The sequence below is a fragment of the Paenibacillus sp. p3-SID1389 genome, from assembly GCF_025151705.1.
Lineage (GTDB): Bacteria > Bacillota > Bacilli > Paenibacillales > Paenibacillaceae > Fontibacillus > Fontibacillus phoenicis.
Genome location: NZ_JALXVO010000024.1, coordinates 1 through 57671, shown reverse-complemented (window position 1 = coordinate 57671; position 57671 = coordinate 1). Strand labels below are relative to the sequence as shown.

Genomic DNA, 57671 nt, shown 5'->3' with positions numbered 1-57671 from the left:
GGCCAGCACGCTGAATGAAGCGCTGCAGGTCGCGGGCTTCCAGTCGGACGAACTGCACGGCGACTTATCGCAGGCGAAGCGCGAGCAGGTGATGCGCGCGTTCCGCAGCGCGAAGCTGGAGCTGCTGGTCGCGACGGACGTCGCGGCGCGCGGGATCGACGTGGAAGGGGTCACCCACGTCTTCAACTACGACATTCCGCACGATGTGGACAGCTACATCCACCGCATCGGGCGGACGGGCCGCGCCGGGGAGAAGGGCGTGGCCGTGACGTTCGCCGCGCCGAAGGATATGGAGGCGCTGCGCCTGATCGAGCGGGGCATCGGCCGCAAGCTGGAGCGGCAGCGATATGAGAAGAGCGGCGCCGCCGGGGGCGCCTCGCGCGCGCCAGGGCCGGGCCGCCGTGGGCCGGGCCGCCGCGGGCAGAGCGGCCGCGGCGGAGGGCGAGGGCGCCGGGGGCGGTAGCCGGCGCCCTCGAATTTCCATGTAACTTCTTACGCACTCCATCCGTTAACGTTAAAAGGATAGTAGAATACACAACAGGTGCCTGAGAAACGTCAATCCAGGCACCGCCACAGGGAGGAACCAGGATGAACAGCAAGAAAGGCGTGGTGACTGCGGCGATGGCGCTGTTGTTAACAGCGGTATTAATCGCAGGCTGCGGCAAACAAGCGGCCGACGCTCCGCAGACACCGGCACAGAACAGCACGAACACGGCCGCCGGCGCAAATAACGGTGCGGGGGACAATGCCGCCAACGACACCGACACCATGGACGACCAAGCTACGGAAGGCAATAACGCAGCAAACGGCGGCATTACCGGGAACGGGGATTCCAGCGATTCGGCACAGGCCCCTGACGGTTCCAGCGACAGCAGCGGAGGGGACCGCGCAGCGATGGGGGATCCGTACAGCGTGGCGGTGCTGATCAACAAGCAATTTGCTTTACCGGAGGATTACGAGCCGAAGGATCTGGTCTATCCCGACGTCCGGTTTACATTCAAAGAAAAAATCGAAAAACGCATGATGCGCAAAGAGGCGGCAAAGGCGCTCGAGGAGCTGTTCGCTGGAGCCGAGAAAGACGGTATCTATCTGGCCGGCGTGTCGGCGTACCGTTCACATAAGACCCAAACGGCGCTGTTTAACCGTTACGTGGAGAAGGACGGCGAGGAAGTCGCGAAGACGTACAGCGCGGTTCCGGGCCACAGCGAGCATGAGACGGGTCTGGCGATCGACGTATCAGGCAGCGATGGCAAATGCGCAGCGGAAAGCTGCTTCGGTGACACGAAGGAAGCGGCCTGGCTGGCGGATCATGCCACCGAATACGGCTTTATCATTCGTTATCCGAAAGGGAAGGAAGACATTACCGGCTACAAATATGAGCCATGGCACCTGCGTTATGTAGGGAAAGAAATCGCGGCCGACATCGGCAAACGCGGCATTACGTTGGAAGAATACTATGATGCCGTCCCGGTTTCGGGCCAGTGATTTCATGGGATTTTTCGAGATCATGAGCTCATCCAGGAAAGACGCCTGCGGGCGTCTTTTTTAGATTTTCCATCCAGCGAAGGAACCTAATAAAATTAACAGTTGACACCTGATAATGATTATCAGTATCTTTAAGAAGATGAAGTTTTTATGAATCTAAGATGAAGTCGTGATATAGACTCTTTTTACAATGATACATTGGTGGGTTTATTCAGTTGGACACGGAAAGGATGAGTGCCATGGTTTCCTTAAAAACTTCGCATCTAGACATTGCCTATGAGGATCGTCTGATTGTCGAAGACTTAAACATTTCGATTCCCGAGGGGAAAATCACGGCGTTGGTTGGCGCGAACGGTTCCGGTAAATCAACGGTCCTGAAAACGATGGCTCGGATCCTTCAGCCGAAGTCCGGCAGCGTGCTGCTGAACGGCAAATCGATCCATAAGCAGTCGACGCGGGAAGTAGCCAAGCAGCTGGCGATTCTTCCGCAAAACCCAACCGCCCCGGAAGGATTAACGGTCTATGAGCTTGTATCGTACGGGCGTTTTCCGCATCAGAAGGGGTTTGGAGGTTTGAAGGCCGAGGACCGGAAAATTGTGGAGTGGGCGATCGAAGCCACCCGCATGACCGAGTTCAGTGACCGGGCCTTAGAGCATCTGTCCGGCGGTCAACGGCAGCGGGCCTGGATCGCCATGGCGCTGGCGCAGGAGACGGATATCCTGTTCCTCGACGAACCTACGACGTTCCTGGATATGGCCCATCAGTTGGAAGTGCTTCAACTGCTTGAAGAGCTGAATGCCACATCCAACCGGACGATTGTAATGGTTGTCCATGATTTGAATCATGCCGCTCGTTACGCGCATTACATGATTGCGATCAAGCAAGGCCAGGCCGTCGCTTCCGGTACACCGGAAGAGGTTGTGACCTCCAAAGTGCTGCGCGACGTGTTTGGCATCGAGGCGGATATCGTGACCGATCCGCGGAGTGGCGTACCGCTGTGCCTCCCTTATGAGCTGTACCGGGCTGCAGCCGAAGGCAAAGTACGCAAGGGCAAAAATGATGGACCGGAAGAGGTTTCGCCCAAAGTCGTCTCGTTCCTGTAGTGGGGGAACCAAAGATGAACATCAATTATCAGCTGCTGGAGCAGCAATTGGCGATTGTAACAGAGCAGCGGACGGATGCCTTTTTCACGATGCCCGCTGAGATGCTGTTGGATCGCGGGCAGCTGGTGGCTTTTTTGGAAATCTACCAGGAGAAAATTAAGGGGCTTGATCTTCAAGTATCCGCAACCTATTTCGCTACGAGCTGGCGGGTGGTGTGTGCAGCGCTGCACTACATGGGGTCGGTGGCCTCGGGCAAGCTGCATTTCTCGCTCGAAAATCTCACCCTGCAACTCGTGATGGTCAACGGATTCCCTTGGGTTTATTTTGTGCTGAACGATAAGGCTGAACAGCCTTGGCCAACCGGTGACCGTCTGCCCTGGCAGACCCGCGAGCTGACCCGTTTTTATGGCGAAGTGCTGCGACCAGTCATGGAAAATATTGCTGCAGTCTCGAAGCTGCCGGTTGCGCAGCTGTGGGGGCAGCTGCCGTTAGGCGTGCAATATTACGTCCATGCCATCGCCGGGCGTCTGGAGGAGGAAACCTTGCGTTCTCGGCTTCTGGAGGAGTACGAGTTCGTGAAGGAGCTGCCAGCCGAGGTATTTGGCCTAAAGCGCAATCCGTATCGGATCAAGGAAGTGTTGCTGGATGATCCTTATCGGCCAGGCGAGAAATCGCCGATGAAACCAACTTGTTGCTTAGCCTATCGGACGGACACCGGCCATGGCTACTGTTACGGATGTCCCAAGCTCACCAAGCCGGAGCGGGAGGCCAAATACGCCGAGATCCGTCAGCAGCTTGCTGCGGCTCAAGCGCAATAAAGAGACGGCTATCGCAGGGGTAAGGATGCGCGCGGTTGTTGGTTTCTACATACGCAATATGAATAACGAGCACTTGGCGATCCTGAAGAGGCTTCAGGAGTTGTCTAAGTGCTTTTCTTTTTTCCGATCCCTCAACCTTCCAGCTTAATATCCCAAATCGAAGGGAAGTCTGATAAGGGTTCCCCAATTCTGAACCAAAGGGATAATCGTGCAAAGAGGCGCGCGAGAAGGAGCCATAGGGGCCTTTCGGATATTTTAAATTGAGAAATTTTACTTTCTTTTCCCTCTTGCAATGTGAAAAAAGTCACACTATAATAAGAACCATGAAGTGAAATATTTCACAACAACTCGAGTTTTATAAGTGACGATTTTCACAAGTTAAGAAATTAGCTATACACAATCAAACAGGTATTGATTATGGAGGAGGAAGAAATCATGAAAGTAGCAGTTATCGGATGTACCCATGCAGGCACGGCGGCGATCGTTAATACGGCCAAACTTTACCCGGATGCGGAAATTACCGTATATGAACGGAACGACAATATCTCGTTCTTGTCGTGCGGCATCGCTCTTTATGTCGGAGGGATGGTTAAGGATCCTCAGGGGCTGTTCTATTCCTCGCCGCAGCAATTGGCTGAGCTGGGTGTAAATACAAAGATGCGGCACGAAGTCGTATCGGTAGATACGGATGCGAAAGTCCTTCAAGCCCGGAACCTGGAGACGGGCGAAGTGTTTGAAGATCGCTTCGACAAGCTGATTGTCACGACGGGGTCGTGGCCGATCGTACCGAAATTTGAGGGCAGTGATCTGGAGAATATTTTGCTTTCGAAGAACTATAACCACTCCAACACCATCATCGAAAAAGCGCAGCAAGCCAACATATCGTTGTTGTCGGCGCAGGCTACATCGGCGTGGAGCTGGTTGAAGCGTTCCAGCTTAATGGGAAGCAAGTTACGTTGATCGATGCGGAGGACCGTATTTTGAGCAAATACCTCGATCCGGAGTACACGGACAAGATCGAACAATCGCTCCGCGAACACGGCATCGAGCTGGCTTTAGGCCAAAAGGTCACGCGCTTTGAAGGCGAGAACGGCAAAGTAACGAAAGTCATCACCGATAAAGGCACATACGCTGCAGACCTGGTGATCATGTGCATCGGGTTCCGTCCTAACACGGAGCTGTTAAAAGGTCAGGTCGACATGCTGGACAACGGCGCGATCATTGTGGACGAATATATGCGCACCTCGAAGCCGGATGTGTATGCGGCAGGCGACAGCTGCGCCGTCTTCTATAACCCGACAGGCAAGCATGCCTATATCCCGCTGGCAACCAACGCCGTTCGCATGGGGACGTTGGTAGCGCGAAATTTGGTTGCGCCAACCGTGAAGTATATGGGTACCCAAGGCACTTCGGGGATTAAAATTTACGAGGATAACATCGCCGGGACCGGTTTAACTTTAGCAGCGGCCAAGGACGCCGGTTTGGATGCAGAGGCGGTACTCATCACCGACAACTACCGACCGGAATTTATGCCAACCCATGAGCCGGTCATGCTGAAGGTGGTCTATGAGAAAAATACTCGCCGGATCCTGGGTGCACAAATCATGTCGAAGGTGGATCTGACTCAGTCGATCAAAACGATTTCGGTATGCATCCAAAACGGAATGAAAATGGAAGAGCTCGCTTTCGTTGATTTCTTCTTCCAACCTCATTACAACAAGCCGTGGAATTTCTTGAACAGCGCAGGCTTAGAGGTGCTGCCGGAAGTTCCGAAGCGGGAAACTGTTCACGCCTAAGAAAAAAATATCAGCGAGTTCATTCGTGCGGGAGAATTCAAAGCGCTGGAGCCGAAGGAAGCCGCAAGAGCCATCTTTCTGGCGTTCCTGCACTTTCATCATCCTGCGCACTTCCGCCAATGGACGAATGAACGGATTGATGCAGATTTCGATGCCGTATGGCAGTTAATATTGGACGGGATCGCCGCACCATCCAAGTAAATGCACGGTTAACGTGTAGGTTAAAGACCCTTTCCGGGATTGCTCCGGAAGGGGTCTTTTGTGTTCATGATGCAACACCGACTTTGTGAAAACGTTAACGTGATCTATGTTATTTTTTCGAGGTAGACTCGCACGCTACAATAAACACGTCTTAATAACGACGAATGACCTGTGAAGTGTCGTTTAGAAGTGACATATAAAGGAGACAGGATCATGGCTTATTCAAAACCTGCGCAAATTGCCGAAGTATCCGTGGAATATGGCGTCAAAAAAGCACATTATCCGCTGCTTACCGTATTGATTCTTGGTTTTTTGGGCGGGGCGTTTATCGCGCTTGGCTTCCTTCTTGATATTCGCGTGATCAGCAGCGCTCCGGCGGAATGGGGCAGTATCGCCAATTTCATTGGGGCTGCGGTTTTCCCGATCGGGCTGATCCTCGTGCTGCTGGCGGGCGGTGAGCTGTTGACCGGCAATATGATGGCTGTGCCGTTAGCACGGATGGCGGGGCGGATTTCCACTGGTGACGTGTGCAAAAATCTCGTCCTCATCACTTTGAGCAATTTCGTTGGCGCTTTGTTCGTTGCTTATTTTTTCGGGCATGTGGTTGGCTTAACAGCCAGCGGACCTTATCTTGAGAAGCTGGTCGATATGGCCGGTCATAAGCTGGACGACAGCTTCCTGCAAGCGTTTGTGTCCGGGATCGGCTGCAACTGGCTGGTTGCTTTGGCGGTTTGGCTGTCTTATGGTGCAGACAATATGAGCGGTAAAATCTTGGGCATCTGGTTCCCAACGATGGCCTTTGTCGCGATCGGCTTCCAGCACGTTGTTGCGAATATGTTCCTGATTCCCGCAGCGATCTTTGAAGGGTATTACTCCTGGGGCGAATACTTGGGTAACTTTGTGCCGGTATGGCTGGGGAATTTGACCGGCGGGGCCATCTTCGTGGCTTCGGCGTATTGGACTGCTTTTCTGAAGGATAAAGGGTCCAAAGACGCACAGGTTACTGAGTTGACTACGTCATCTGTAGCGGCGAGAGAACACGGATAAACCGGTTTGGTTGGGCTGGGCTGGGTTTGCTGTCTGTCGGAGCGCTTTTTACACCATTATCCCGATGAATCAGAAAGAATTTGTAAGGATAAAAGTGAGCCTCGACTAGCAGCAAACCAGCTAACCAGCAAACCAGCCGATCAGCTATGGGCTAGAAAGTTACCCTCATCATCCCTCATATCTTTATTAACCTCATTAACTCTCATCAACCGCCCCTTCCTTCGAATCTCTACCTCCCGAAAAGATACCTGAAGAAAGCGGATACCTGATCAAAATGGATACCGACCTAAGATGGATATCTAATCAAATACGGATATCTGAACGAAAGGGATACTTGTAAAAATGGATTATTAATCAAAGTTATACACCTGAACGAAGGGGATAATCGTGTAAAGAGGTGTGCGGAACACCCCCACACTCCGGCATCGGCCCCCGGCCCTGCCAACCTGCCATCCGGCCATCCGTCATCTTGACCGTCCTACCACCTCGCCATTTCGCATCCCACCATCCCGCCATAAGGAAATTCCCGCCTTGGGGTTTACGCCGGGGACGTTTATTCTTACAATAGGCTACAGACAGGAGGGGTGGAACATGATCCATGAACCTAACGGGGTGTTTCCTGCGGTTTGTCCGCTGGATTGTCCCGATACGTGCAGCTTGCTGCTTCATAAAGAGAATGGAAAAATCGTCAAGGTGACCGGCAACCCCGATCACCCGATTACGCAAGGCGCGATCTGCAACAAGGTCCGCAATATGGCGGAGCGGGTCTACCATCCCGAACGGGTGCTGTATCCCCTGAAACGCGTTGGACGCAAGGGGGAAGGGAAGTTTGAACGCATCACCTGGGATGAAGCGATCCAAGAGATCGCGGATCGTTATAAGGGATTGATCCGGGAGTATGGGTCGGAGTCGATCCTGCCGTACAGTTTTTACGGCAATATGGGGATCTTGAGCGTCGATGGGATGGACCGGCGGTTCTTCAACCGTTTGGGCGCGACGCAGCTGCAACAAGGCATATGCAATTCCGCGGGCACTGCGGGATGGAGATATACGATGGGATTCGGCGGCGGGACGAGCCCGGAAGAGACGGTCAAGGCCAAGCTGATCATCGTGTGGGGCGGCAACCTCGTTAGCACCAACATGCACCAGATTGCCCTGATCGAAAAAGCCCGCAAACAGGGAGCACAGCTCGTCGTCATCGACGTGCACCGCAACCGGACAGGACAGCGGGCCGACTGGTTTATCCCGCTTTATCCGGGCACGGACGCAGCGTTGGCGCTTGGGATGATGCACGTGCTGTTCGAACGTGGCCTGGTGAACGAAGCGTTCTTGGAACGCTATACGGTTGGCCATGCCGAGCTGCGTGAGCACGTGAAGCAGTACACGCCGGAGCGTGTGGCGGCGATCACCGGCGTACCGGCCGAGTCGATCGTGAAGCTGGCCGTTCTGTATGGCGAAACTTCGCCCGCCTACATTCATATCGGCAACGGCCTGCAGCATCACGACAATGGCGGGATGACGGTCCGCACGATCAGCTGCCTGCCGGCGTTAACCGGCCAGTGGCTCGTGCCGGGGGGCGGCGCCTACAAATCCAACGGCGCTTACAGCAAGATGAACGCGACCGCGCTCGAGCGCCCCGATCTCCGGCCCAACCCGGGCGCGCGTACGGTCAGCATGAACCAGCTGGGTGACGTCTTGTTGACGCTTGATCCGCCGATCCGCGCCTTGTATGTCTACTGCGCCAATCCGGCGGTTGTAGCCCCGGATACAGGGAAGGTGGAGCAAGGTCTTCTACGGGAGGACCTGTTCACCGTGGTGCATGATCTCTTTTTGACGGACACGACCAAATACGCGGATATTGTGTTGCCGGCGACGTCCTCTTTTGAAAATACGGACTTGTACGGTTCTTACTGGCATCATTATATCCAGCTTCAAGAGCCGGTGATCGCTCCCCGGGGCGAAAGCAAAAGCAACGTCGAAACGTTTAAGCTGTTGGCGGCCGTGATGGGGTTTGACGACGATGCGTTCCGCGACACGGAAGAGGATATGATCCGGCAGGCTTTGGATTTCAAGCATAATCCGTATCTGGAAGGCGTGACGCTGGAGAAGCTGAAGGAGCAGCGGTTCGTGAAGCTGAACATGGAACCGCAGCGAACCTGGCTCGACCATCTGCCGACCCCGTCGCGGAAGATCGAGCTGTATTCCGCCACGCTGGAGCGGGCAGGACTACCGCCGTTACCAACGTATGTGCCGCTGGTGGAAGGCTATGACGGTGAGCGCCGTCCCGGCAAGGACACGCCGTATCCGCTGATGTTTATCTCCCCGCCAAACCACAGCTTCCTCAACTCAACGTTTGGGAATGTGGAGAAGTTAAAGGCGCTGGAGAAAGGTCCGGTGCTGCAAATTCATCCGGACGATGCCGCTGCGCGCGGGATTGCGGATGGGGACGAAGTGACGGTGTGGAATGACCGCGGCAGCTACGACGTTACGGCGTCCGTCACCGACAAGATGCTGCCGGGCACGGTGGTCAGCCAAGGGTTATGGTGGCAGCAGGAGGACGGGAAGCGTACGCGCGCGAACGCCTTAACCCCAGACCGGTTGGCTGATATGGGCGGCGGAGCGGTATTCTTTTCCACCGTGGTGGATGTTAAGCGCCGATAGATATGTACTTGCCTGAGTTGCGCTTTTAGGCGATACTATTATAATCTGGGCGTTGTACAAGCAAAATTTGCCGAACCATCTGATTTGATCGTGGGGGGCCCTGGTGGCCCTCCTTTTTTGTATATATGTAACTGTTGCAGCAGAGGGGGAATAACGATGAGATGGCTGCAGTCTTATCCGCGGGAAGTCAAGGTGTTTTTAATCGCAAGCTTGATCAGCTCGGCCGGCGGTTCGTTGATGTGGCCTTTGGTCACGATGTTCGTGTTTAAAGTGCTGGGGCGGACAGTGACAGATGCCGGTCTGGTTATCCTCGTCATGTCCGTCGGCGGGATTGCAGGTCAGCTGCTGGGCGGAGCGCTGTACCATCGTTTAGGCGTCAAGCGCTTGATCGTTGGCGGTCTTGCTTTGACGGCACTATTCCTGATGCTGCTGCCCTACGGAAGCGGGAATTGGCATTTGTTTATGCTGCTGATGCTGCTGGTTGGTTTTTTTAATGCCACGACGATGCCGGCCATCCAAGCGTTTATCGGCTTTCGTTTTGCCGAGCAGCGCGGGGAACTGTTTAATGTCATTTACGTTGCCAACAATATTGGTGTGGCTTTGGGGACGGCGATCAGCGGGTTTTTGGCACAGATATCGTATGACCTCAGTTTTATTTTGAATGGACTCACATCGGCGGGGTTTGCCTTGTTTTTTTGGTTTTATTTGAACAAAGTTCAAAAAACTCAAGGCGAGCTGCAAGTGCAGAAGCGCAAAAAAACGGTGGAAGGACAAAGCGTCTGGACGCTGATACGCTGGTATCCTGTTTACCTGTTTATGGGCGTGGGGTCGTTTTTTCTCTGGCTCGGGAACTGTATTTGGAACAACGGCGTATCGCCGTATATCATCTCCCAAGGCATGCCGGAGTGGAATTATAGTATTCTCTGGACGCTGAACGGTTTATTGATTTTTGTGGGGCAACCTTTTACTTTATGGATAAAACGGACCTTTGCCGGCTCCCCGCAAGCCCAAATGACGGCGAGTGCCATATTCTACATGCTGGGTTACGCTACAATCTTAAGCTTTCATACGTACCCGAGCATGGTTGCGGCAATGGTGCTCACCACCTTCGGCGAAATGCTGATCTCTCCGGCGATTCCGTCGTTTATCTCTGACCGGACAGGGAAGGCGGCGCCGTTTTACCTCGGTTTGGTTGGCGGGATGGGAGCGGCTGGCCGCGTTGCTGGACCTTATGCGATGGGCATGCTGTTTGACTGGAACGGACTTACGCCGGTCGCTTGGCTGGCAGTGGGCATTGCGGCGCTATCGGTGGTATCCTTCTTGGTGCATGCCGCTGTGAACCGGGAGAGTGGCCCGCAGCTGTCGGGTTTGGCTGAGTGAGTAGTAGAAAGGATGAAGTTCATGAATCACCGTGAAATCTGGACGCGTTTATCGGAAATGCGTGATGCGGCCGCTTTAATAGAAATTGACAAGATCACCTGGGATTATAACAACACGCCAGCGGAAAAAATGGAATGGGAGTCGAGGGAGCAGTATTTGCAGAGCTGCCCGCCGGGAAGCCAGATTGTGGCTGGGATTGGCGAGGAGATCTGCGGCTATATCGGTTTTAAGCCGCCGACCCCGCTGCCCAGCAACCAACATGTGCTTGAGCTGAACATCGCGATCCATCCGAAGTACCAGCGGCAGGGCATAGGGCGGGTGCTGATGGATGCCTTGGTGAAGTTGGCGGCCGAGCGGGGCGTGCGTAAGTTGTCGCTGCGCGTGCTCGCCAGCAATCCAGGGGCCATCGCTTTTTACAAAAACTGCGGGTTTGTGGAACAGGGCCGGCTTGTTGAAGAATTTTTGATTAACGGAACGTATGTTGACGATATATTAATGTGGAGAAAGGTTTAGCCGATGAAGTCCCGATTCAAGCGCGGCGCGTGAAGCGTCCGTTAGTACTTAAGGCATTGAACTATTCGGAAGATATCGGTATATTTAGAAGAAGAAAATTCGGGGAAGAACTCGAATGGAAAGGTTGATACCCGTGGAAAACAACTTCACCCCTCCCAATTTTATTAAAAACATCATTTCGGAAGATTTGAAATCCGGCAAGGTGAAAACCGTAGTTACGCGGTTCCCGCCGGAACCAAACGGTTACCTACATATCGGACACGCCAAAGCGATCTGGATCAACTTCGCGTTGGCGGACGAGTTCGGCGGACGGACACACCTGCGGTTTGACGACACCAACCCGGTTAAAGAAGATGTAGAGTACGTCAACTCGATTAAGGAAGACGTGAAATGGCTGGGCTTCGAGTGGGAAGAGCTGCATTTTGCGTCCGATTATTTTGAAGAGATGTACAATCGTGCTGTGCTGCTGATCAAGAAAGGCAAAGCCTATGTGGATGATCTGAGTGCCGACCAAATTCGTGAGATGCGCGGAACGCTCACTGAGCCGGGGAAAAACAGCCCTTACCGCGACCGCTCGGTCGAGGAAAACCTTGACCTGTTCGAACGGATGCGGAAAGGTGAGTTCAAGGATGGGGAAAAGGTGCTGCGGGCGAAGATCGATATGGCCTCGCCGAACATCAACCTGCGGGACCCGGTCATTTACCGGATCGTGCATGCGACCCATCATAACACCGGCGATAAATGGTGTATTTATCCGATGTACACCTTTGCTCATCCGTTGGAGGATGCCATCGAAGGCGTAACGCATTCCTTATGCTCGACCGAGTTCGAGGATCAACGCCCGTTCTATGATTGGACGATCGCCGAAACGGAAATGCCGCACGTGTCCCGTCAATACGAATTTGGCCGGTTGAATTTGACGCAAACGGTGACCAGCAAGCGGAAGCTGAAAAAGCTGGTGGATGAAGGCATCGTTGACGGTTGGGACGATCCGCGGATGCCGACGATTTCCGGTCTGCGCCGCCGCGGCTATACACCGGAAGCGATCAAAGCGTTCGTCTACGAAACCGGGATTTCTAAAAACTTCGGGAACGTGGATCCGAAAATGCTGGAGCATTTTATCCGTGAGGATTTGAAATTGAAGGCTCCGCGCACGATGGCGGTGCTCGACCCGCTGAAGGTCGTGATCACCAACTATCCAGAAGGACAAATCGAATGGCTGGATGCGGAGAACAATCCTGAAAATCCGGACATGGGCAGCCGTAAAATTCCGTTCTCGCGGGAGATATACATCGAACGGGACGACTTCATGGAGAATCCGCCGAGCAAATATTTCCGTTTGTTCCCGGGCAACGAAGTCCGTCTGAAAAATGCTTACTTCGTGAAATGCAACGATGTGATCAAGGATGCAGACGGCAATGTGGTGGAGATCCACTGCACGTATGATCCGGAAACGAAGAGCGGCACCGGCTTCACCGGCCGTAAAGTGAAAGGCACCATCCACTGGGTGGAGGCTACTCAAGCGGTACCTGCCGAATTCCGGTTGTACGAACCGCTGATCCTGGAAGAGGAAGCGGAGAAGACGGCAGACGTGGCGTTGGAGGAAACGGTGGAGGGCCTGGTTGATGAGGAACTGCGCGATGCTGCGGAACCGGCCGCTGAAGCTGCCGAGGAGAAATCGTTCCTCGATCTCATCAACCCGAACTCGCTGACGATTGCTCACGGATTCATAGAGCCTAACATGAAGGATGCCAAGCCGCAGGATAAATTCCAATTCTTCCGGCACGGGTATTTTAACGTGGATACGAAATATTCGAAGCCGGGTCAACCGGTGTTTAACCGTATCGTGTCGCTGAAAAGCTCGTTCCAATTGCCGAAGGCCTAAGCCATTAACGGCGGCAGAACCCTGCGTACAAAAAGGAGCCTTGCAGATCTCTGCTGGCTCCTTTTTTCTGTTTCACACCGAGCTTCGCTCGATAAACTGAAAGCTAAGCTCCTCCGAGACGGGTTGGCCTTCGCCGCCAGAAATTTGCGCGTGGACGATGGAAAACGCCCGTTCTCCGATCTCCGACAACCGGTTATCAATCGTCGTAATCCCAAGCAAGCTGGAGATCGGCTGGTTATCGAAGCCGATGACGGCGAAATCGCCCGGCACCTCGATCCCGCGAAGGCGTGCGGAGAGGATAAACCCCGCGGCGACTTGGTCACCTGTGATGAGCAAGGCGTCCGGGCGCTCGTTCATCGCGAGCAGCCGGTCCACCAGCGCCGCGCCATCCTCCCAATCGAGGTAGCCGTCCAGCACCCAATCCTCCCGGGCTTGCCCGCCCAAGGCCGCCAGGGTATCAGTGTAAGCCTTCAGACGGCTGCGGCTGCTGGGGCTGTTACGGCGGTAGATTGTAAACGCGATGCGGCGTTTCCCTTTTTCCCAGAGATAACGGATCGCGGTTTGAAAGCTGGCATAGTGATCGATATACACCGAGGAGAGGTTGCGGCCGCTCACCCGCTCGCATAACGCGATCGGACCGTAGTCGGCAAAGACTTCGATATCGCGGAGGGACAGGGCTCGTGAACAGATGATCAACCCGTCCATCTGCTTGTTGCGAAGCATCTCCAGCACCTTGCGTTCCTCGTTCGGGCGGTAGCCGGTCTGGCACAGCATCAGCTGGTAGTTGTTTTTCAACGCCTGTTTGGCGACGCCTTCCATGATCCTGGCAAAATAGTAATGGTTGATGTTCGGCAGGATCACGCCGATGGTTTGCGTCATACCTTTAATCAAATGGACGGCGTTCATGTTCCGCGAATAGTTGAGCCGGCGAATGGCTTCTTCAACCGCCTCCCGCTTGGCTGAACTGACGTAGGGGTGGCCGTTCAGTACCCGGGACACGGTTGTGACCGAGACGCCGGCGGCTTCTGCGATCTGTTTGATGTTCGGCATGGCAAACCGCTCCTTCCCTGTATGAAATCAAAAAGGATGTTGCTATGGAATGCATTTCATATTTTACAATGGAGATGCAATAAAGAAAACAATGCCCTCAACCGGCGTCACCTCGTTTGGGAGCGAGGGCGTTACGGTATCCGGCATTGTTTTCTTTCGTATTTCGTAAGATCGGCAGGCAGCGCATATAGCTGGCCGGTTGTTATGGTTCATCATGTAGATCGTCCATTGCCGGCGAATAGCCGTGATGGCGGATTTGATACCACATCGCGGCGAACCCAAGCGCACCGATTAGTGTTAACGCGACGCCGGACCGGTACATCACCACCGGACCGAAATTTTGAAATATCCAGCCGCCCCAGAAGCCCGCAATCACGCAGGCAAGGCCGCTGGCAGCAAAGGTATAGACCGCTTGTCCCGCTGATCTCAGCGGCCGCGGCAACAGCAGAGCGATCAGCTTGGTTCCGACGTAGAAGAATCCGCCAAACGTTACGGAGTGCAGCAGTTGAATGAGCAAGATGTGCACCGGGAGTGTCGCTTCAGACATCAAATCCCAGCGAATCGCAAACAACAGGCTGACGACAGTGATGCAAGCGAGCAAATAGGATAATTTTCGCTTTATCAAGCGGTCCAGCAGGATCAATGCGAGAAATTCAAAAACGGTCGATAAGAACACGGCACCGCCGACCGCCAACCGCGTTCCGCCGAGATCGATCATAAACAGCGGCATAAAGATGGTGTTGATTGCATTAGGGATTGCTACCAGCATGCTAAAGAGGACGAACACCAGCAGGTACTTGTTCTTTAGCGCCAGACGCAGCTCCCCTCCCTTCAGCCAAGGGGTTTGAGACGCTTGGCGAATGGTGGGCAGCAACAGGGTAGCACCGATCGCCAGCATCAACGTTACGCTAAACAGCAGCGAGCTTCCCTCGTGGCCGACGGCATCGATGATGGGTCCGGCGGCCAGCGCGATGAACGTCCACCCGAGCGAGCCCCAAATGCGGTACGTTCTGAATTGCTTCGGCGTTTCTGCGATATAGCCGAGAGTCAAGGTATTGCTTTGCGAGAGCAGCGGGCTTAGGAAAAAATATAGCAGAATCATCGTCACGTACAACATCGAAAAGGTGTTGACCGTAAACACGAGATGTCCCATGATAAGTAAGCCCAGCAGCATGGCTAGCAGGATGGCACGTGGATTCTGCCTTTGGTCGCCCAGGAATTTCCAGAACGGGTGGGCCACCAAAGAAATGAAGGGACCGATGGCCATCAGGCTGCCAATCTCCAGCTTGTCCATCCCGATGTCCTGTAAATATAATTGAAAAAAGGCAGTGAAAATGACCAAGGTTCCGTAAATAAAAAAGTTAAGCAGACCTAACGGCAACAACGAAAAGGACGAATATCGTCTTTTTTCCTGCAAACGAGCCATTCCTTTCTATCCGGGTCCATATGGTCACAGGCGGGAAGCTTGTGACTATGATCCCAATGTAACACACAGGTGAAAGGGGATACAAACCAAGTTTTTTTGGTTTTACCATAATTTATGCATTGGGGGAAAACTGATGAACACAACCGCCATCATTTTAGCCGGTGGAAGATCCAGCCGGATGGGCAGCGATAAGGCGCTGCTTGAGCTTGGCGGCTTAACGGTGTTGGAACGGTTGATTCGAGAGCTGGAGACAGTGGCTTCAAGAATCGTGATCGCAGGGGGGACGAAGGCGGTTTATGAACGGTTCGGCAAAGAAGTCGTGACCGACCGTTATCCGGGGGCCGGGCCGCTGGCTGGGTTGCATGCCGGGTTGGAGAGCTCGACGACCCGCTGGAACCTCGCGGTCGCTTGCGATACGCCGTTCGCGAATCGCGGCCTGTTCCGCGCTTTGCTGGAGCGGGCGGAGGCGGCGGAGGAAACGGCGGCTCGGGTTGACCGGGCAAGCGGCATGGCAGCAGACGCCCCGGGCGGCTTCGCAGCGGCCGAGGCGATCCTGGCCCGCACGGAGGGGCGGGCCCATCCGCTGCTGGCGGCCTATCGGCGCAGCGTGCTTCCAGGCTTGGAAGCACGGCTGCGGGCAGGCCGCCTCAAAATGACGGATTGGACCGAGACGCTGTGCACCGAATATATCGAAGGGGAGGCCCTCGCCAACGCTTCGGGCCTCCCCTTGGAGTGGTGCACGTTTAATATGAACAAGCCGGAGGACTATGAGCAGGCCCGGACTTGGTTAGCGTCGGGCCGCTCTGGGGTTTAGCCGCCGATCTGGGACATCCGGCGGGCGGTTGGCGTATGGCTTTGTTGCTTACGCTCCAAAGCCAGCGCCATTTCATGGTTCTTCGGCTTGGCTCCCAGCGCCTTCAGGAACAGGGAGCGGATGCCTTCATGGTCGCCGGCTGCGGCATAGGGGCGCACGTGCAGCTCATCCGACCAATACAGGCAGGCCTTGATATGTCCGTCAGCGGTCAAGCGCAGCCGGTTGCAGCTGTCGCAGAAATGCTCGCTGACCGGATGAATTAGCCCAAACGTTCCGGCGGCACCCGCAACGCGGCGGCTTTCGGCAGGACCGTTACCGCGCGGACCTTCGACGCCTTCCACTTCCCAGCCCGCTTCCCGGCAGACGTCTTCCACGGCCGTCAGAGGCAGGTAGGTTTTACGCCAGGTGTCGCTGGCACTGCCAATCGGCATATATTCGATAAAGCGAACATGCAGCGGCTGATCTAACGTTAACGCGATAAAATCGCGGATTTCATCCTCATTGATTCCTTTCATCAGGACCACGTTGAGCTTAATCGGCTCAAAACCGACCTCGACGGCGGCCTGAATGCCTTCCAGCACCTTCTCCACCTCACCGCCGCGGGTAATCATCGCGAAGCGGTCCTGACGCAGTGAATCCAGACTGATGTTCACCCGTTTTAATCCCGCTTGCTTCAGCAGCTCCGCTTTTTTCGCAAGAAACATGCCGTTCGTCGTTAGTGCAATATCTTCAATGCCCGGAATGCTGGAGAGCATGGCAACAAGTTGTTCTAAATCTTTGCGCACCAGCGGTTCGCCGCCGGTAAGCCGAATTTTGTGGAGGCCCATCGGAGCAAGCGCCGATACTGTCTCGGCAATTTCCTCGTAGCTCATGATTTCCTCATGCGGTTGAAACACCATTCCTTCGGCGGGCATGCAATAGACGCAGCGCAAATTGCATCGGTCAGTGACGGAGATGCGCAGGTAATCATGTTTTCGCCCAAAGGGGTCAAGCAGCTGCTCCATGTGTACGCCTCCTTTTCTCTTCAGGTGTTTCAAATTTAATATATATTCATCTAGGGGTCAATGCGTTGACACACACTGTTCAAGTATATTCTGTGTCGGACAACGATACAATGGAAGTAAAGTGTAATAAAGATCACATTAAAGCGCTTACAATGAGAGGTATAATACAAGTGAGCGATACGTGATCCCCCTTAATCATGTGTCGGTATATGCTTTCGAGATGATTTCCCGCATGATGAAGGGAGTCATCTTTTTTTTCATATCATGGCATGGCAAGTTTGATTTACGATGTCGTTTTGAGGGAGATGAATTTGGATGGCAATGCTGTTCAAACCTTTGGTCTATACGCAGGAGCAGGTTGAGTGGTTGGAAACTCGCGGGATGGTATATCAACTATTAATGGATTTTCTGAGCCGCCCGCCGCGGATGTCCTTGATTGCTCAGTGGCGCCGTAAGGTAGCGCAGTACCCGAAGGCAGGGACCAGCAAGGGGGGGCGTAGACTGATTGCCTATCTGGAGAGCATTCCCGAAGCAATGTTTCGCAGTGTCTGCCATCAAGAAGCGAAGGAGTACGAGCGCTTGTTTTCGGGGCGGGAGGCGATCGTTCCGTCCTGTGAAAGCTTGTTCCGCAGTCGCCATGAAGGTGGAGGCGCTTTGGCTTGTATCGCCCAAGTCCGCAAATTATATATGGATAATGCGATCGTATTCAATAAATTAAACGGGGAGCGCGACGACCATATCGCACTGGAGCTGGAATTTATGGCCGTGCTCGCGGAAGGCATGCTGGCGAAAGCCAATCTGCAGCAAAGCTGCCTGGCGCTGGCGGATGTGCAGATCCACTTCCTGGAGGAGCATTTGCTGAAGTGGGCGCAGCCGTTTGCCCAAGAGCTGATGCAAGCCACGCAAAGTCCGCTCTTTATCGGATTGGCTGAATTGCTGGATGAATTCCTGGTTCAAGATTTGTCGCAGCTTCGAGCCTGGCGGGAAAGTCAGCATCCGGTGATGGGATAGAAAAAGGACCTCAGCCTCCGCAGATCGCGGGGTGGGGTCCTTTTTGTTGCCTGGCCAGGATATGAATTCTAACGCTTGCCACAGGTCTTATTTGGGCCAAAATCGCCGTATTGAGATTCTAACGCTTGGGACAGCGCTTATTCTCTCATTTCGTGGCCGAAAACTGTAGTTTTGACCGCAATAGCGTTGCTCATCGTCGTTAGAATCTCAACTTAGTCAGATTTGCCCAAATAACGTTCGTCATCAGCGTTACAGCCGGAATTGGATGCGGCTATTCGATGGGGCGCGCTAAATGGGAAAAGACGACGCAGGATATATTTCCCTACGTCGTCTTTGTGCTGTTTTAATCGAGTTCCTTGGCCGACATATCGCGGCGACGGAACTTCATCAGGAATTCGTAGACGATTGGCACGATGACCAGCGTGAGCAGCGTCGAGCTGATCAAACCGCCGATGACGGTGATGCCGAGGCCGCGCGAGATAATCCCTGCGCTGCGTTCCCAGCCGAAGACCAGCGGCAGCAGTGCGCCGATCGTCGCCAAGGCGGTCATCAGAATCGGACGAAGCCGGGTTGTTCCCGCTTCGAGCAAGGCTTCGCGGGTGGACAAGCCTTCGCGTTCCTTATGGATGACACGGTCAATCAAGACAATCGCGTTGGTCACGACAATCCCGATGAGCATGAGCACGCCCATCAATGCCGAGACGTTTAGTGTCTCTCCGCCGATCAGAAGGCCTACCATGGCACCGATCACGATGAACGGCAGGGAGAAGAGAATCGTAAATGGAGCCAAGCCTCCGCCGAAGGTGACGACGAGAACAAAATAGACGATGGCGATGGCCGCCAACATGGCGAGGCCGAGCTGGCCAAACGTATCGTTGATTTGTTCGGTGACGCCGCCGAATTTGACGGTAACGCCGTCCGGCAGATCCAGCTTGTCGATTTTCTCCTGCAGGCTGGTCGATGCCTTTTGTACGTCGGTAGAGGTGATTTTTGCGCTGACTTCAACGACCATCTTCCCGTCGATCCGCATGATGGAATCCGGGGAGGTGCCTTTTTCCACCTTCGCCACGTCCTTGATCGGGACTTGAATGCCCAGCGGCGAAGTCAGCGTTGCATTTTCGATATCGGTAATGCTGTGATAAGTCTCGCTGTCGGCTTCAATATATACATTGTATTTCTTGCCGTCGATGGCGACCTCGGTCAGAACCGGACGTTCCCGAACCGGGCTCAGCTTCATTGCCAGTTGGCCCGGCGTCAAGCCAAGGGAGCTCAACTTCTGTTGATCCGCAACCAAAGTGTATTGCTCATAGGTTTTGGATAGGCTGGTGTCGCCTTTTTCAAAGTTCTTCGTATCCTCTTGAATCAGGGAGAGGATTTGATCCGATACCGGCTTGATCTGCTCCAGCTCGTCTCCAAAGACATTAACGCTTAGCGTGCTGCCGCCCAGACCGCCGGTCATGAGCTCGGACATATCGTTCCATTCACCCTTCGGAAGCTCGGTCCGCAGGCCTTCGATCAGCTTTTCTTTGACATCGTTAAATTGTTTGGTATCTGGATCATAGGCGATATAGAACAAAGCTGAGTTCGAGGAACCCATCCCCAGCGGATTGTCGCCGCCAACGGAATATTGCATTCGATCGACGTTCGGCTGCTCCAGGATATATTTCTCAACTTGCAGCATATCCCTTTCCACATCCTCCAGTCGAGCTCCGGGTTCAGGGGAGTAGGTAACCATCACATATTTATCCTCTTGTTCCGGCAGGAAGCTGACGCCGACCAGCGGGTACAAGAACAAGCTGCCGATCAGCAGGACGACCGCAAGTCCGAAGGTGATCAGCTTATGGGACAGCGACCATTCTAGGATGCGGCGATAGCCGCGGGCCATGCCTATTGGCTTCTCATCGTGGTCATGCTTCTTGTTAAGACCTTTGCGGAACAGCGTATGCGCCAGCGCTGGTACGAGGGTAATGGCGACCAGCAGCGACGCCAGCAGCGAGAAGACCATCGTGAGCGCAAACGGCTGGAACAATTCCCCGACCATCCCGCTGACGAAAGCGAGCGGCAGGAACACGGCGATCGTGACGATCGTCGAGGACATAATCGGGATGAACATCTCCCGTGTTGCTTCGATAATCAGCTTGCTTCCCTTTAGCTTCTCGCCCGTCAGGGACAAGCGCCGGTAAATGTTCTCGATGACGACGATTGAGTCGTCGACCACGCGGCCGATGGCAACGGTCATGGCACCCAGCGTCATCATGTTCAGTGTAATATCCATCTGCTTCAAAGCCAAAATGGCGATCAGCAGCGATAACGGGATCGAGATAATGGAAATGATCGTCGAACGAATGTTACGCAGGAAGATCAGGATGATCAACACGGCGAACAAGGCGCCAAACAACGCTTTGGACAGCATCGTGTTCACCGAGTCGGTGATCGGCTGACCTTGGTCCAGCAGGACCGTAAAGTTGATATGGTCGTATTGTTTGCTCAGCTCTTTGGCGGCTTCCTTGACCTCGTTGACAACGTCAACGGTGTTGGCATCGTTGGATTTGACGATCTGAATGCCGATCGATTCCTCCCCATTGGTCCGGGAGATCGATTCGGCTTTACCAACTGTTTCGATGTCAGCGATGTCGCCAAGTTTGACGGTCGGGAGGCCGGTTGGAACAGCTCCCATCGCTCCTCCAGCGTTAGCGCCGGCTGCTGCACCCGCACCGCCAGCCGCACCTGCGCTGCCTGCGCCGCCAGCCGCATCCGCACCACCAGCACCACCAGCACCACCAGCTGCGCCAGCAGCAGTACCAGCCGCTGTACCAGCGCCACTAGCCGCAGCCATACCTCCTGCGGCATTGGCGCCAGCAGAGCTAGGTACGATCGGAATAGCTAAGTTTTTCAAATCATCTACGGTTGTGATGTTCCCGTCAACAACGACGGCCTTCTCGGATTCCTCAAGGCTAAACAACCCCAACGGCACGCGGAGCGCGGAACCTTGCACGATTCCTTTTACGGTATCTTCCGTCAGGCCGAGCTCCTTCAGCTTGGCTTCGTCAAATTTCAAACTGACCTCACGGACGAACTGGCCGGCGATTTGCACGGAAGCGACGCCGTCCAAATCCTCGAGCACAGGTTTGATGTCGTTCTCCGTAATCCGGGTCAAATCTTCGAGACTGCCGGATTCCTTATCCGACAAGCTGAGGGAAACGACCGGCATGGAATTCAGACTAAACCGGGTGATCTGCGGCTTCTGGGCATCATCCGGAAGCTGCACATCGTTTAATGCCTCGCGAACCGCCGCGGTGGCATTGTCCAAGTTGGTGTCGTAATCAAATTCAATAATGAGCGAGGCAGCGTTCTCCATCGAAGTGGAGGTAATTGTCTTTACACCGTCGACATTATGCAGCCGCGTTTCCAGCGGCTTGGTGATCTCCTCGACTACGCCTTCCGGCGCAGCGCCTGGATAGACCGCGGTTACGCTAAGGTAAGGCACGTTAATGTTTGGAATGGTCTCCTGCTTCATCGTTAGACCGCTGTACAATCCCATGGCAGTCACGATGACCGTCAGAAGCCAAATCGCGAACTTATTGCGCAGGGAAAACTGGATGATACTCTTCATATGCGGGTTTCTGCTCCTCTCTTTCCTATGGGTACTTCCTCATTTACGTGTGCTGGATATAAACCTGCAGCAGCTGCTTTAAATCAGCAGAATGCTGAGCCAGCTCCGGGATGGCGGCCAAATTGGCCAGCATGCCCTTAATAATGGCGCGGCGCGGACGAAGCTCCAAAATTTCACGCTCCAGAATTTGCAGGGTTTCCAGCGCTTCCTGCTGTCTGTCTGCATCGGTGATGGCACTAAGGTGATCACGGAGGCGTTTGACTGCGATGATCGGATGCTGCTGCAAATCCAGGCTGCCTGGAGCCCCTTCGGTCATGAGCCGCAACGCTTCTTCAGAAATCAACGGCTCAGGACGGTTGCTTAACTGATGTTGGGCTGCCAAGTCGAGCAGATCCATCAAGTGGCTCGCCATCTGTTCCGGCGAGGCGGAAACATGGGGCTCGAACAGTAACCGGATGTACATGCCGACCATGCCGTAAGCGATCGTTAACAGATCGCCCGTGTACGGCTCGATCATCGGCCCGTAGATGGCCTCCAGCTTGTTCTTCCCGTGACGTAACAGCTTGGAATTGTGCGCCTTGACCGAAGCAGGTTCTTTGTAGGGCGTACCGTTTTTGTGCCAGTCCTGAAACTGCATGATCAAGAATTCACGCAGCTCAAGCACCAGTTCGAGCATGACAATGATCTGGCGCCACAGTTTCTCTCTTGGCGTCAATCCCTGCTGCAGTTCCACCTGCGTCAGATGGTCAAGCAGCATCTGGTAGCAGTAGTCGAACAAGCTCTGCTCCAGTTCCTCTTTCGATTTAAAGTGAAGGTAGAGACTGCCCTTGGACATCCCGCAAGCTTCGGCGATCTCCTGCATCGACGTGGCGGACGAGCCCTTGGTCGAAAATAGCTGCATGGCCGCACGTAAAATCAGCTTCTTTTTGTCGATGGATGGATGAGACAAATAAAAACTGAACCCCCTTCCTCTGACTCATGGGTTCTCGTTCTGACTCCATGGTCATTATCGATTATAGTATAAAGCCCAGGCGGATACAAATGAGCGTATGTACATTTTTCCTCCCACCAGTAGGAAGAATTCGAGCGTTCATGTAGAATATAATCACATGCATCAATAGGTAAAGAGGGAGTATAACATGAGACGGGGACTTCAAATCATTATCATCGCCGCAATATTATTTGCTTTCTATTATTTTGGATTTGGCGTCTTCGGTAAATTTGGGGGTACGCTCGTTAGTATCTTCCAAACGCTGACCGTCATTACGATCGGCTTCGCCATTTTTATGGAGAACCGCAATCCTTCCAGCACGGTGGCCTGGATTCTCGTGCTTGCTTTGCTGCCGGTCGTCGGGCTGGTGCTTTATTTTCTGCTGGGCCAAAATTACTTCAAGCGGCGTAAATTCGATAAAAAAGCGGAGCAGGATCGCCTCAGCTATGAGCGGATCGACCGCAGCGCTCACCCGCTGCCTCGGGATTTGTCGCAGTTTAGTCCCAGTCAACAGCGCTTGCTGCATCTGTCCCAGCGGCTGGCTCGCACGCCATTCTCAATGGCAACCCGCACGTACGTGTTGACCAACGGGGAAGAGACGTTTACGAACCTGCTGCGCGAGCTAAAGAAAGCCAAGCATCATATCCATATGGAATACTATATCTACCGTGCCGACGACATCGGACGGGAAATTCAGAAAACGCTGATAGAAAAGGCACGGGCCGGGGTTGAGGTCCGTTTTATGTTTGACGCGGTAGGCAGCATCGGCTTGCCCAAATCGTTTATCGCGGAGCTGCGCGCTGCAGGAGTGAAGGTTGGGATTTACGGGCCGATGCGTTTTTTGTCTTTGTCGAGCCGGGTGAATTATCGCAACCACCGCAAGATCGTCGTGATCGACGGCAATACTGGATTTATCGGCGGTCTCAACGTCGGCGACGAATATTTGAGCCGCAGCAAGACGTACGGCTTCTGGCGAGATACCCACATGCTGGTTAAAGGGGAGGCGGTCCGGTCGTTGCAAATCATTTTCCTGCAAGACTGGCAGTACGTCACCGGGGAGAAAATTATGGATCTCGCCTACCTGTCTCCTGAGCTGGAGCAGGGCTGCAGCGGCGCGGTGCAGATCGTGCCAAGCGGGCCTGACAACGAAAGCCGGACGCTCAAGAACATCTTCTTTGCGATGATCACATCAGCGAAGAAGTCGGTATGGCTGGCGACGCCGTACTTTATTCCGGATGAGGATATCCTGACCGCGCTGCGCGTGGCCGGCTTATCGGGGATCGACGTGCGTATCCTGTTCCCGGCCAGACCGGACAAATGGCTGCCGTTCCTGGCATCCCATTCGTACTTCCCATCGCTGCTGGAGGTTGGGGTGAAAATCTTCGAATACGAAAAAGGCTTTCTGCATTCCAAGCTGCTGATCGTTGACGGGGAAGTAGCCACGATCGGAACAGCGAACATGGATATGCGCAGCTTCCATTTGAATTTTGAGGTGAACGCACTCCTGGTGCAAAACGAAAGCGTAACTAAGGTTGTCAACAATTTCGAACGCGATCTTCTGTCGGCGAAGCTGATCGACAAGGACGAATTTATGAATAAGAAAATCCCGGTACGTCTGGCGGAATCCGCGGCCCGGCTATTATCTCCGCTGTTGTAACAGGGGTAATCCCTGTGTATTTCGCGGAAAAGGAGAGTGTACGGCATGGAACCCACATCGGAACGCAAAACCGAGCATATCCGGCTCTGTCTGGAGGAGCAAGTGAATGCGGAGGGCATCCTGAACGGCTTTGAAAAATACCGCTTTCGCCATAACGCCTTGCCAGAGCTGGATTTCGCCGAGATCAGCCTAAAGACGGCGTTTCTCGGCGCATCGTTGCGAACGCCGCTCCTGATCAGCTCGATGACCGGCGGCAGCCGGCTGGCTGGCGAGATCAATGCGCGCCTGGCCGAAGCGGCGGAGCGGCGCGGTTGGGCCATGGGCGTCGGCTCGGTCCGGGCCGCCGTTGAGCGGGACGAGCTAGCGCATACGTTTGCCGTGCGTCGGTTTGCGCCGACCATCCCGATCATCGCCAACTTAGGCGCGGTGCAGCTCAATTACGGCTACGGGCCGGAGGATTGCAAGCGGGCGGTGGAGATCGCCGGAGCGGACATGCTGGTGCTGCATCTGAACAGCCTGCAGGAGGTGTTCCAGCCGGAGGGAGATACGAACTTCGGCGGACTGCTGCGGCGGATCGAGGAGGTGTGCCGAGAGCTGCCGATTCCAGTTGGCGTAAAGGAGGTCGGCTGGGGCATCGACGGCGCTACGGCAAAACGGCTGCGCGAAGCAGGCGTCGCCTTCATCGACGTCGCAGGCGCCGGCGGCACCTCGTGGAGCCAGGTCGAGAAGTTCCGCGGCAGCGACCCCGTGCGCCGCGCGGCCGCGGAGGCATTCGCGGATTGGGGAATCCCCACCGCCGAATGCATCCGCGAGGTGCGGGCGGCGGTGCCCGACGCCGCCCTGATTGGCAGCGGCGGCCTGAACACCGGCGTGGACGCTGCCAAAGCGCTGGCGCTTGGTGCGGACCTGGCCGGGTTCGGCCGGGCGCTGCTCGAACCGGCAGTGCAGTCGGAGGAGCAGCTGGACGCGCTTCTGGAGCGCGTTGAGCTGGAGCTCCGCACTGCCATGTTCGGCATCGGCGCCGGGAGCATTCCGGCGCTGCGGAACACATCGCGGCTCGTGCGCCGCGAGTAGTGGGGGTGCATCGCGACCTTGAGGAAAGGGATGTTGGCCGATCGGCCGTTTTAATGGATTATCCCCCTTATTCAGGTATCCCTCTCATTCAGCTAGAAGTTGGTAGGGGATTACTTATCCCATGGGGTTCCGATTTGAACCGTGTGGGGTATCTTTGGGGGCTTTTTACGTAATTATCCCTTTCTGTCAGGGACGCCAGGAACATGGGAACCAAGGTTAAAACCCGCAACCCGACCGGCCCGACCAGTTAATGGTATCAAAAGAACGAATCTGATGTTCCGTGATGAGCGTTCCCTTCCTGAAGTTGTTTGCTCCCCTCTGGCTGATTCAGAGGGATAATGGTGAGAGGTCGGCTCAGGCAGGGGGCGTCCGCTGAACGGAGCTGACCCGTCATGTTTCAAATCGTCCAAGATCATATTCCATCATCCCGCTTCATAATTCCAACTAATCTAGTAAGAATTTGTTGCAATCGGACGGAATCCCTATTATATTGAAGGAAACACCGGTCTGCGTGACGGCAACCTGACATCTTCCTTCGATAGGGAAACGGCGACCGGTAAATACATATCTGCTGCGAACCTGGGTTTGTTGCGGGCTTTGATGTAAAGGAGAGGGAGATGGATATGAAACCTTCATTGTGGAAGTGGAGCACGAGAACGGTGGTGACCATCGGGATTGGCGCTGCGCTCTATGGAGCGACCAGTTGGATTGGCATCCCGATTGCGCCGGATACGCAGCTTCGGCCGGCGATCGCTTTGCTGGCGATTTTCGGTGCGTTGTTTGGGCCGGTTGTTGGCTTTATCGCCGGATTTATCGGACACGTGATCAACGATTTGATTACAAGCGGCACCGTTTGGTGGGGCTGGGCACTTGGCTCAGGCATTACTGCGGCGTTTATGGGCCTGATTTATTTGGCTAAGGATTTCAACGCTCAGGAAGGGCAGATGAAGAAGAACCACGTGGCCTGGTTTGTGGTGTATGGGATTGTGGGGATCTTCGTTTCCCTGGCGTTTTCCGGGTATTTTGATATCTTCGTGATGGGGGAACCCAACGATAAAATTTTGGTTCAGGTCATTTCCGCTGGGCTGGCCAACTTAGCCGTGTTTCTCATTCTGGGATTACCGGCGGTGCTGGCTTATGTGAGACGCAACCGCAGCAACTCGAATTTAAGCGTGGATAGATAGGAGTTTACTGAAAAAATGCAGCCTGTCATAACTTTCCGACATTTCAGTTTTCGGTACAAAAATCAAAGCGAACCTACGCTAAAGAACATCCACTTAGAGATCGCACGCGGGGAGAAAATATGGATCGCCGGCCCCAGCGGCTCCGGCAAGTCGACGTTAGCCCATTGTATCAATGGGCTAATTCCCTTTTCATACGGCGGTGAAGTTTCGGGGCAGCTGCTGCTGGAAGGCCAAGATGCTTCGGCGATGACGATCTTCGAGCGCAGCCGCCGGGTCGGTACGATCCTGCAAAATCCGGATGCCCAGTTCGTTGGTCAGACGGTTGGCGAGGATGTGGCGTTCCAACTGGAAAACGAGGCGACTCCGCAGGATGTGATGAAGGAGGCTGTTTTTTCGGCGCTGGATCTGGTGGGCATGCGAGCCTTTGAAGCCCGGGGACCTCATGAGCTTTCCGGCGGGCAAAAACAGCAGGTATCGCTGGCCGGTGTATTGTCGACGCAAGCGGATATTTTGCTGTTTGACGAGCCGCTCGCGAATTTGGACCCAGCCAGCGGCGCCAAAGCGATGCGGCTGATTGACGAGATTCACCGCAACCAAGGAAAAACGGTCATCCTTATCGAGCATCGCGCCGAGGATGTGCTGCTGGAGCATATCGACCGCGTCATTGTCATGAACGAGGGGGAGATCGCGGCGATTGGCATGCCGGACGAGCTGCTCGCTGCGGGGATCCTCCCTCAGTACGGCCTGCGCCAGCCGCTGTACTTGGACGCGCTGTGTCATGCGGGGCTGTCGTTGTCGAACTTCACCGGCTTGACTGACCCGGCGGCATTACGGCTCCAAGAACATGTGGTGATGCTGGATGGTAAGGGTGAAGGGAACGAGCAGGACGACAGTGAGCGGATGAAGGATGACAGACAGCGGACGGGTGGGAGTGAGCCTCAACTGCGGGAGCGGCTCGAGACCTGGGCGGCTTCGGTTCCGCTGGTTGTACGGGGCGGCGTCGGAGAGCCGCTGCTTGAGCTGCGGGGTGTGTCGTTTGCCTACGAGCCGGGCACGAATGCGGTGGAGGACGTCTCGCTGACCGTCCGTGCAGGTGAGACTGTGGCTCTGCTTGGCAGCAACGGGGCTGGCAAATCGACGCTGTCAGGGTTGATCACCGGCTTGCTTAAGCCGAGTAAGGGCGAGATGCGCCTGTCCGGCGAGGTGATCAATGACTGGTCGATTCGCCGACGCGGCGAAGCGATCGGCTATGTGATGCAACACCCGCATCACATGCTGACCCAGCACATCGTGCGGGACGAGGTTCGAATTGGCCTCGCGGCACGCGGTGTACCCGAACCTGAGCGAGGGCGGCGGGCGGATGAGGCGCTGCGGATTTGCGGGCTGTACCCGTACCGCAACTGGCCGGTTTCCGCGCTGAGCTTCGGGCAGAAGAAACGGCTGAGCATCGCGGCCATCCTGGCGCTTCAGCCGAAGCTCATGATCTTGGACGAGCCGACGGCGGGACAGGATTATCGGCATTATACCGAATTTATGGAATTTATTGCCCGGCTGGCCGCGGAGGGAATGGCGTTCTTGTTCATCACGCACGATATGCATTTGGCGTTGGAATATGCGGATCGGGCAGCAGTGATGGCCGGGGGCCGGATTATCGCAGAGGATACAGTGGCACGGATTCTCGCAGATGGAGATCTAACCGCTAGGGCGAACCTGCGGGAGACGAGTCTGGCCCGCTTCGCGAAGGCTCAGGGGCTCACCTCGCCTTCGCGCTTTGTGGAAGCTTTTATCGCAGCGGAAAAGAAGGTGAAACGAGCATGAACCAAACGAGCGGATTATACGTTGCCGGGGAATCTTTCTTTCATCGGATGGATGCCGCCGTTAAGCTGATCCTGCTCTTGACCTGGACTGTCGTTACCTTCCTGTTCATGGATTTGCGTGTATTTGTCGTCATGCTGGCCGGCGGGGTTACGATGCTGCTGCTCGCCCGGGTTCCTTTCCGAAAAATGGCGCTTTTGTTTTGGGCTCTGATGGTTTTTACTGTGATTAACAGCATTTTTATTCTGCTGATTACGCCTCGCTTCGGCACGACGCTAACCGGAAGTGATACGCCGTTCATCCCGCTGGGCTATGATACGATTAATGCAGAAACATTGTTTTACGTGTTGACGCTGTCGCTGAAATATCTCACGCTGCTGCCGATCACGCTGCTATTTATCTTTACGACGCACCCCAGCCGTTTTGCAGCCAGCTTAAACAAGTTAGGCGTGCCTTACAAGCTGGCATATGCGGTCAGCATTGCTTTTCGCTACATTCCCGATTTGACAAAGGAATTCCGCACGATTCTCAATGCGCTGCAGATGCGCGGGCTCGGCATCTCCCGCGGCGATGGCACACTGCTGCAACGGGCGCGGAATTTAACGCAGGCGGTTGTGCCGCTGCTGCAATCTTCGCTGCAGCGGATCGAATCGGTGTCCGATGCCATGGACCTGCGCGGATTCGGCACGAAGCCGCGGCGAACCTGGTACATGGGCACCGTCATGACGGGAAGCGATAAGCTGATCGCGCTGCTGTGCGTCGTGTTGCTGGCGACCGGCGTAGGTCTGAAGCAAAGCTTGCTTCAAGGCTTTTGGTATCCGTTTGGATAGATGATCGTGAGTGAATTAGGGTTCGGATGATTTGGAGACGGAGGGGGCCTATCTGTTCAGTGTGAAGGAGAAAGAACAGCAAACGCCTGTGGGCCATCTTTGGTTTAATGTGCTGGAGCAGGAAAAAGGTCCGGTAGCTTTTATCCTCGATATCTTGATCTATGATGAATTCCAGGGCCAAGGTTACGGCCAAGCGGCGATGACCGCGCTGGAGGAAAAGGTGCGCGAATTGAGGTTGAATAGGATTGGCCTTCATGTGTTCGGACATAACCAGCGGGCGTTTCGTTTGTATCAAAAGATGGGTTACACGGTCACGGACATACAGATGTTCAAAACCTTGGAGCGTTATCCTTGAAATATTCCCGGCGTATCGTTACTATGGTTGAAGGAAGTTGAGCAATTACACGAATGAGGAGTTGTCAATGATATGGCTTTGAAAGCAGGCATTGTGGGTTTGCCGAACGTGGGGAAGTCCACACTGTTTAACGCGATAACCCAGGCGGGGGCGGAATCCGCCAACTATCCGTTTTGTACGATCGATCCGAACGTCGGCGTCGTGGAAGTGCCGGACGAGCGGCTCGACAAGCTGACCGAACTGGTGGTTCCGAATCGGACGGTTCCGACAGCTTTTGAATTTGTGGATATCGCCGGGTTGGTCCGCGGTGCGAGCAAGGGGGAGGGACTTGGCAACAAGTTCTTGGCCCATATCCGCGAGGTGGACGCGATCGTTCACGTGGTTCGCTGCTTCGAGGACGAGAACATTACGCACGTGGACGGCAAAATCAACCCGATCAGCGACATCCAAACGATTAACCTGGAATTGATCTTGGCTGACGTGGAGAGCGTGGAGAAACGGATCGAACGCGCCAAGAAAAATATGAAGGGCGGCAACAAGCAATACGCACAGGAAGTTGAGGTTCTGGAACGGATCAAGGAGGCGCTGTATAACGATCAGCCGGCGCGCAGCGTAGAGCTGACGGACGAAGAGAAGTTGATCGTGCGCGATTTGCACCTGCTGACGTTGAAGCCGGTGCTGTATGCTGCTAACGTTAGCGAGGATGGCGTAAGCGATGCGGACAACAATCCTTTTGTGCAGCAGGTCAAAGAATTTGCTGCGGCTGAAGGCGCCGAAGTCGTTCCGATCAGCGCCAAGGTGGAGGCGGAGATCGCGGAGTTGGAAGGCGAAGACAAGAAGATGTTCCTGGAGGAGCTTGGTCTGAACGCTTCCGGTTTGGATCGCTTAATCCAGGCAGCATACCGTCTGCTTGGCCTGTATACGTATTTCACGGCTGGCGTTCAAGAAGTTCGCGCCTGGACGATCCGCAAAGGCACGAAAGCGCCGCAAGCCGCCGGCGTGATTCACTCCGATTTCGAGCGCGGTTTTATCCGTGCGGAGGTTGTCTCTTATGAAGACCTCGTTGCTGCCGGTTCGATGAGCGCGGCGCGCGAACGCGGCCAGCTGCGGCTGGAAGGGAAAGACTACGTCGTCCAGGACGGCGATATCATGCATTTCCGCTTTAACGTATAGTGCAACTCGAGTAACAGCGAAGGATCACTGCCTCAGGGGCGCAGAATTTATGCGAACCCTGGGGCAGTTTTTTTATTTGCATTTTTTTACTTTCGAATAGTAAGTGATTCACGAGGGAGTGTACGGTATACCTTCATAATAGAAAATGAACATATGGGAGAAAATTGCATTGTTTTCATAGATTTGAGTTTGTATACTTAATTCAAGTTTGATTCATTCTTACATTTAGGGGGAGTTTTTGTAATGAGTATGGATTATGCCTTGCACCGCAAGTCCCAGTTGGATACCCGGGAATTGCTGCTGCTGGAATCCGAGGTGAAAAGCCAGGGGAAAAACATGATTGTGGCTTACATACTATGGTATTTCCTTGGTATTGTTGGGGGACATCGCTTTTACATGGGGAAAATCGGAACGGCCGTGACCCAGTTGATCTTGTCCCTGACGGTGGTTGGGCTGATCGTTACCGGGATCTGGTGGATTGTGGACGCTTTCCTGGTGCACACTTGGGTGAAACGTCATAACGCCGAGGTGGAGAACCGGATTATCGACCGGATTTTCTATGACCGCGGCAGATCTCCGGAGTATCCGATCTAATCATGTTGACCAAAAGCGATCTGACCACAAGCGAGCTGCTGCTCCTGAATTCAGAAATGAATAAGCGCGAAAAATCGCTGGGCCTGGCATATCTGATGCTGCTGGCCGGTCATTTGGGCGTGCATCGTTTCTACTTGAAGCGGATCGCCAGCGGGGTTATACAGCTGTGTTTATTCATCCTGGCGATTGGGCTTTACTTTGGGTTTGCCATTGCGTCGGCGATTGAAAGCGTGGATTCGCCCGATACGAGCTACTCCCTGTTTTTGCTTATCCCCGTCATATTGTTTGGGTTGGCGCTGACCGTATGGGTCATTGTCGATGCTTGCTTGCTGCCTGGCATGGTCCGGAATTGGAACGCAAAGCTGGAGCAGTCGCTGATCGAACAAATCGCTGCCCTTCGCTCGCCGGCAGGCTTTACGAAGCCCGGCGCGGATGGGTTAGGGGAGGGCAGCCGCCCGCTTGACATCTAGGAAGCGGCGTTTCATCCATTTCATGAAAAGGCGCCCTTGCGGCGTCTTTTTTTGAGGTGGAAAGTTCCTAATTGGAAGTTGGAGGTCTGGGCGAATGTGATCTAGCCAAAACATGACCTCCATGATATAATAAAAAGTCGTCTATCCCTGAAATAATAATTAGTGGATAAGCGGCTTTTTATAAGATCTTGTGATCGAATGAAGAGAGGTGATATCCCTTGTTGGACCGACTACAATCCTTGGCTGACCGTTACGAGAAGTTAAGTGAGCTGCTTTGCGATCCAGACGTGGCGAACGACTCGAAACGACTGCGGGATTACTCCAAAGAACAATCGGATTTACAGCCGGCTTATGAGGCGTACACCGAATATAAGAATGTAATCGGAGAGCTGGAAGCGGCCAAAGCGATGCAGGCCGAGAAGCTGGATGATGAAATGCGCGAAATGGTGAAGATGGAAATCGAGGAACTGACCGCGCGCCAGCAGGCTTTGGAAGAAAAAATTCGCATTTTGTTGCTGCCGAAGGACCCGAATGACGATAAAAACGTAATCGTGGAAATTCGCGGCGCGGCCGGAGGAGACGAAGCGGCTCTGTTTGCTGCCGACTTGTACCGGATGTACACACGGTATGCCGATTCTCAAGGCTGGCGCGTCGAAGTGATGGATATGAACGAAAGCGACCTGGGCGGATTCAAAGAGGTTATCTTTATGATTAACGGCAAGGGCGCTTACAGCAAGCTGAAATACGAGAGCGGCGCGCATCGCGTGCAGCGCATTCCGGCGACGGAATCCGGCGGACGGATTCATACATCGACCTCGACGGTTGCGGTGTTGCCGGAGGTTGAGGAAGTGGATATCGAGATTTTGGATAAGGATATCCGTGTTGATACGTTCTGCTCGAGCGGCGCGGGCGGCCAATCGGTTAACACGACCAAATCCGCCGTGCGGGTTACCCACATCCCGACCGGTATCGTGGCCACTTGCCAAGACGGCAAATCGCAGAACTCCAACAAAGAGAAGGCACTACAGGTACTGCGTGCCCGGATCTATGATATGAAGCGTCAGGAAGAGGAAGCGAAATACGCCGGCGAACGGAAAAGCAAGGTGGGTACTGGGGACCGCAGCGAACGGATCCGGACTTACAACTTCCCGCAAAGCCGGGTAACCGACCACCGGATCGGCCTGACCCTGCATAAGCTGGATCAGGTGATGAACGGCGAGCTGGAAGAGATCGTATCGGCGTTGACGATTGCTGAGCAAGCTGAACTGATGGAAAAAGGAGAATAACGTGTTGCACAATGAAGGATACCGGATGTCCGGTGCAATGACGATATGGGAAGCCCGTAAAGAGGCTTCTTCTTTTTTAGCGGCGGCGGGCGTGCGGGAGCCCGGGTCGAATGCGGAGCTGCTGCTCCGCCATGTGCTGGGCCTGACGGGCGCGGCGTATTTGGCCGCGCTGCGTGACCCGTTCCCGGCGGACAAGCGGGACGCCTGGGAAGCGGTGATCCGCCGCAAAGCGGCGGGTGAGCCAGCGCAGTATATTATCGGGGAGCAGGAGTTCTACGGATTGACCTTCCGGGTCAATCCGGCGGTACTGATCCCCCGCCCAGAAACGGAGCTGCTGGTGGAGCGCATCGCGTTGGAAGGCGATGCGCTGTGGCCCGGCGGCGCGCCGTACGCCGCCGACATCGGCACGGGCAGCGGCGCGATTGCCGCAGCCCTGGCCCACCTGCGCCCAGCATGGCGCGTCGCGGCGAGTGATATCTCGCCGGACGCCCTGACGGTGGCGCAGGACAATGTCCGGCGGCTCGGCCTCGCGGTGACGTTCAAGCAGGGGGACCTGCTTGAACCTTTTGCCGGCGAGCCGCTGGACATCGTGGTGTCGAATCCGCCGTATATACCGGCGGAGGACATCCCGCACCTGCAGCCAGAGGTGCGGGACTATGAGCCGCGCGGCGCGCTGGATGGCGGTCCGGACGGGCTCGCGCCCTACCGGACCATGATGGCGCAGCTCGCGCTGCTGCCGCGGCCGCCTCGCCTCATCGGCTTCGAGCTCGGCCAAGGCCAAGCGGCCGACGTCGCGGCCCTGCTCCGCGCCGCCGGCCATTGGGACGAGATCGTGACCGTCCCCGATCTCGCCGGCATCGACCGCCACGTGCTGGGGATCGCACGAGGGTAATCCTCTTTGCCGCAACGTTGCGACGTGATGGCGGCCGCACCCGGGCGTTACCCTATTCCGCTGATTCTATGAAAATGGGTGAATCACCTCAACCAAAAGCCGCTGATTTTGGAAGGATAGTTTCATAGAATGTGGTATCTCAAGCCGAAAGGAGGGAGATATCACATGGCGTTTATTTTGACGTTTCCGTACGCGCAAGCTGCCGGCGTCGGCCAAGGGTATTTCGTGGCCGCCGACCCGCTGGGCCCAACCGGGATCGTAACGGTTCAGGCTACAGTGGGTAACGTCGAACTCCGGATTACCCGGTATAACGCACCCGACTTTATCCAGACTGTAACGCAAGGCAGCACATTTTCCGTTCAGCTGAGTAACATTCAAACGATCGGTATTTATGCGCTGACGGCAGTGACGGGGACGATCACCTTGATCACTCCCGTATAACCTGCTCCCCCCTCCATTCCCTTTCTTATCCCGACCCCACTTGGGCGCCGGCGCACGCGTCGGCGCTCATTTTTTTGCGACATGTCTATCCGCCGCCCTCTTTTTAAGGATTATCCCGTTGCATCAGATCGTTGGGGACGTGAAACAATAGAGGCTGCGAGGAAAAAAAGGTTCGCTTCCTCTTTCTGAACGAGAGGGATAATCGTGCAGAGAGGCGTAAGGAAGAGTCCTCCTTTCTGAAGAAAAGGGATAATGGTACAAAGCGAGGCGAGGAAAATCTCTCCTATCTGAACGAAAGGGATAATCATGCAAAAAGGTGCCAGAAGTGTACATAGGGGTACAATATAAGAGCCAGATTGGTGCTGGAGCCGGTTTAACCTGTGCGCCAGCGTGTGCGTCGAGCTTTTGTGGCAAATGTGTCTATCTGCGCTTTCTTTTTAAGGATTATCCCGTTGCATCAGATCGTTGGGGAACGCGTAACAATAATGACGACGAGGAAAACAACGCGTAACAATGGACGAAGAAAAAAATGTTTGGACTCCTCATTTCTGAGCGAAAGGGATAATTGGGCTAAGAGGAGCGAGAAAGAATCCTCCTTTCTGAACGAAAGGGATAATGATACAAAGAGGAGGCGAGAAGGTGCAAAAGGGCAGGAGGAGACGTGAGAAATGCCGCCGCGGGGCAAAGTAAGTCTAAAAAGGTAACCTTTTGACGCTGTGACCCGTTATTTGGGTCGAAGGGCTCATTTGTAGTTGGGCCGGGTTTCTTTTAAAGTAAAGGTACGGGGTTTCTAGATCAAGAAAAGAGGATGTTCATGCTGAGCAAACTGAAAAAAATCGATTACTCCATCGTCGTGATCCTGCTGCTGCTCATGGCCATCAGCATCGCGGTGTTGTACAGCGCTACGTCAAACACCCAATATCATGGTTATCACCTTCGCATGCTTGTTTACTATGCGCTGGGGTTTGTTGCCTTTTTTGGAGTTTCGATTCTCGACTATCGGCTGCTTGTCAAATATGCGCCTTACTTGTACCTGTTTGGCTTCGGGCTGTTGATCGTCGTGATGTTCATTGGCAATACCTACTATAACGCAACTGGTTGGTTGACGATTCCGGTCATTAATCAGAGCTTTCAGCCGGCGGAGTTTTTTAAGCTGCTGCTGGTTCTTTTTCTTGGGTTTATGCTGCTGCGCAAGCGCAAACTTCGGTTAGCTTTCTGGCGGGACGTTGTGCCGATCTGCTTGCTGACCTTTATCCCGTTTGTTGCGGTAATGGCTCAAAATGACTTAGGAAATGCGCTCAGCTATGTCGTGATTTTGGCGGGCATGTTATGGATTGGGAATATTAAATATTGGCATGCGCTGATCGCGCTTGCGATCTTCGCCGGTTCGGTGATCGGAGGCATCACGGCGTACAAAGCGTATCATGATCAGGTGTATAACTTCTTTGTAGATATCGGCCGGGAGCACTGGATCAACCGGATCGATCCGTGGCTTATGCCGGAGAAAGCGTCCGAAGACGCCTCCTACCACACTCGGAACGCCAAGCTGGCGATTGCCTCCGGGGGCATGACCGGGGAAGGGTACATGAAAGGGGAGACGGTGCAGTCGGAACGGGTACCGCTCACCTACTCGGACTCGATCTTTGTGGTGATCGCTGAGGAGTTTGGTTTTATCGGGAGCTCGGCGTTGCTGCTGTTGTATTTTGTACTGATTCACCGGCTCATTCTGATCTCGCTTGAGACCCGCGAAACCAGCGGGCCGTACTTAATCGTGGGGATTGTGGCGATGCTGTTGTATCAGATTTTTGAAAATATCGGCATGTTCATTGGTCTCATGCCCTTGACAGGGATTACTTTGCCCTTCATCAGCTATGGCGGTACCTCGCTGCTGATTAATATGGCGAGCATCGGCGTGGCGATGAGCATCCGGATCTACGGGCAAGAGAAGGAAGAAGAGAAGCCCCCTGTGGCTTCGTCGGCACCTACGTCGCGTTATGCCTTGCTCAGATCTAAACGCCAGTCGGAAAATCGGGGATAACATTTTTACTAGATTCCTAGGTTTAGAAGTCTCTTAACCGGACATACTGATAGACATCAGCGGCTGAAATACCGGTTTGGTTAGGAGCAAGGAATCATGGGTAGACGTTCATTTTCCCGTAAGAAAATCGCACTTATCTTTTTTTCGATTGTTATGTTGATGATGTCCTGGGAAGGACAAATGGTTGATACAGCCGCGGCGGCGGGGTCGCAAGCGGTGATTTCTCAGATTCCGCAGGAATCGATTCGGCTGCGCATTCTTGCAAATTCGGATGGAGCTGCGGATCAACTCGTCAAACGTCGTGTTCGCGATGCTGTCGTTGAGCAAATGAACGGCTGGGTTGCACAGCTGGAGAATCCGCAGAGTCTGGAGGAAGCGCGCCAGGTGATCCGCGAGCATCTGCCGGCTATCGAGGAGCAAGTTGGTCAAACGCTTAAGCAATATGGCAAAAACTACGACTATCAAGTTGAGCTGGGCACCGTGCCGTTTCCGACCAAAATGTACGGCGGTGCCGTTTATCCAGCGGGCGACTACGAAGCGCTGCGCGTGACGCTGGGCGAGGGGAAAGGGAAAAACTGGTGGTGTGTGTTGTTTCCGCCGCTTTGCTTCATCGACGCCGGGAGCGGGGACGCGTTGGCTAAGGACGCGGGGGCGGTAACCACTGCAACAACAAAGGCCTCGGCTGCCGGGGCTGCGGGAGATGCCGTTCAGGTTGAACCGGAGGAGACGGAAGTGCGTTTCTTCCTGTGGGATATGCTGGTGAAGCTCTGGAACTGGATTGCCAGTCTATTTGCTTAATGATTTATATATTGAGAACTGTTTAACCGTTCGGGGATGCCGGGCGGTTTTTTTTGCGGCTATGCGCATGGCTGGGTTCGGGTATAATAGTAGAATATATTATTGAACAGTTTGGGATGAACGAGAATGAGCCGACAGGAATCTATGAAACCAAATCAAGCGGAACACAGCGGGGATCTTCCTGCTTTAAAAGAAGTGGCCTCCAAAACGACACGTTGGTGGCATGTCCAGCCTGGAACTGGAGCTGGGGCTGGAGTGCCGGATGATGTGGATGCGGAGGAAGCGGCGGCGCTGAAAGAAGCCGCCGCTGTACTAGCCTCCGGCGGGACGGTGGCGTTCCCGACGGAGACGGTGTATGGGCTTGGCGCGGATGCGCGGAATACGGCGGCGGTGGAGGCGATTTTTGCCGCTAAGGGCCGCCCGTCCGATAATCCGCTCATCGTGCACATCGCCGACGTGAGCCAGCTGGACGGACTCGTCACGGAAGTGAACGAGACGGCACGGCGGCTCATGGAGGCGTTTTGGCCCGGGCCGCTCACGCTGGTGCTGCCCGTGGCCGAAGGCGCCGTCTCACCGCGCGTGACGGCGGGGTTGTCCACCGTGGGCGTGCGCATGCCCGCCCACGACGTGGCGCTGCGGCTGATCGCCGCAGCGGGGTGCCCGGTGGCGGCGCCTAGCGCCAACCGGTCGGGCCGCCCGAGCCCCACGCTGGCGAGCCACGTGGGCGAGGACTTGTCCGGCCGCATTGACGGCATCGTCGACGGCGGGCCCACCGGGGTGGGCCTGGAGTCGACGGTCGTAGAAGCCGGCCGGGACGGGGTTGTCACCGTGCTCCGCCCTGGCGGGATCACGGTGGAACAGCTCGCCCGCGTGGCTGGCGCGGGCGTGCGGCTGGACGCCGCCCTGCTGCCGAAGGCGAAGGCGGGCGGCGAAGCGGCCCCTGGTCCGGCGGCTGCGCCTCGCGCGCCGGGCATGAAGTACACGCACTATGCGCCGCAGGGCGTGTTGCATATTGTGCGCGGGTCCGCCGACCGGGTGGCGGACCGCATCCGGGCCGAGCTCGCGGCGGCCACGGCGCGCGGGGAGAAGACGGGCGTGCTCGCCTTCGACGAGCGCCTCCCGTCCTACCGCGCCGACTGCGCGCTCTCGCTCGGCCGCGAGGATGAGCTGGAGACGGCGGCGCACCGTCTCTACGCTGCGCTCCGCCGCTTCGACGAATGCGGCGTCACCTATATCCTCGCCGAAGCCTGCCCCGAGGAAGGGCTCGGCTCGGCGGTGATGAACCGGCTGCTGAAAGCCGCCGGTCACCGGGTGATTGACGCCGGCGGAGATTCGGAAGAGGGCAGGGGGTGAGGTCATGATCCGCATCGGCCTGGCCGGCTGGGGCGATCATGACGATTTATACCCTGCCCGAACGCCGGCCAAAGACAAGCTCGCTTGGTACGCGAAGTATTTTAACGTGGTAGAGGTGGACAGTTCGTTTTACGCCGTACTGGGGGAAGAGGTCTATCGCCGCTGGTTGGCGGAGACGCCGTCCGATTTCACGTTTATCATCAAAGCGTACCAAGGGATGACCGGACATAGCCGGGGGAAATCGCCGTTTGGCGGTCCGTGGGACATGTTCCAGGCGTATCTGGATTCGATTCGCCCGGTGGTGGAGGCGGGCCGGCTCAAGGCCGTGATGTTCCAATTCCCGCCCTGGTTCGACTGCACGGCGGAGCATGTCCGGCAGCTGCGCGCGATCCGCAAATGGATGGGGAACCTGCCGCTAGCGCTGGAGTTTCGCCATCAAAGCTGGTTCACGCCCGCTAACCGAGAGCGCACGTTGGAGTTCATGCGCCAGGAGGGCTGGATCCATATCGTTTGCGATGAGCCCCAGATCGGGCAAGGTTCGGTTCCTACGGTGCTGGAACCCACCGACCCCGACTTAACGATCGTCCGCATGCATGGCCGGAATGCCGCAGGTTGGAGTCAAGCCAGCGCACCCAATTGGCGGGAGATTCGTACGTTGTACCGCTATTCGCTGGAGGAGTTGCAGGACTGGGTTGGAATGCTGGACCAGTTGTTCAGCCAAGGGACGAAGGAGATTTGTATGATCTTCAACAACAATTCCGGCGGAGATGCAGCGGCAAACGCTCTGGAGATGATGGGCCTGCTGGGCCAATCGCCGCGCGAGCTTCCGCCGCGTCAGATCGATTTGTTCGGCGGTTGGGAAGATTAGTGGAATGAACGCTTCACCTGCTGAACTAAAGGGCGAGCTTAAGTACGATTCGTACCGTAGAGGCTCGTTCGGCGCTTTTGGCAGTGATTAGCGGTAAAAACTGGCGTTATTTTTAGAGGTAAGGCCTTGTTTTGCGCAAATAGCGGTAAATCGTGGTGTTATTTTTGCGGATATCGGGAGAACGGCCGACTAGAGGGCGAATTAGCGACACAAAATACCGTTAATTGTCCGATCTCCCCCAAATGTTGAGAAAATAACGCCATCTTTTACCGTTAATTCCACGTTGGTGGGGGATCCGCGCCCCTCGATTCCCCCTTCTCACCCAAAGCCCCACGTGCCCCTTAAGTCATGAACCGGGACCTGTCCGCATATGGTTGTACAAAAGACGGAACAAAGGGGACTAACGGTTATGACAGAGGCTTATGAGCGGCTGGGAGAGCTGGTGACGATCCTGCTGATGGCGATTGCGCTGGGGATGGATGCTTTATCGCTGGGCGTCGGCATCGGGATGAAGGGAGTCCGGCGGAAAGATGCGTTCCGTATCGGGACGATGGTGGCTCTCTTTCACGTGCTAATGCCTCTGTTGGGGATCGCGGCGGGACAGTATGTCGGCGCGCTGCTCGGAAGCTTGGCACGATACGTGGCAGGCGGGCTTCTATTTCTGCTGGGGACGCATATGATCGTCAGCTCGGTCAAAGGCAGCGGTGTACAGTCGATCAACCACCGGACCTGGTTAGGTGCGTTGCTGTTTTCACTGAGCGTCAGCATCGATTCGTTTTCCGTTGGCGTGTCGCTGGGCATGTTCCAAGGGGACTGGCTCCTGACGGTGCTGGCCTTTGGATTTTTTGGCGGCTTGATGTCCTTGGTTGGGCTGGCGATGGGACGAGGGATGAGGCGTTCGCTGGGCGATTACGGGGAGGCGGCCGGCGGCGCGATCTTGCTCGCGTTTGGACTATTGTTTATCTTTTGAAACCGAGGCCTTTCGTGATAAAATAAGGTCCAAACGCGGGTAAGCCTTCCCGCTGAATATGGAGGTGAAAGGGCATGCGCATCTTGTTTGTGTGTACCGGAAATACCTGCCGCAGCCCGATGGCCGAAGGTATGCTGCGCAAGCTGGCGCGGGACCGGGGGCTGGACGTGGAAGTCCGCTCGGCTGGCGTAGCCGCCATGAAAGGGGCCTCCATTTCCCGTCATGCGGAAGCCGTGCTGCGGGACCGGGGGATTAAGGATACTTTTGAATCTACCCCTCTCTATGCCGAACTGGCGGAGTGGGCCGATCTGATTCTGACGCTGACGCAAGGGCATAAGCGCCAGGTGATTCATTCATTTCCGGAGACAGCCGATAAAATATTTACATTAAAAGAATACGTTGAAGAAGACGCCTCCATATTAGCTACCTTGGAGGAGTTCCGGCGCCTCGCGGCGGACCGGGAGCTGGCGCGGGCGCTGGGGAACGAGTGGCCTGCGGAGCAGCAGCGGCGGCTGGATGAACTGCATCTTCGGCTGCCCGCTTTCGATATTTCCGATCCGTTTGGCGGTTCGCGAGCGGACTATGACCGAACGGCGGCGGAGATCAGCGCAGCGCTGGAGAAGCTGATCGCCAAGCTGGAGCGCGGCGAGGGGCATTAAACCAGTTGCATTTGCTTCGCGGATGCTTTATTCTAATAGCAGAAGTTTTAGCTCCGATGTAACTGGCGACAAGAGTGGATCAAACCACGATGGAGCATCGGAGAATACGGCCGGTCGCCTGGGCAAAGAGCACGACGCACGTAAGTTGCGTTATGCTCTTTTTTTGTTGGTTGGTTTTGAGTGAAGCGGACGGACATCCGTTTGCGGTGCGCCTTTCTCTGATATAATAAGGACAGTCTTTGTGACATGTTTTATGGTTTACGGAGAAAGGAGCTGGCATCACATGGAACGTGAAAAGCTCGGAACCCTGCGGACACAGGTAGCAACGATTGCGGAGGAAGTGGCCGCTGCAGCTCATCTGGGTCCGGGGAAGCTGCTGGTCATCGGGGCCAGCACCAGTGAAGTGGCGGGCAAACGAATCGGCACAAGCGGAGCTGAGGACATCGCGGCCGAGCTGTGGGCCGGGATCGAACAGGTTCGGGCCAAATACGGCTTTGACGTCGCGTTTCAATGCTGCGAGCATTTAAACCGTGCGCTGGTGGTCGAACGGGCGGTGCTGGAGCGGCTTTCCTTGACGGAGGTGGCTGCGGTTCCCGTGCCGAAGGCGGGCGGATCGATGGCCGCTGCAGCCTATCGGCGTTTGTCGGCCCCGTGCTTGGCAGAAACGCTGGAAGCCCACGCCGGGATCGATATCGGCGAAACGCTGATCGGCATGCATTTGCGGCGGGTGGCTGTGCCGTTTCGTCCTTCACTGCGCCAGGTTGGGCAAGCGCGCGTTACGGCAGCGACGACCCGTCCGAAGCTGATCGGCGGGGAACGGGCGGTTTATACGCTGCCGCCGGATTCGGATTCCACGCTTTGCGATGAAGAATAGGCTTTGATTCTAAGGAGGATAACGGAAGATGGAAAATTTGAGAAAGCAAGATCCGGCTGTGCTGGAGGCCATGAATCTGGAGCTGAAGCGTCAGCGCAACAACATTGAGCTGATCGCTTCCGAGAACATCGTCAGCGAGGCGGTCATGGAAGCGATGGGATCCGTACTCACGAACAAATACGCCGAAGGATACCCGGGCAAACGGTATTATGGCGGCTGCGAACGTGTGGACATTGTGGAAAATATCGCCCGCGACCGCGCAAAAGAACTGTTTGGCGCTGAGCACGCCAACGTTCAACCGCATTCCGGTGCGCAAGCGAACCTTGCGGTTTACCTGGCTGCCCTCAAAACCGGTGACACCGTGTTGGGGATGAACCTGGCGCATGGCGGCCACTTGACCCACGGCAGCCCGGTTAACGCTTCCGGCTTGTACTATAATTTCGTGGCTTACGGTGTACAAGAAGATACGTTCCTGATCGATTACGATGAAGTGCGCAAAGCAGCGTTTAAACATCGTCCGCGTCTGATCGTTGCCGGGGCGAGCGCTTATCCGCGCATTATCGATTTCGAGAAGCTGGCTTCGATCGCAAGCGACGTAGGTGCGCTGTTCATGGTCGACATGGCGCATATCGCTGGTCTTGTGGCTGCAGGCTTGCATCCGAACCCGGTGCCGCATGCTCATTTTGTGACGACAACGACCCACAAAACCCTGCGCGGACCGCGCGGCGGGATGATTCTGTGCAAGCAGCCTTGGGCAGCCGCGATCGACAAAGCGGTATTCCCGGGGACGCAAGGCGGCCCGCTGATGCACGTGATTGCTTCCAAAGCAGTAGCATTGGGCGAAGCGCTTCAGCCTTCTTTTAAAACCTATGCCGAAAACGTCGTGAAAAACGCTAAGGTCCTGGCGGAAACGCTGATGGCCGAAGGCCTGAACATCGTGTCCGGCGGCACGGATAACCACCTGATGCTGGTGGATACGCGCAACCTGAACATCACGGGGAAAGACGCTGAGCATGTGCTGGATTCGATTGGGATCACGGTGAACAAAAACGCGATTCCGTTTGACCCGACCAGCCCATTCATCACCAGCGGTATCCGTATCGGTACGCCGGCTGCCACTTCCCGCGGCATGGATGAGGAAGCGATGAAGGAAATCGGGCAGATCATCGCTGCTGTGCTGAAATCGCCGAAGGACGAAGCAGTGCTGGATAAAGCACGCAAACAGGTGTCGGAATTAACGGATCGGTACCCGCTGTATCCGAACTTGCAGTATTAATTTGATCAACGACAACGGCAGGCCTTTAGGCCTCATAACAAAGCCGGGAGCGTCTGCTCCCGGCTTATTGGCGTTTCACTTCTGGTACGTGGGGAATCTTCCGGCTGGAATGGCAGCTTGGAAGGGTGAGAATTTTTTCCAAATTGTCAAGAATGCCTGAGAGGAGAAGTGGGGCTTTTGGGCGTCAGACGGCTTATTTATGGGGGTGAGTGACGTTTTTATGACGGCTTTCTGACAAGTTGGCTTGAGGGTGAAAATGCCATCTTGGAGTGATATAATAGACAAGATTTGTGGAGCGTTCGAAGAATGGGAACGAACAAGCAAGTAAAGACTTAGCATTAAAACCGGAGGGACGAACGAAATATGAGAAAATTGGTGGTATGTGATCACCCTTTGATTCAACACAAACTGACTTTTATCCGCGACATGCGCACGAACACAAAGGATTTTCGTGAACTGGTAGATGAGGTGGCGACGTTGATGGCTTATGAAATTACGCGGGACATTCCGCTCGAGTCGATCAAAGTGCAGACGCCGGTCGCTGAGGCCGAGTCGAAGGTCATCTCTGGGCGGATGCTGGGGCTGATTCCGATTCTCCGCGCCGGGCTGGGTATGCTTGACGGAGTGTTGAAGCTGCTTCCTGCGGCAAAGGTGGGACATGTCGGCCTGTTCCGTGACCCGGATACGCTGCAGCCGGTTGAGTATTACATCAAGCTTCCTACCGATGTTCAGGAACGCGAGCTGATCGTCATCGACCCGATGCTGGCCACCGGGGGATCCGCTATTGCAGCGATCACCGCGTTGAAGAATCGCGGCTGCACGCAGATCAAAATGATGAACCTGATCGCCGCGCCGGAAGGGGTTAAGGCGGTGCATGATGAGCATCCGGACGTAGACATTTATGTAGCGGCTTTGGACAGCCATCTGAACGAACACGGCTATATCATTCCGGGCTTGGGCGATGCCGGTGACCGGTTGTACGGCACGAAGTAAGTCAAACGTCTGAATAGGAACTCCAACGTCTTAGGAGATGGTTGGGGCGAAGGCGTAGGGCATAGGGCCGGTTTAACGGCAAATTGTACCGTTAATTTTCTATTATTTGCGCAATGAAGAGAAATAACAGTAAATCCTACCTCTAATTTGGCCGATCTCAGCGAAAATGCGGGATTGCGCCGAAATTAACGGTAGCTTTTACAGCTAATCGAGGCACTTATGCCGGATATCCCAAAATTAACGGTAGCTTTTACAGTTAGTTGCTGCGAGACAGGCAGACGACAACAACTTATTTTGATTACCTCTATATGGAAGGAATTGAGTAGGGTGGGCAAGATTAAAGTAATGACGATCTTCGGCGTCAGACCCGAAGCGATTAAGATGGCGCCGCTGATTCTGGAATTGCAGAAGCATCCCGAACAAATCGAATCGGTGGTGTGTGTGACGGCGCAGCACCGCGAAATGCTTGATCAGGTGCTGGACGTCTTTAAGATCGTTCCGGATTACGATCTGGACGTGATGAAGCCAAACCAGACGCTAAACGAAATTACGATTCGTGTATTGCAAGGATTGGAAGGCGTCCTTAAGGAAGCCAAACCCGACATTGTGCTTGTACACGGCGATACTTTAACGACTTTCTTGGCAAGTTACGCCGCTTTCCTGCAGCAAATTAAGGTGGGGCATGTCGAGGCCGGGTTGCGGACGTGGAACAAGCTTTCCCCTTATCCGGAAGAGATGAATCGTCAGCTGACCGGCGTTTTGGCCGATCTTCATTTTGCTCCGACGGAATGGTCGGCTGGAAATTTACGTAAGGAAAATAAACCGGAGTCAGCTATATATGTCACAGGCAACACGGTGACGGATGTGTTTCAATATACAGTACAGCCGAATTACACAAATTCTGTGCTGGACTGGGCCGCTGGAAAGCGGCTTATTCTCATGACGGCGCACCGCCGCGAGTCGCAAGGCGAACCGCATCTGAATATTTTCCGCGCCGTAAGAAGAATTGCCGATGAGTTTGAGGATGTAGCCATCGTGTATCCGGTTCACCCCAGCCCTGCGGTAAGGGAACCGGCCTATGCAACGTTGGGCGATCATCCCCGTATTAAACTTATTGATCCATTAGATGTGGTGGATTTGCACAACTTCTACCCTCATACGCATTTGATACTTACGGATTCGGGCGGTTTGCAGGAAGAAGCACCTTCCTTTGGTGTTCCGGTGCTGGTGCTTCGCGATACGACGGAGCGTCCCGAAGGGATCGAAGCGGGGACGCTGGAGTTGGTCGGCACAAATGAGGAGATGGTTTATGAACGGACAAAGGCGTTGCTTAGCGATCAGAAGCTATACGAATCAATGAGCCGGGCAGCGAATCCGTATGGTGATGGACAAGCATCTCAAAGAATTGTCAATGCGATTTGTCACCATTTTGGATTTTTGAAGGATCGTCCGGAGGAATTTCACAGAAAGTTCACAAACTAGCGAAAATTTGTTTTGATCGCGAGCCCAAAAAAGTATACAGTATTACTGTACGCTGTATGCGTTTTATTCAGGATTGCAAGGGCAAATTTAGCATTTCATGGCTTTAAATCACTAAAAAACCTCAATTGACAATAACTCTTCACAATTAGTAAAATAAATTGGGATTATTAGGGTGATTTGAGATGAAAGACCCGATTAAACCTGATAAAAACAACAACAGCGTATGGAAGGCTGTCGCTGTGGTAACCGCTTTAGGAACGAACTTTGCCGTGTGCGCTGTGGGAGGTTACTTCCTTGGCGCCTGGTTGGATAAGCTGTGGTTCAAGAATGGACTGGGCATCGGCCTTGGGGTTCTGATCGGCATTGCAGCGGGAATTATCGGCATTGTCGCTCTGATTAAGTCGGTTGTGGGAGGAAATGATGGATGAGCTCTCGAAATACAACCGCGCTCTGACAGCCGGAACCCTAGGTTTCTTGGCCCTGTGTTTTCTGGGAGGCGCTTTATTGCCGGAGTATCAAAGCATTATGCTTGGCATCGCGCTCGGCTCAGCAGTAAGCTGGATTAACGCGGTTTACTTAGGCCGCAAGGTCCGGCAGGTACTGGATGCCGCGGTTAACGGCGGTTCGAAGCGGTTGAACATGGGATTTCTGACCCGTGCAGCACTGGCGGTTCTAGCGGTATTTGCCGCGATGAAATATCCGCAGCATCTAAACGTGTATGCGGTTGCCGGCAGTCTGGTTTTTGCGCAATTTTTTCTTCTTTTTATAGGTATTCGTTTTTCTCGTAAGCCTTAAAGCTTGGTAGCATTTCAACTTGGAATGGGGGTGAGAAAACATGCATGAAGCTCCGGTCATAGAGTTGGGCGGTCTGCATTTGGACTTGTCCATCATCTTGATGCTGGTGGTGACCTGCACCATCGTGTTCGTCATCGCGCGTCTAGCGACTCGGAATCTATCCGTAGAGAATCCCGGCAAGCTGCAGAATTTCATGGAGTGGGCGGCTGAGTTCGTTCAGAACTTGATCTCCAGCACCATGGATCTGAAGAAGGGAAGACCTTTTCTCTCTCTGGCCATGACGATGATTATGTTTATCTTTGTCGCCAACATGCTAGGGCTTCTGTTTGGGGTCGTAACGGAGTATGATGATCCGGCGAAAGCTAAAATTTTCGGTCAGGAAATCACTTCGGTTACGAAGGTGCTTGCGGAAGAGCATGAGAAGCATCCGGGTGAGGAAGCTCACGCCGAGGTGGCATGGTGGAAATCACCTACGGCTGACCTCAGCGTAACGATGGGTCTGGCTTTGCTCGTATTCGTATTGTCCCACGGTTTGGGGATGGTAAGAAACACGAGAAATTATTTTAAACATTACGTTCAGCCCTATCCTTTCTTTCTGCCAATTAACTTGATTGAGCAGCTCTCGAAGCTGTTAACGCATGGCGTTCGTCTTTACGCGAATATCTTCGCGGGCGAGGTACTGATCTCCACCATTATGACTTTGGCCAAAGCGAGCGTGGTTGGTGCAATCTTCTCCGTTCCGCTGTTGATGGTTTGGGATGGATTCAGTATTTTCGTTGGTGCTATCCAGGCTTTCGTCTTTGTCATCTTGATGATGGTTTATATCTCGCAAAACCTGGAAAGTCACGAAGAGCATTAACCGGCAATGTTTGAAGCCCACTATAGCTAGTCTAAGTTTCAAGTTACGGATTGGAGAAAGACTTCAACCTGACTGAACTATAAAATTTGATTTTACTTAAGGAGGATATACAAAATGGGAGCAATGGCATTATTAGCAGCAGCTATCGTAGCAGGTTTGGGCGCATTCGGCGCAGCGCTGGGTAACGGTATGGTTATCAGCAAAACAGTTGAAGGGATCGCTCGTCAACCTGAAGCGAAGTCCACTCTGCAAACAACGATGTTTATCGGCGTAGGTTTGATCGAGGTACTTCCGATCATCGGCGTGGTCCTGGCATTTATGTTCTTTGGTCAGGCTTAATAAGATCTTTAGAAAAGAATTGGCGGGGAAGGCCACAGACGTCCTCGCCTTCTTTTTAGCCCAGGGCGGGCGATACGCGATATGCGGATAGGCTTCGGAAAGGAGTGACTTGAGTTTGGAATTCGTATGGGAAAACACCGTCCTCGCATTGATTGCGATCGGGATTTTATACTTCTTGTTGAACAAATACGCATTTGGTCCGCTGTTTTCCGTGATGGAGAAGCGTCGTGAACTCGTTCAGCAGCAGCTGAGTGAAGCGGCGCAAACACGTGAACAGGCAAATGCTTATGTGGAGGAGCAAAAAGCTGCCCTTCAGCAAGCGCGCAAAGAGGCGTATGAAATTATTGAACAATCCAAGCAAACGAGCAGCAAGCAAGCCGCTCAAATGCTTGAGGAAGCCAAGAACGAGGCGGCCCGCTTGAAAGAAGAAGCGGTACGCGACATTCAGAACGAGAAGAACCGCGCGGTGGAACAACTTCGCAGCGAAGTGGGCGCAGTGTCGGTGAAGATCGCATCCAAGCTGATCGAGAAGGAAGTCAGCGAAGAAGGCGTTCAAGGCGAACTGGTTGACAAGTACCTTAAAGAGGTCGGTGGCCGCTCATGAGCCGCGAGACCGTAGCCGCAAAACGGTATGCCAAAGCATTGTATGAGATCGCTGCGGCGGAAAGCCGGACGCTGGAGGTTGAAGAAGAACTGAAGGCGCTGGCGGCAGCTTTTCGGGCAGGGGATGACATTGAGCATTTTCTTGCCTCGCCGAAGATTACGGAATCGGCCAAATGGGAAGCGATCTCCAATGCGATTGAAGGCAAACTGTCCAAACCTGTAGTTTCGACGGTGAAGCTTCTGGTAGAACGCGGAAGAATCGGGCTCCTGCCGGAGCTGGTAGACGCTTACGTGAGCATTTCCAGTGAAGCGCTTGGACTTGCCAACGCGTTGGTGACGACGACTTATCCGCTCAGCGAAGAGGAGAAGCAGCAGGTTGCTGCGGAGTTCGGCGCCCTCTTAAATAAGAAGATTCGCGTCGAGAACGTGATTGACAAATCGTTGCTTGGCGGGATGAAAGTACGAATTGGCGACACGTTGTACGATGGAAGCTTGGCCGGGAAATTGGAACGGCTCGAAAAGTCTTTTCGAAGACAAGCACTGTAGATAGGGGTGAAACACTTGAGTATCAGACCTGAAGAGATCAGTACACTGATTAAAAGTCAGATCGAACAATATAAATCGGAAATCGAAGTAGCTGAAGTCGGCACCGTTATTCAAGTTGGTGACGGTATCGCCCGTGTTCACGGGCTTGAGAACGCTATGGCGAACGAGCTGCTCGAGTTTGAAAATGGCATTTTTGGTCTTGCTCTTAACCTGGAAGAGAGCAATGTGGGTGTCGTAATCCTCGGCCCTTACAGCGAAATCCGCGAAGGCGATCAAGTGAAACGGACCGGCCAAATCATGCAGGTTCCTGTAGGCGAAGCTTTGCTGGGTCGCGTTGTGAACCCGCTGGGTCAACCGATCGACGGTAAAGGACCTATTGAAACGACGGAATTCCGTCCAGTAGAAAATAACGCTCCGGGCGTTATCGACCGGAAATCGGTTCATGAACCGATGCAAACCGGGATTAAAGCAATCGACTCGATGGTTCCGATCGGCCGCGGCCAACGGGAGCTCATCATCGGTGACCGTCAAACCGGTAAAACGGCGATTGCCATCGATACGATCATCAACCAAAAAGGCAACGGCGTGAAATGTATTTACGTAGCGATCGGTCAGAAGCAATCGACCGTTGTTAGCGTTGTTGAAACGCTTCGTCGCCATGGTGCACTCGATTATACGATCGTGGTATCGGCTTCCGCTTCGGAACCGGCACCGCTTCTCTACATTGCTCCTTATGCCGGCGTAGCTATGGCGGAGTACTTTATGTACAAAGGCGAGCATGTGCTGATTATCTATGACGACTTGTCGAAACAAGCAGCAGCTTACCGCGAACTTTCCTTGCTGCTCCGTCGTCCTCCGGGCCGCGAAGCGTATCCGGGTGACGTCTTCTACTTGCACTCCCGTCTGCTGGAACGTGCAGCCAAACTGAGCGACGAGCTTGGCGGCGGATCGATCACGGCGCTTCCGTTTATCGAAACGCAAGCTTCCGACGTATCGGCGTACATTCCAACGAACGTCATTTCCATTACCGACGGTCAGATCTTCCTGGAGTCCGACCTGTTCTACTCCGGTCAACGTCCAGCGGTTAACGTGGGTATCTCCGTATCCCGGGTCGGCGGCTCCGCGCAAATCAAGGCAATGAAGAAGGTTGCCGGTACCCTGCGTCTGGACCTCGCCCAATACCGCGAGCTTCAAGCGTTCTCCCAGTTCGGTTCCGATCTGGACAAATCGACGCAAGCCCGGTTGACCCGCGGTTCGCGCATGATGGAAATCCTGAAGCAAGGCGTCAACCAACCGTTGGCTGTTGAGTTGCAAGTAGTCAGCTTGTATACCGCAGTCAAAGGTTATCTGGATGATATTCCATTGGCGGACGTTCGCCGCTTCGAAGCGGAATTCCTGTCCTTTATCCAAAATCAGCATGACGACGTTCTGCAGTCGATCCGCGACACCAAGGATCTGACGCCAGAGAACGAAACGAAGCTGAAAGAAGTTATTGAGCAATTCAAACGCGGTTTCGCGACTACGGCATAAGAATGTTCTTGCGGCAAACCGGCCTTGGCTAAGCGCAATGCCGGTTTACGCCTTTGTGTAAAAATACTTTGGCTCTGCCAAAGTTAAGCTCATGCTTACGAAGTTAGTTTTGGCTTCGCCAAAACTTTAAGGTGGTGAAATCATGGCAAAAGGGATGCGCGAAATCAAGCGTCAGATTAAAAGCGTTCAGAACACCCGGCAAATCACCAAAGCGATGGAAATGGTAGCCTCGGCGAAGCTGCGGAAAGCGCAGGAGAGAGCGCAAGCTGCTCGGCCTTACTCGGAGAAGCTGAAAGAGGTGGTATCCAGCATCGCGGCTGCCTCTCAGGGCGTCAGCCACCCGATGCTCGTGTCGCGTCCGGTTAAACGGACCGCTTATATCGTGATCACGTCTGACGGCGGATTGGTTGGCGGATATAACGCGAATATTTTGCGGAAAGTAACGGATTTGATCCGTTCTCGCCATGCCTCGACTTCGGAATACGAACTATTCGTTATCGGCCGCAAAGGCAGAGACTATTTCAAACGCCGCAATTATCCGGTTGTCCATGAAGTGACTGAGCTTTCGGACTCTCCGAGATTTGCGGATATTAAGTCGTTGACCTATGCAGCGGTGCAAGGCTTCGAAACCGAACGATTCGACGAAATTTACATTTGCTATAACCGGTTCATCAATGCGATTACCCAACTGCCAACCGTGGAGCGCCTTCTCCCCTTTGATTCGGTGGAGAGCGAGGCGCCGGTCAGCAGCTATGAGTATGAACCTTCGCCGGAAGGCGTATTAGAAGTGCTTCTTCCGAAATATGCCGAAACGTTGATCTTTGGTGCGCTTCTTGACGGTAAAGCCAGTGAGCTTGGTGCGAAAATGACTGCGATGGGCAGCGCGACCAAAAACGCGACGAAGATGATTAATGAACTTACCCTGACGTACAACCGCGCTCGTCAAGCGGCGATTACGCAAGAAATTACGGAGATCGTGGCCGGAGCTAACGCACAAGGCTGATCGTTCCGGGCAGCAATTTTAGGAGGGAAACGAAGATGAACAAAGGACGCGTTGTCAGCGTAATGGGTCCGGTTGTTGACATCGAATTTGAGCGCGGTCAACTCCCGGAAATCTATAACGCAATTAAAATTGAGAAGCAAGACGGCCAGTCTGCTTTGGTTCTGGAAGCTTCCAATCATCTGGGCGATAACCTCGTTCGTTGTATCGCAATGGCCTCGACAGACGGCCTTGTGCGCGGTACGGAAGCAATCGACTTAGGAGCGCCGATTTCGGTTCCAGTCGGTTCGGCGACATTGAGCCGCGTATTTAACGTGCTGGGTGAGCCGATTGATAACAAAGGCGAAGCCAACAGCGAATTGAGATACCCGATCCACCGCGAACCGCCGAAGTTCGAAGATCTGTCGACGCAAGCGGAAATGCTGGAAACCGGGATCAAGGTTATCGACCTGCTGGCGCCGTATGCCAAAGGCGGTAAAATCGGCTTGTTCGGTGGTGCCGGCGTAGGTAAAACCGTTACAATTCAGGAATTGATCCATAACATCGCGCAAGAACACGGCGGGATCTCCGTATTTGCCGGCGTAGGGGAACGTACCCGTGAAGGGAACGACCTTTACATGGAAATGACGGAATCCGGCGTTATCGAGAAAACGGCGATGGTCTTCGGACAAATGAACGAACCGCCAGGTGCACGTTTGCGCGTTGCCTTGACGGGTCTGACGATGGCGGAATACTTCCGCGACCAAGAAGGCCGCGACGTATTGCTCTTCATCGACAACATCTTCCGGTTTACGCAAGCGGGTTCTGAGGTTTCCGCGTTGCTCGGACGGATGCCTTCCGCAGTAGGTTACCAGCCGACGCTGGCAACTGAAATGGGTCAATTGCAAGAACGGATCACTTCGACGAAGAAAGGTTCCGTTACCTCGATTCAAGCGATCTACGTCCCTGCGGACGACTATACGGACCCGGCTCCGGCTACGACGTTTGCTCACTTGGACGCAACGACGAACTTGGAGCGGAAAATTTCCGAGAAAGGGATCTTCCCGGCCGTGGACCCGCTGGCTTCCAGCTCGCGGATTCTGACGCCGGAGATCGTGGGCGAAGAGCACTATGCCGTAGCCCAAGGCGTAAAACAAATCTTGGCTCGTTATAAAGAACTGCAGGATATTATCGCGATCCTTGGTATGGATGAATTGTCCGACGACGATAAAACACTCGTTGCCCGTGCTCGGAAAATCGAACGCTTCCTGTCGCAGCCATTCCACGTGGCTGAGCAGTTTACGGGGATTAAAGGGAAGTATGTGCCGATCGCCGAGACGGTCCGCAGCTTCAAAGAAATTTTGGAAGGCAAGCATGACGACCTTCCGGAAGCGGCGTTCCTGTTCGTAGGAACGATTGAAGAAGCTGTCGAAAAGGCCAAAACGCTGTAATTCGAAGCCGAATCCGGATGCTTCAGAAATGAACTGTCCCACGAACAGGAGGGATAAAACTTGAGCACCTTTTTATTGGAAATTGTTACGCCGGAGCATGTGGTGTTCTCGAAAGAGGTTGACAGCTTAACGGTCCGCGGCGTTGAAGGGGAGTTTGGCGTTTTGCGGGGCCATATCCCGCTCGTGACTCCGCTGCAAGTTGCTCCGGTGGTTGCGAAAACCGGCAAGGAAGAGACGTATATCGCCGTACACGGCGGATTCATCGAAGTACAGGGCGATAAGGTGATCGTGCTTGCCGAAAGTGCAGAGCTGCCGGAAGAGATCGACCTGGAGCGGGCCATCGCGGCACGTGAGCGTGCGGAACGCCGATTGGCGAATCGCAGCAACCAGGACCGTATCGATCATCGCCGCGCAGAGCTGGCGCTGCAACGGGCGGTGACCCGGATTAACGTGGTCAGCAGCCGCAAACAGCAATAGACTGCAAAATAACGGGCACCTCTTGAGGTGCCTGTTTTTTCTTTCAGAATGACGTCAGAATGATATTTTGGTAATAGATGCCGTTGGAAGCCTTTGCATTACAAAGAAAAGCTGGATTATTACGGCGATGCCAAGTATGATATATAAGGTCTATATTTTTACAGGATAGTAACCGATATATAAATACGTCCCTGTGCAACTTGGATTGATGTGTCAGCGTCAAAGGGGAAGATTAACCGTTTAGGTACTTGCTGCATAAATATAAACGTGATGGAGGATTTATTATGAATCCCGTCGACCAGGTAGCGGCTTCGGTTGGTGTAAACGGCTTGACAGCGATCCTCGTCTCCTTGGCCTGTGTGGTGCTGTCATGGTGGGCGCTGCAGAACTTGAAGCTGGATTTATTGATCCGGCACCCTAAGAGCCCGCAGGGCAAGCTGCTGCACCTGCTGTTGGCGATCGTATTAGGCCGTTTCGTAGCCGCTTTTATTATGGATTATTGGCAATATACCCAAATGCTGAAGTATATGTTTTGAGCATTAAACTGAGTGTTTGTGGGGTTCGTCTACAGACAGATCAGGAAGGAAATTGTCGAATAACATCATTTCATTGTGTCAACAATGGTGAATAAGGACTACAACTCGAGAGCATGTCCATAATCGGGGCAAGAAGCGATTTCTGTGCCAAAACACGCTTTTTCGACAAGATTGGAGCCTTGTGTGCCTTAAATGACCGGTGATATGATGAAATTTAGGGAATGAACCAGGTAAATCTTTTTCCAAATCGGGAAAAAAAGTGAAAATGAACGCGCGGAGGGAACCATGATGAGCAAATTTATCGTCCGCGGTGGCAATGTTTTGGCCGGGAACGTAAAAGTCAGCGGTGCTAAAAATTCAGTGCTACCGATCATTGCAGCGTCTTTACTGGGTGAAGAAGGAGTCAGCGTCATTCGCGATGCGCCCCCTCTTGACGATGTAATGACCATTAATAAAGTGTTAGAGTCGCTAGGAGCAGCCGTTACCTATGACCGAGAGGTCATTACTGTTGATGCGCGGCAAATCGCTTCTTGCGAGGCGCCTTATGAATGGGTGCGAAAGATGCGGGCGTCTTTTCTTGTCATGGGTCCGTTGTTAACAAGAATGGGATTCACCCGGATTTCCCTCCCGGGTGGCTGCGCGATCGGGACCAGACCGATTGACCAGCATCTGAAGGGCTTCGAAGCGATGGGTGCAGAGATCACCCTCGGCCACGGGTTTATCGAAGCCAAGACGAACGGCCGCCTCCGCGGAGCCAAGATTTATTTGGACGTTGCCAGCGTAGGTGCAACGGAGAACATTATGATGGCGGCAACCTTGGCGGAAGGCACGACCATTATTGAAAATGCGGCCAAAGAGCCGGAAATCGTTGATTTGGCGAACTACTTGAACAGTATGGGAGCCGTTGTCCGCGGAGCGGGAACGGGCATGATTCGGATTGAAGGCGTCGAACGGTTGCGTGGATGCGAGCATACGGTGATCCCGGACCGGATCGAGGCGGGTACGTTTATGGTCGCTGCGGCCATTACCGGTGGGAACGTCTTTGTTGAAGGTGCGATTGCCGATCACTTGGGACCGGTCATTTCCAAGCTTGAGGAAATGGGCGTTACCGTGGAAGTACAGGAGAACGGAGTACGTGTGATTGCAGACAAACCGCTGAAAGCGGTGGATGTTAAAACGTTGCCGTATCCGGGCTTCCCAACCGATATGCAAGCGCAAATGATGGCGCTGCTGCTTGTATCTGAAGGAGCTAGTGTCATTACCGAGACGGTATTTGAAAACCGCTTTATGCACGTGGATCAGTTCCGTTTAATGAATGCCGACATTAAGGTGGAAGGACGCAGCGCGATTATCTCCGGGAGCAATAAGCTCAGCGGAGCTAAGGTTTGCGCCACCGACCTTCGTGCCGGAGCGGCACTGATCTTGGCAGGACTGGCAGCGGACGGGACGACAGAAGTCAGCGGTACGCATCATATTGACCGGGGATATGTGGATTTGGCCGAGAAGCTGTCCGGCCTGGGCGCGGACATTTGGCGCATTTCGGTCGAAGAGACCGCTCCGGAAACCGAGAAAGTATCGGCTGCTGCCAAAGAGGAAATCCCGGTATTGAAAATTCAGCCCTCTTGGGCTTAAGGTGAAGTTCATAGATGTAAGATAAACCATGCCGTCGGCATGGTTTTTTCTTTAGCTGAAATGCTCCAGCACCACTTTGCCAATCGTTCTTCCGGTCTCGATGAGCGCATGGGCTTTGCGGAGATTGGCGGCGTTGATGGGGGATAGCTTTTCCGCAGCTGTCGTGCGGATCACCCCTTGATCGATCAAATCAGCTAGAGCGTTCAGCAGATGGTGCTGCTCAATCATATCCTCTGTATGGAACATCGGGCGGGTGAACATCAGCTCATACACGAAGGAGACGCTTTTCTGCTGCAACAGGGTGATGCCGCCCCCATGTTCTTCCAGTGTTTTTCTGCGGTATTCAAGCAAAAGATATAGTCAACATGTTCATACCCCAGCGCTTGGAGTTGGGGAACAAAAGGTTCAAAGTGATTGATGACCTCATCGGCACCAAGCTCCTTCACCCATTTCACCGATTCAGGACGGGAAGCCGTGCCGATCACCGTAAGTCCGGCATGCTTGGCCAGTTGTGTGGCGATAGAGCCTACACCTCCAGCAGCGCCTATGATCAGAATGGTTTTTCCGGCATTCTGGTTGGCGTCTTTGGAGATGCCTAAGCGATCATACAATACTTCCCATGCGGTAATTGCGGTTAATGGGAGAGCGGCTGCCTCGGCGAAATCCAGGGAAGCAGGTTTGCGGCCAACGATCCGTTCGTCAACCAGGTGGAATTCGCTGTTCCCTCCAGGACGGGTGATGCTGCCGGCATAATACACGGCGTCCCCCGGCTTAAACAAGGTCACGTCCGGCCCCACTTCTTCAACGATGCCTGCAACGTCCCAACCGATTACTCGGGGGGAAGACTCCACTTTACTTTTGGGCTTTCGCACCTTCGTGTCGACGGGATTGACGGAGATCGCGTGAACCTTGACCAGCAAATCTCTACCGGTTGGAACAGGTCGGTCGATCTCGAGATCCAACAAGCTCTCCGGGTGATCGATGGGCAAATAGTTATAGAATCCAACGGCTTTCATGGTTTGATTCGCCATAGTATACCTCCTCCTTTTCTATTGTTAATGTAAATGTAATGCACTAAAATGGGAAGTACGCACATTAATGTTATGTAGTACACGTTTGTATACTATTGTGGAGGGATGCAGCAATGCGCAATCGCAAGAGCGGTTATGGCTTTTGTCCCAACGATGAAGCCTGCCCGGTAGAGTTTACGCTGGATGTGATTGGCGGCAAATGGAAAGGGGTCTTGTTATATCATTTGATGAACGGGCCGATTCGATTCAACGAATTTCGCAGAATTTGCCCCGGGATTACCCAACGGATGTTGACGCTGCAGCTTCGCGAACTGGAGGAGGATGGCGTCGTTCATCGCGAGGTATATCACCAGGTCCCTCCGAAGGTGGAGTATTCCTTAACGGAATTTGGCAAAACCTTAATTCCGATCATTATCCAAATGAAGGAATGGGGCGAAACCTATAAGAAGACGGCTCCGTTTCTGAACAAGATGGAAGACCAAGGTTGATCGTTTCTATAAAATCTAGAAGCTTTTGCAAGGGACCCGAGAAATCGGGTCTTTTTACTGTTCTAGCAATCCCTCAAAACTCATATCTATAAGTATAGCGGGCAAACGATATAAGGGCAGAAAGCTAGGTTACTAGCTCGTTAGGAAGGCAGCATGATGAGGGCGGGGGGAATCCATCGATGCAGGAACGATCTCAAGCAGTCAAAGTCAATGTGGCACCTCGTCGAGAGGTCAAGCAAAGCCAAAAAGAAAGCAGCCATCTTCCCATAAGTCATCAGGCCGTGAGCCAGCCTTTAAGGGATGACGGGGCGAATGCGACGAAGAAGCCGGCGCCCGTATCTATGATGAAGGTTCAACCGAAATTGGAACAAGCGACGGAGTTAAGTGAAGAACGTGGAAAAGGAGGAGTCGAGCAACACGGGCGTGCGGGGATTGCTAGTGCGGTCCATGAAGGCACGGCCAGGGTGAAGCTTACGGCAGGGCCCGGGGCGCCGCCGGCGGCACCGCTGCTGCAAGTGGTGCCGC

At 54.1% G+C, this 57671-nt stretch carries 52 protein-coding genes, 3 pseudogenes and 1 riboswitch (1 of these 56 running past the window's edge); of the genes and pseudogenes, 49 read left to right on the top strand and 6 right to left on the bottom strand.

The window, feature by feature from the left end; all coding sequences use genetic code 11:
- From M3G15_RS11950 to M3G15_RS11905, 11 genes and pseudogenes are all read left to right on the top strand, one after another.
- A pseudogene (locus M3G15_RS11950) lies at positions 1 to 460 on the top strand (DEAD/DEAH box helicase) (its annotated part extends 761 nt beyond the left edge of the window); the annotation flags it as partial.
- A 128-nt stretch (positions 461 to 588) separates the two neighbouring features.
- Positions 589 to 1485, top strand: a complete 897-nt coding sequence (locus tag M3G15_RS11945; RefSeq protein WP_009223697.1) for a M15 family metallopeptidase — start codon at positions 589 to 591, stop codon at positions 1483 to 1485.
- A gap of 239 nt (positions 1486 to 1724) precedes the next feature.
- Complete coding sequence (locus M3G15_RS11940) at positions 1725 to 2588, top strand: ABC transporter ATP-binding protein (protein ID WP_009223698.1); 864 nt, start codon at positions 1725 to 1727, stop codon at positions 2586 to 2588.
- 14 nt (positions 2589 to 2602) lie between these two features.
- Positions 2603 to 3406: a hypothetical protein gene (locus tag M3G15_RS11935; RefSeq protein ID WP_260071039.1), complete on the top strand. Its 804-nt coding sequence runs from the start codon at positions 2603 to 2605 to the stop codon at positions 3404 to 3406.
- Positions 3407 to 3841: 435 nt separating this feature from the next.
- A pseudogene (locus M3G15_RS11930) lies at positions 3842 to 5202 on the top strand (FAD-dependent oxidoreductase).
- 9 nt (positions 5203 to 5211) lie between these two features.
- Positions 5212 to 5403, top strand: coding sequence for a hypothetical protein (locus M3G15_RS21685; protein ID WP_198136162.1), 192 nt, complete (start codon positions 5212 to 5214; stop codon positions 5401 to 5403).
- A 213-nt stretch (positions 5404 to 5616) separates the two neighbouring features.
- A complete protein-coding gene (locus M3G15_RS11925) occupies positions 5617 to 6450 on the top strand; it encodes a formate/nitrite transporter family protein (protein WP_260071038.1) in 834 nt (277 codons plus the stop codon).
- A gap of 591 nt (positions 6451 to 7041) precedes the next feature.
- Entirely contained in the window at positions 7042 to 9111 is a 2070-nt protein-coding gene (locus tag M3G15_RS11920) for a molybdopterin-containing oxidoreductase family protein (RefSeq protein WP_260071037.1), read from the top strand.
- Positions 9112 to 9267: 156 nt separating this feature from the next.
- Positions 9268 to 10491 carry an MFS transporter gene (locus M3G15_RS11915; protein WP_260071036.1) on the top strand — a complete coding sequence of 408 codons (1224 nt, stop codon included), beginning with the start codon at positions 9268 to 9270 and terminating at the stop codon, positions 10489 to 10491.
- 21 nt (positions 10492 to 10512) lie between these two features.
- On the top strand, positions 10513 to 11004 hold the full coding sequence (locus M3G15_RS11910) for a GNAT family N-acetyltransferase (protein WP_260071035.1): 492 nt from the start codon (positions 10513 to 10515) through the stop codon (positions 11002 to 11004).
- A 115-nt stretch (positions 11005 to 11119) separates the two neighbouring features.
- Positions 11120 to 12889 (top strand): glutamine--tRNA ligase/YqeY domain fusion protein, encoded by a 1770-nt coding sequence (locus M3G15_RS11905; RefSeq protein ID WP_260071034.1) that lies wholly within the window; start codon positions 11120 to 11122, stop codon positions 12887 to 12889.
- 72 nt (positions 12890 to 12961) lie between these two features.
- Here the strand turns inward: M3G15_RS11905 and M3G15_RS11900 are convergent, their stop codons facing one another.
- Positions 12962 to 13939, bottom strand: a complete 978-nt coding sequence (locus tag M3G15_RS11900) for a LacI family DNA-binding transcriptional regulator (RefSeq protein WP_009223706.1) — start codon at positions 13937 to 13939, stop codon at positions 12962 to 12964.
- Between the two features lie 202 nt (positions 13940 to 14141).
- Positions 14142 to 15365: an MFS transporter gene (locus M3G15_RS11895; protein WP_260071033.1), complete on the bottom strand. Its 1224-nt coding sequence runs from the start codon at positions 15363 to 15365 to the stop codon at positions 14142 to 14144.
- 133 nt (positions 15366 to 15498) lie between these two features.
- On the opposite strand from M3G15_RS11895, the gene mobA reads away from it, so the two are divergent.
- Positions 15499 to 16179, top strand: coding sequence for a molybdenum cofactor guanylyltransferase (gene mobA, locus M3G15_RS11890; RefSeq protein ID WP_260071032.1), 681 nt, complete (start codon positions 15499 to 15501; stop codon positions 16177 to 16179).
- On the opposite strand, the gene moaA is transcribed toward mobA, so the two are convergent.
- The gene (gene moaA / locus M3G15_RS11885) at positions 16176 to 17183 is read right to left on the bottom strand and encodes a GTP 3',8-cyclase MoaA (RefSeq protein ID WP_260071031.1); all 1008 of its coding nucleotides are present in this window, start codon (positions 17181 to 17183) and stop codon (positions 16176 to 16178) included. The two genes, mobA and moaA, sit on opposite strands and share 4 nt — an antisense overlap.
- 315 nt (positions 17184 to 17498) lie before the next feature.
- Between moaA and M3G15_RS11880 the strand changes: the two genes are divergently transcribed.
- Positions 17499 to 18194 carry a TorD/DmsD family molecular chaperone gene (locus M3G15_RS11880; RefSeq protein ID WP_260071030.1) on the top strand — a complete coding sequence of 232 codons (696 nt, stop codon included), beginning with the start codon at positions 17499 to 17501 and terminating at the stop codon, positions 18192 to 18194.
- A 343-nt stretch (positions 18195 to 18537) separates the two neighbouring features.
- On the opposite strand, the gene M3G15_RS11875 is transcribed toward M3G15_RS11880, so the two are convergent.
- Positions 18538 to 21807, bottom strand: coding sequence for an efflux RND transporter permease subunit (locus M3G15_RS11875; RefSeq protein WP_260071029.1), 3270 nt, complete (start codon positions 21805 to 21807; stop codon positions 18538 to 18540).
- Between the two features lie 43 nt (positions 21808 to 21850).
- Positions 21851 to 22756: a TetR/AcrR family transcriptional regulator gene (locus M3G15_RS11870; RefSeq protein WP_009223711.1), complete on the bottom strand. Its 906-nt coding sequence runs from the start codon at positions 22754 to 22756 to the stop codon at positions 21851 to 21853.
- A 190-nt stretch (positions 22757 to 22946) separates the two neighbouring features.
- Between M3G15_RS11870 and cls the strand changes: the two genes are divergently transcribed.
- The 34 genes from cls (at position 22947) to murA (ending at position 55627) form a co-directional block, all read left to right on the top strand.
- Positions 22947 to 24455 carry a cardiolipin synthase gene (gene cls / locus M3G15_RS11865; protein ID WP_009223712.1) on the top strand — a complete coding sequence of 503 codons (1509 nt, stop codon included), beginning with the start codon at positions 22947 to 22949 and terminating at the stop codon, positions 24453 to 24455.
- Positions 24456 to 24500: 45 nt separating this feature from the next.
- Positions 24501 to 25529 (top strand): type 2 isopentenyl-diphosphate Delta-isomerase, encoded by a 1029-nt coding sequence (gene fni, locus M3G15_RS11860; protein ID WP_260071028.1) that lies wholly within the window; start codon positions 24501 to 24503, stop codon positions 25527 to 25529.
- 623 nt (positions 25530 to 26152) lie between these two features.
- A complete protein-coding gene (locus M3G15_RS11855) occupies positions 26153 to 26713 on the top strand; it encodes an ECF-type riboflavin transporter substrate-binding protein (RefSeq protein WP_311202278.1) in 561 nt (186 codons plus the stop codon).
- Between the two features lie 15 nt (positions 26714 to 26728).
- Positions 26729 to 28531: an ABC transporter ATP-binding protein gene (locus tag M3G15_RS11850; RefSeq protein WP_260071026.1), complete on the top strand. Its 1803-nt coding sequence runs from the start codon at positions 26729 to 26731 to the stop codon at positions 28529 to 28531.
- Entirely contained in the window at positions 28528 to 29358 is an 831-nt protein-coding gene (locus M3G15_RS11845) for an energy-coupling factor transporter transmembrane component T family protein (RefSeq protein ID WP_009223717.1), read from the top strand. Before M3G15_RS11850 ends, M3G15_RS11845 begins: the two co-directional genes overlap by 4 nt.
- A 31-nt stretch (positions 29359 to 29389) precedes the next feature.
- The gene (locus tag M3G15_RS11840) at positions 29390 to 29713 is read left to right on the top strand and encodes a GNAT family N-acetyltransferase (RefSeq protein WP_260071025.1); all 324 of its coding nucleotides are present in this window, start codon (positions 29390 to 29392) and stop codon (positions 29711 to 29713) included.
- Between the two features lie 72 nt (positions 29714 to 29785).
- Positions 29786 to 30886, top strand: a complete 1101-nt coding sequence (gene ychF, locus M3G15_RS11835; RefSeq protein ID WP_009223719.1) for a redox-regulated ATPase YchF — start codon at positions 29786 to 29788, stop codon at positions 30884 to 30886.
- A 249-nt stretch (positions 30887 to 31135) separates the two neighbouring features.
- Positions 31136 to 31480 (top strand): TM2 domain-containing protein, encoded by a 345-nt coding sequence (locus M3G15_RS11830; RefSeq protein WP_397376618.1) that lies wholly within the window; start codon positions 31136 to 31138, stop codon positions 31478 to 31480.
- A 2-nt stretch (positions 31481 to 31482) separates the two neighbouring features.
- Positions 31483 to 31950: a TM2 domain-containing protein gene (locus tag M3G15_RS11825; RefSeq protein WP_260071023.1), complete on the top strand. Its 468-nt coding sequence runs from the start codon at positions 31483 to 31485 to the stop codon at positions 31948 to 31950.
- Between the two features lie 218 nt (positions 31951 to 32168).
- Positions 32169 to 33236, top strand: coding sequence for a peptide chain release factor 1 (prfA, locus tag M3G15_RS11820; protein ID WP_009223721.1), 1068 nt, complete (start codon positions 32169 to 32171; stop codon positions 33234 to 33236).
- A gap of 25 nt (positions 33237 to 33261) precedes the next feature.
- Positions 33262 to 34128 (top strand): peptide chain release factor N(5)-glutamine methyltransferase, encoded by an 867-nt coding sequence (gene prmC, locus M3G15_RS11815; protein WP_260071047.1) that lies wholly within the window; start codon positions 33262 to 33264, stop codon positions 34126 to 34128.
- 165 nt (positions 34129 to 34293) lie between these two features.
- On the top strand, positions 34294 to 34569 hold the full coding sequence (locus M3G15_RS11810; RefSeq protein ID WP_260071022.1) for a hypothetical protein: 276 nt from the start codon (positions 34294 to 34296) through the stop codon (positions 34567 to 34569).
- Positions 34570 to 35383: 814 nt separating this feature from the next.
- Complete coding sequence (locus M3G15_RS11805) at positions 35384 to 36607, top strand: FtsW/RodA/SpoVE family cell cycle protein (protein WP_260071021.1); 1224 nt, start codon at positions 35384 to 35386, stop codon at positions 36605 to 36607.
- A gap of 96 nt (positions 36608 to 36703) precedes the next feature.
- The gene (gene spoIIR, locus M3G15_RS11800; RefSeq protein ID WP_260071020.1) at positions 36704 to 37405 is read left to right on the top strand and encodes a stage II sporulation protein R; all 702 of its coding nucleotides are present in this window, start codon (positions 36704 to 36706) and stop codon (positions 37403 to 37405) included.
- A gap of 144 nt (positions 37406 to 37549) precedes the next feature.
- Positions 37550 to 38758: an L-threonylcarbamoyladenylate synthase gene (locus tag M3G15_RS11795; protein WP_397376617.1), complete on the top strand. Its 1209-nt coding sequence runs from the start codon at positions 37550 to 37552 to the stop codon at positions 38756 to 38758.
- A 4-nt stretch (positions 38759 to 38762) separates the two neighbouring features.
- Positions 38763 to 39626 carry a DUF72 domain-containing protein gene (locus M3G15_RS11790; RefSeq protein WP_260071018.1) on the top strand — a complete coding sequence of 288 codons (864 nt, stop codon included), beginning with the start codon at positions 38763 to 38765 and terminating at the stop codon, positions 39624 to 39626.
- 409 nt (positions 39627 to 40035) lie between these two features.
- Positions 40036 to 40596: a manganese efflux pump MntP gene (locus M3G15_RS11785; protein ID WP_260071017.1), complete on the top strand. Its 561-nt coding sequence runs from the start codon at positions 40036 to 40038 to the stop codon at positions 40594 to 40596.
- A gap of 74 nt (positions 40597 to 40670) precedes the next feature.
- A complete protein-coding gene (locus M3G15_RS11780) occupies positions 40671 to 41255 on the top strand; it encodes a low molecular weight protein arginine phosphatase (protein WP_009223731.1) in 585 nt (194 codons plus the stop codon).
- A gap of 48 nt (positions 41256 to 41303) precedes the next feature.
- Positions 41304 to 41386, top strand: a riboswitch (ZMP/ZTP riboswitch).
- 152 nt (positions 41387 to 41538) lie between these two features.
- On the top strand, positions 41539 to 42129 hold the full coding sequence (locus tag M3G15_RS11775) for a TIGR01440 family protein (RefSeq protein WP_009223732.1): 591 nt from the start codon (positions 41539 to 41541) through the stop codon (positions 42127 to 42129).
- A gap of 28 nt (positions 42130 to 42157) precedes the next feature.
- Positions 42158 to 43405 (top strand): serine hydroxymethyltransferase, encoded by a 1248-nt coding sequence (gene glyA, locus M3G15_RS11770; RefSeq protein WP_009223733.1) that lies wholly within the window; start codon positions 42158 to 42160, stop codon positions 43403 to 43405.
- 363 nt (positions 43406 to 43768) lie between these two features.
- Positions 43769 to 44398: a uracil phosphoribosyltransferase gene (gene upp / locus M3G15_RS11765; protein WP_260071016.1), complete on the top strand. Its 630-nt coding sequence runs from the start codon at positions 43769 to 43771 to the stop codon at positions 44396 to 44398.
- 327 nt (positions 44399 to 44725) lie between these two features.
- The gene (wecB, locus tag M3G15_RS11760; protein ID WP_311202277.1) at positions 44726 to 45880 is read left to right on the top strand and encodes a non-hydrolyzing UDP-N-acetylglucosamine 2-epimerase; all 1155 of its coding nucleotides are present in this window, start codon (positions 44726 to 44728) and stop codon (positions 45878 to 45880) included.
- Between the two features lie 182 nt (positions 45881 to 46062).
- Positions 46063 to 46308, top strand: a complete 246-nt coding sequence (locus M3G15_RS11755) for an AtpZ/AtpI family protein (protein ID WP_260071015.1) — start codon at positions 46063 to 46065, stop codon at positions 46306 to 46308.
- On the top strand, positions 46301 to 46675 hold the full coding sequence (locus M3G15_RS11750) for an ATP synthase subunit I (protein ID WP_260071014.1): 375 nt from the start codon (positions 46301 to 46303) through the stop codon (positions 46673 to 46675). Before M3G15_RS11755 ends, M3G15_RS11750 begins: the two co-directional genes overlap by 8 nt.
- A 40-nt stretch (positions 46676 to 46715) precedes the next feature.
- Positions 46716 to 47534: a F0F1 ATP synthase subunit A gene (atpB, locus tag M3G15_RS11745; protein ID WP_260071013.1), complete on the top strand. Its 819-nt coding sequence runs from the start codon at positions 46716 to 46718 to the stop codon at positions 47532 to 47534.
- Between the two features lie 114 nt (positions 47535 to 47648).
- Entirely contained in the window at positions 47649 to 47873 is a 225-nt protein-coding gene (gene atpE, locus M3G15_RS11740) for a F0F1 ATP synthase subunit C (protein WP_009223739.1), read from the top strand.
- Positions 47874 to 47988: 115 nt separating this feature from the next.
- Entirely contained in the window at positions 47989 to 48477 is a 489-nt protein-coding gene (atpF, locus tag M3G15_RS11735; protein WP_260071011.1) for a F0F1 ATP synthase subunit B, read from the top strand.
- On the top strand, positions 48474 to 49022 hold the full coding sequence (locus M3G15_RS11730; RefSeq protein WP_260071010.1) for a F0F1 ATP synthase subunit delta: 549 nt from the start codon (positions 48474 to 48476) through the stop codon (positions 49020 to 49022). The genes atpF and M3G15_RS11730 overlap by 4 nt, the downstream gene beginning before the upstream one ends.
- A gap of 15 nt (positions 49023 to 49037) precedes the next feature.
- On the top strand, positions 49038 to 50552 hold the full coding sequence (gene atpA, locus M3G15_RS11725) for a F0F1 ATP synthase subunit alpha (protein WP_260071009.1): 1515 nt from the start codon (positions 49038 to 49040) through the stop codon (positions 50550 to 50552).
- 142 nt (positions 50553 to 50694) lie between these two features.
- Positions 50695 to 51555 (top strand): ATP synthase F1 subunit gamma, encoded by an 861-nt coding sequence (gene atpG / locus M3G15_RS11720; protein WP_260071008.1) that lies wholly within the window; start codon positions 50695 to 50697, stop codon positions 51553 to 51555.
- Between the two features lie 35 nt (positions 51556 to 51590).
- Positions 51591 to 52982 (top strand): F0F1 ATP synthase subunit beta, encoded by a 1392-nt coding sequence (gene atpD / locus M3G15_RS11715; protein WP_009223744.1) that lies wholly within the window; start codon positions 51591 to 51593, stop codon positions 52980 to 52982.
- A gap of 60 nt (positions 52983 to 53042) precedes the next feature.
- A complete protein-coding gene (locus M3G15_RS11710) occupies positions 53043 to 53459 on the top strand; it encodes a F0F1 ATP synthase subunit epsilon (RefSeq protein ID WP_009223745.1) in 417 nt (138 codons plus the stop codon).
- 284 nt (positions 53460 to 53743) lie between these two features.
- The gene (locus M3G15_RS11705) at positions 53744 to 53995 is read left to right on the top strand and encodes a DUF1146 family protein (RefSeq protein WP_009223746.1); all 252 of its coding nucleotides are present in this window, start codon (positions 53744 to 53746) and stop codon (positions 53993 to 53995) included.
- Positions 53996 to 54283: 288 nt separating this feature from the next.
- A complete protein-coding gene (murA, locus tag M3G15_RS11700) occupies positions 54284 to 55627 on the top strand; it encodes a UDP-N-acetylglucosamine 1-carboxyvinyltransferase (RefSeq protein WP_036644207.1) in 1344 nt (447 codons plus the stop codon).
- A 51-nt stretch (positions 55628 to 55678) separates the two neighbouring features.
- On the opposite strand, the pseudogene M3G15_RS11695 reads toward murA, so the two are convergent.
- Positions 55679 to 56658, bottom strand: a pseudogene (locus tag M3G15_RS11695) (zinc-binding alcohol dehydrogenase family protein).
- 113 nt (positions 56659 to 56771) lie between these two features.
- On the opposite strand from M3G15_RS11695, the gene M3G15_RS11690 reads away from it, so the two are divergent.
- Together M3G15_RS11690 and M3G15_RS11685 are read left to right on the top strand one after the other, a co-directional pair.
- On the top strand, positions 56772 to 57146 hold the full coding sequence (locus M3G15_RS11690) for a winged helix-turn-helix transcriptional regulator (RefSeq protein ID WP_028538167.1): 375 nt from the start codon (positions 56772 to 56774) through the stop codon (positions 57144 to 57146).
- 179 nt (positions 57147 to 57325) lie between these two features.
- The coding region (locus tag M3G15_RS11685; RefSeq protein ID WP_260071007.1) for a hypothetical protein at positions 57326 to 57671 on the top strand (346 nt) is incomplete at its 3' end.

What these genes read in the sequence shown, in the direction of transcription:
- M3G15_RS11945 (WP_009223697.1), top strand. Translation starts at nt 589, where the DNA reads ATGAACAGCAAGAAAGGCGTGGTGACTGCGGCGATGGCGCTGTTGTTA.
- M3G15_RS11940 (WP_009223698.1), top strand. Translation starts at nt 1,725, where the DNA reads ATGGTTTCCTTAAAAACTTCGCATCTAGACATTGCCTATGAGGATCGT.
- M3G15_RS11935 (WP_260071039.1), top strand. Translation starts at nt 2,603, where the DNA reads ATGAACATCAATTATCAGCTGCTGGAGCAGCAATTGGCGATTGTAACA.
- M3G15_RS11925 (WP_260071038.1), top strand. Translation starts at nt 5,617, where the DNA reads ATGGCTTATTCAAAACCTGCGCAAATTGCCGAAGTATCCGTGGAATAT.
- M3G15_RS11920 (WP_260071037.1), top strand. Translation starts at nt 7,042, where the DNA reads ATGATCCATGAACCTAACGGGGTGTTTCCTGCGGTTTGTCCGCTGGAT.
- M3G15_RS11915 (WP_260071036.1), top strand. Translation starts at nt 9,268, where the DNA reads ATGAGATGGCTGCAGTCTTATCCGCGGGAAGTCAAGGTGTTTTTAATC.
- M3G15_RS11910 (WP_260071035.1), top strand. Translation starts at nt 10,513, where the DNA reads ATGAATCACCGTGAAATCTGGACGCGTTTATCGGAAATGCGTGATGCG.
- M3G15_RS11905 (WP_260071034.1), top strand. Translation starts at nt 11,120, where the DNA reads ATGGAAAGGTTGATACCCGTGGAAAACAACTTCACCCCTCCCAATTTT.
- M3G15_RS11900 (WP_009223706.1), bottom strand. Translation starts at nt 13,939, where the DNA reads ATGCCGAACATCAAACAGATCGCAGAAGCCGCCGGCGTCTCGGTCACA.
- M3G15_RS11895 (WP_260071033.1), bottom strand. Translation starts at nt 15,365, where the DNA reads ATGGCTCGTTTGCAGGAAAAAAGACGATATTCGTCCTTTTCGTTGTTG.
- mobA (WP_260071032.1), top strand. Translation starts at nt 15,499, where the DNA reads ATGAACACAACCGCCATCATTTTAGCCGGTGGAAGATCCAGCCGGATG.
- moaA (WP_260071031.1), bottom strand. Translation starts at nt 17,183, where the DNA reads ATGGAGCAGCTGCTTGACCCCTTTGGGCGAAAACATGATTACCTGCGC.
- M3G15_RS11880 (WP_260071030.1), top strand. Translation starts at nt 17,499, where the DNA reads ATGGCAATGCTGTTCAAACCTTTGGTCTATACGCAGGAGCAGGTTGAG.
- M3G15_RS11875 (WP_260071029.1), bottom strand. Translation starts at nt 21,807, where the DNA reads ATGAAGAGTATCATCCAGTTTTCCCTGCGCAATAAGTTCGCGATTTGG.
- cls (WP_009223712.1), top strand. Translation starts at nt 22,947, where the DNA reads ATGAGACGGGGACTTCAAATCATTATCATCGCCGCAATATTATTTGCT.
- fni (WP_260071028.1), top strand. Translation starts at nt 24,501, where the DNA reads ATGGAACCCACATCGGAACGCAAAACCGAGCATATCCGGCTCTGTCTG.
- M3G15_RS11855 (WP_311202278.1), top strand. Translation starts at nt 26,153, where the DNA reads ATGAAACCTTCATTGTGGAAGTGGAGCACGAGAACGGTGGTGACCATC.
- M3G15_RS11850 (WP_260071026.1), top strand. Translation starts at nt 26,729, where the DNA reads ATGCAGCCTGTCATAACTTTCCGACATTTCAGTTTTCGGTACAAAAAT.
- M3G15_RS11845 (WP_009223717.1), top strand. Translation starts at nt 28,528, where the DNA reads ATGAACCAAACGAGCGGATTATACGTTGCCGGGGAATCTTTCTTTCAT.
- ychF (WP_009223719.1), top strand. Translation starts at nt 29,786, where the DNA reads ATGGCTTTGAAAGCAGGCATTGTGGGTTTGCCGAACGTGGGGAAGTCC.
- M3G15_RS11830 (WP_397376618.1), top strand. Translation starts at nt 31,136, where the DNA reads ATGGATTATGCCTTGCACCGCAAGTCCCAGTTGGATACCCGGGAATTG.
- M3G15_RS11825 (WP_260071023.1), top strand. Translation starts at nt 31,483, where the DNA reads ATGTTGACCAAAAGCGATCTGACCACAAGCGAGCTGCTGCTCCTGAAT.
- prmC (WP_260071047.1), top strand. Translation starts at nt 33,262, where the DNA reads ATGTCCGGTGCAATGACGATATGGGAAGCCCGTAAAGAGGCTTCTTCT.
- M3G15_RS11810 (WP_260071022.1), top strand. Translation starts at nt 34,294, where the DNA reads ATGGCGTTTATTTTGACGTTTCCGTACGCGCAAGCTGCCGGCGTCGGC.
- M3G15_RS11805 (WP_260071021.1), top strand. Translation starts at nt 35,384, where the DNA reads ATGCTGAGCAAACTGAAAAAAATCGATTACTCCATCGTCGTGATCCTG.
- spoIIR (WP_260071020.1), top strand. Translation starts at nt 36,704, where the DNA reads ATGGGTAGACGTTCATTTTCCCGTAAGAAAATCGCACTTATCTTTTTT.
- M3G15_RS11795 (WP_397376617.1), top strand. Translation starts at nt 37,550, where the DNA reads ATGAAACCAAATCAAGCGGAACACAGCGGGGATCTTCCTGCTTTAAAA.
- M3G15_RS11790 (WP_260071018.1), top strand. Translation starts at nt 38,763, where the DNA reads ATGATCCGCATCGGCCTGGCCGGCTGGGGCGATCATGACGATTTATAC.
- M3G15_RS11785 (WP_260071017.1), top strand. Translation starts at nt 40,036, where the DNA reads ATGACAGAGGCTTATGAGCGGCTGGGAGAGCTGGTGACGATCCTGCTG.
- M3G15_RS11780 (WP_009223731.1), top strand. Translation starts at nt 40,671, where the DNA reads ATGCGCATCTTGTTTGTGTGTACCGGAAATACCTGCCGCAGCCCGATG.
- M3G15_RS11775 (WP_009223732.1), top strand. Translation starts at nt 41,539, where the DNA reads ATGGAACGTGAAAAGCTCGGAACCCTGCGGACACAGGTAGCAACGATT.
- glyA (WP_009223733.1), top strand. Translation starts at nt 42,158, where the DNA reads ATGGAAAATTTGAGAAAGCAAGATCCGGCTGTGCTGGAGGCCATGAAT.
- upp (WP_260071016.1), top strand. Translation starts at nt 43,769, where the DNA reads ATGAGAAAATTGGTGGTATGTGATCACCCTTTGATTCAACACAAACTG.
- M3G15_RS11755 (WP_260071015.1), top strand. Translation starts at nt 46,063, where the DNA reads ATGAAAGACCCGATTAAACCTGATAAAAACAACAACAGCGTATGGAAG.
- M3G15_RS11750 (WP_260071014.1), top strand. Translation starts at nt 46,301, where the DNA reads ATGGATGAGCTCTCGAAATACAACCGCGCTCTGACAGCCGGAACCCTA.
- atpB (WP_260071013.1), top strand. Translation starts at nt 46,716, where the DNA reads ATGCATGAAGCTCCGGTCATAGAGTTGGGCGGTCTGCATTTGGACTTG.
- atpE (WP_009223739.1), top strand. Translation starts at nt 47,649, where the DNA reads ATGGGAGCAATGGCATTATTAGCAGCAGCTATCGTAGCAGGTTTGGGC.
- M3G15_RS11730 (WP_260071010.1), top strand. Translation starts at nt 48,474, where the DNA reads ATGAGCCGCGAGACCGTAGCCGCAAAACGGTATGCCAAAGCATTGTAT.
- atpG (WP_260071008.1), top strand. Translation starts at nt 50,695, where the DNA reads ATGGCAAAAGGGATGCGCGAAATCAAGCGTCAGATTAAAAGCGTTCAG.
- atpD (WP_009223744.1), top strand. Translation starts at nt 51,591, where the DNA reads ATGAACAAAGGACGCGTTGTCAGCGTAATGGGTCCGGTTGTTGACATC.
- M3G15_RS11705 (WP_009223746.1), top strand. Translation starts at nt 53,744, where the DNA reads ATGAATCCCGTCGACCAGGTAGCGGCTTCGGTTGGTGTAAACGGCTTG.
- murA (WP_036644207.1), top strand. Translation starts at nt 54,284, where the DNA reads ATGAGCAAATTTATCGTCCGCGGTGGCAATGTTTTGGCCGGGAACGTA.
- M3G15_RS11690 (WP_028538167.1), top strand. Translation starts at nt 56,772, where the DNA reads ATGCGCAATCGCAAGAGCGGTTATGGCTTTTGTCCCAACGATGAAGCC.